Source organism: Pseudomonas sp. YuFO20, from assembly GCF_035064975.1.
Lineage (GTDB): Bacteria > Pseudomonadota > Gammaproteobacteria > Pseudomonadales > Pseudomonadaceae > Aquipseudomonas > Aquipseudomonas putida_AE.
In genome coordinates this window covers 1-57,671 of the sequence record NZ_JAXDEO010000009.1, presented here as the reverse complement: position 1 = coordinate 57,671, position 57,671 = coordinate 1, and the positions used below count along the sequence as shown (strand labels likewise).

Sequence of the window (57,671 nt, the reverse complement as noted above, 5' to 3'; positions counted from 1 at the left end):
GATCGACAGCGAAGGCACGACAATTTCGAACTTGTCGGCGCCACCATCTTCTTTCAGGGCCAGGAACGCTTCGTTTTCCCACGCCAGCAACACGTCACCCTGACCGTTGTTGACGAAGGTGATGGTCGAACCGCGAGCACCGGTGTCCAGCACTGGCACGTGCTTGAACAGGGTTTGCACGTATTCCTTGGCCTTGGCTTCGTCACCGCCATTTGCTTTCAGGCCATAGGCCCAGGCGGCGAGGAAGTTCCAGCGCGCACCGCCTGAGGTTTTCGGGTTCGGGGTGATCACCGACACGTCGTTCTTGACCAGGTCGCCCCAGTCCTTGATGCCTTTAGGGTTGCCCTTGCGCACCAGGAACACGATGGTCGAGGTGTACGGCGTGCTGGCTTCCGGCAGACGCTTCTGCCAGTCCGCCGGCAGGGTCTTGCCGAGCTTGGCGATTTCGTCGATGTCTCCGGCCAGGGCCAGGGTCACCACGTCGGCGCGCAGGCCGTCGATCACCGCCCGGCCCTGTTTGCCCGAGCCACCATGGGATTGCTGGATTTTCACGCTGTCGCCGGGATTAGTTTTCTTCCAGAAATCGACGAATTCAGCGTTGTAATCCTGGTAGAGCTCGCGGGTCGGGTCGTACGACACGTTGAGCAGTTCGTAATCCTTGGCGACCGCAGAACCGGCAAACAGGGCACTGGCCAGGGCGGCCAAAGCGAAATGGCGAATCGACGACATGGTGAAAGCTCCTGGAATTCTAATTGTGTTGGCTATTTCTTATGGATTTCTGGGATCGCGGTGTCGGCTCAAAAAATCGCTTCAGGCCGGTTTGTTGCCCGGTTGCTGCAAGCGGAATTTCTCTTTTCGTTCTATCTGAACCACCTGGGCGTTGTGCACGGTGATTTCCACCGCGCCAAAACGCAGATCGCGCAGGGCGCTCTGGATTTCGCGCAGGATGGTTGCTTCGTCCTGGCCGTCAACGCTACGTAGAGATGCGCTCATGGTGCTGCTCCTTCGACTTAGAGGTTGCCTGGCAGTGGCGGCACTGCTTGCGGCGTGAGACCAATAGTAGAGAGGCGCAGATATTCTTAAAAAGACTATTTAAGAATGTTTATATAACCAGAAGACATTATTTGGTGGGACAAGGGTTTGCGGCGTTGAAGATCAAAAGATCGCAGCCTGCGGCAGCTCCTACAGCGTCCAATCCAGCTCCTTTGGCGGCACTGGGCGCCCGAACCAGTAACCCTGGCCCAGATCACTGCCATGCTCGAGCAGAAACGCCGCCTGCTCGACCTGCTCGATGCCCTCGGCTTGCACCTGCAGGCCCATGCTCTGTGCCAGGGCGATGATGACCCGCACAATGGCTGCGTCGTCCTCGTCCCTCGGCAACCCGGCGACAAAACCCTGGTCGATCTTGAGTTTCTGTACCGGCAAGCGTTTGAGCCGCAACAGCGACGAATAACCGGTGCCGAAATCATCGATGGCCAGCCGCACACCCAATTCCCGTAGCCGGTGCATGTGCTCAAGCGCGACCTCCGGATCTTCCATCACCGCGCTCTCGGTGACTTCCAGCTCCAGGCAGTCCGGGTCCAGGCCGGTTTCGCGCAGCACCTGAGCCACTTGCTGGTACAGCTCGCGGCCGGCGAACAGTCGCGATGAAACATTCACCGCGACAAACGACAGCTTCACGCCCGCCTGTTGCCACTGGCACATCTGCTGGCAGGCCTGGCGCATCACCCAGGCATCGATCCGGGCGATAAGCCCGGTTCGTTCGGCCACCGGGATGAATTGCGCCGGAGACACCAGACCGCGCTGCGGATGCTCCCAGCGCACCAGCGCCTCGACGCCGACCAGGCGACCACTCTTGAGATCGTGAACTGGCTGGTAAAACACCCGCAGCTCGTCTTGTTCAAGGGCCCTGCGCAGTTCAGAAGCGGTCTCGACCCGCTGCCGGGCCTGGGCCGTCAACGCTTCGGTGTAAAGGGCATAGCCATCACGCCCGCCGCTCTTGGCCTTGAACAGTGCCGAGTCGGCGTTGCGCAATAACTGCTCGGCACTCAAGGCGTCACTGGGGAACAGGCTGATACCGATGCTGGCGTTGATGAATAGCCGATGCCCGTGGATATCGAAAGGCTCCTTGAGGCCCTCGATGATCCGCTGGGCCAGCGCCGCGGCCTGCATCAATTGCGGACAGCTCTCGGCCAGCACGGCGAACTCATCACCACCCAGGCGCGCCAAGGTGATTGCGGGGTCGAGCATCGCAGTCAGGCGTTCGGCCACCGCCTTGAGTACTTGGTCACCGATCGAGTGCCCAAGGCTGTCGTTGATCATCACGAAGTGATCCAGATCGATCATCAGCAACGCGCAACCCCGCTTGTGGATCTGCGCCGACGCCAGGGCATGCGTGGCACGGTCGGTGAACAGCAGGCGATTGGGCAGGCCGGTAAGCGGATCGTGATGGGCCAGGTGCCTCAGTTCGTTTTCCGAGTCCTTGATGGCGCTGATATCGGAAAATACCGCCACGAAATGACTGCAACGCCCCAGGTCGTCGTGAATCATGCGAATGGTCTGCCATTGCGGATAGATTTCGCCGCTTTTGCGCCGGTTCCAGATTTCGCCGCTCCACTCGCCGACGCTGTTGAGAGTGGCGAACATCGCCTGATAGAAGGCCGGTGGATGATGCCCAGACTTGAACAGACTGGGTTGATGCCCCAGCACTTCTTCACGCTGATAGCCGGTGATCGCCATGAAGGCGCGGTTCACATGCACGATCAGCCCCTGGTGATCGGTGACCAACACGCCTTCGCGGGTGCAATCGAACACGGCGGCCGCCTGGCGCAGACGCTCGCGGTCTTCACTTCGTTCGGGCAATTTCGCGTCGACACCCAGGCAACGCAACAATCGCGTCCGGGCCATGAAGATCAAGCCGGCGCTCACCACCACCCAGGCATAACCGTTGATCAGTTGCCAGCGTAAGCGCTCGGCCGAGTTATCGAATAAACTGCTCAATAAATAACCACTGAACAGCATCCATATGACGGAAATCAGCAGGTAGAGCAGCGCTGCACGCACGGCATCGCGATAACTGGCAGACATAAGGCTGTCCATGTCCCTACGAAAAAGTCGGGATTATAGTTTAAAGACACATCCTGCCACTCTTATCTGAAAGGGCGACTGGTTTTATCTGTCCGCTTGGTGATAATGCATCGGCTGTTTTTTCTTTTTCGAGGGCCCAATAGCCTATGTGGTACCAAGGTTTTCTCGGCTTGTCGCCCTGGTCTCTGGTGGCAGTCACCTTGCTGATGACCCACGTCACGATCATCGGCGTCACGGTCTATCTGCACCGTTACTCAGCCCATCGCTCGCTTGAGCTGAATGCTGGCCTGAAACATTTCTTCCGCTTCTGGCTGTGGCTGACCACGGCGCAGAACACTCGCGAGTGGACCGCCATCCATCGCAAGCATCACGCCAAGTGCGAAACTGTCGACGACCCGCACAGCCCGGTGATCAAGGGTTTGTCCACCGTGCTGCGCAAAGGCGCCGAGTTGTATCGCGCCGAAGCGGAAAACCCCGAGACCCTGCGCATCTACGGCAAGAACTGCCCCGATGACTGGATCGAACGCAACGTCTACACCCGCTTCCCACTGCTGGGCGTGGCGATCATGGGCGTTATCGACCTGCTGCTGTTCGGCACCATCGGCATCACCATCTGGGCCATCCAGATGATGTGGATCCCGGTGTGGGCCGCCGGCGTGGTCAATGGCCTGGGCCATGCCGTCGGCTACCGCAACTTCGAGTGTCGCGATGCAGCGACCAACCTGGTGCCCTGGGGCATCCTGATCGGTGGTGAAGAGCTGCATAACAACCATCACACCTACCCTAACTCGGCAAAACTGTCGGTGAAGAAGTGGGAGTTCGACCTGGGCTGGGCCTGGATCCAGGTGTTCAGCTTCCTGCGCCTGGCCAAGGTCCAGCGGGTCGCGCCGATTGCCCACCGTGTCGAAGGCAAGGGCAACCTGGACATGGACACCGCCATGGCGATCCTCAACAACCGCTTCCAGATCATGGCCCAGTACCGCAAGCTGGTGATCGGGCCGTTGGTCAAGCAAGAGCTGGAAAAGGTCGATCACTCGGTGCGCCACCAGTTCCATCGCGCCAAGCGTTTGCTTTCGCGGGAAACCAGCCTGCTGGACGACAAGCACCACGTTCGTATCCAGACCATGCTCGAACACAGCCAGGCGCTGAAGGTCATCTACGAGAAACGCCTGGCCTTGCAGCAGATCTGGGTCAAGACCAGCTCAAATGGTCACGACATGCTGGCCGCCATCAAGGATTGGGTACACGAAGCGGAAGCCAGCGGGATTCAATCCCTGCGTGACTTTGCCGATCAGTTGAAGACCTATTCCCTGCGCCCAAGCGCTGCCTGACACCGTTGATCGGTGCGCCCTTTAGCAGGGCGCACCCTTCGGAACTTCGCTACAAATCCCTTATCTCAAAGACACTTCGCCATCCTGGCGGGCTTGAACGTGGCCGCTTCGAACCTGGAGCGACGCACGCCCTTTGAGATTTGTGTCGATGGTCAACAATCAACAAGACTCATCCCCTGTGCAGTGGCCCGAGGCCGCGCAAACCCTGATGGCGCTGATGCACGCCCAGGGCGAGGTGGCGCGCCTGAGCGAGCGTGAACAGCTGTTCAGCACCTTGCTGGTGAGCGTCAACGCGGTGCTGTGGGCATTCAACTGGGAAACCCGTCAGGTGCTGTATGTCAGCCCTGCCTATGAACGGATTTTCGGCCGCAGCGCCGACCTGCTGCTGGCCGACTACAACCAATGGCGCGACAGCATTTACCCCGACGACCTCGAGTACGCCGAGCGCAGCCTGGCGGACGTGCTGGTCAAGGGCGCCGTTGAAGATCGCGAGTACCGGATCATGACCGCCGACGGGCAGCTGCGCTGGCTCAGCGACAAGTGCTTCATCAACCGTCAGGCCGAGCCTGGTCAGCCGGTGATCATTGTCGGCATCGCTGAAGACATCACCGACAAGAAGCAACTGGAGTCCGAACTGCAACGGCTGGCGACCACCGACGCCCTGACCCGCAGCAGCAACCGCCGGCATTTCTTCGAAGGCGCCGAGCAGGAATTCGAACAGGCGCGACAACAGGGCACGCCGCTATCGTTCCTCATGCTGGACATCGATGATTTCAAGGTGATCAACGACACCTATGGCCACCAGGAAGGCGACAACGTGCTGCAGCACATTGCCGACAGCGGCCGCGCGGCGCTGCGCCGCGGCGATCTGTTCGGGCGCATTGGCGGCGAGGAATTCGCCGCGGTGTTCCCCGGTTGCACGCCGCAGATGGCCCTGCAGGTGGCTGAGCGCGTGCAACGGGAGATTCAGAGCCTGAGCTTCAACCATGATGGCCAGACGTTCGGCATCACCGTCAGCCAGGGCCTGACCAGCCTTACGGCCGAGGATGAAAGCGTGGAAAACCTGTTTGCCCGGGCGGATGCGGCAATGTACGAGGCCAAGCGCCAGGGCAAGAATCGCATCATCACCGCCTGACCCGTCCAACACAGGACCAATGTGGGAGCGGGCTTGCTCGCGAAGGAGGTATTTCAGGCAACATCCATGTCGTCTGGCCCACCGCTTTCGCGAGCAAGCCCGCTCCCACAAGGGGAAGATGAGGAGCCTACCTCTTGTGCATCCTTACCAACTCCGGCAAGCCAATCCTCAGCAACCGCGCCGTCCGGCTATTGGCCAGCGTCTCAAGGCCCTCATGCTCGTTCAGGCGCGCCAATTGCGCCGCCATGTTCATCACCAGGGCTTCACGGGAGTAAACCCCGCCACCGAGCTGGTAAGCGGCTGCAATCAGCTGTCGCAGCTCCAACGGCAGACGCCAGCGGGTGCGCAACGCCGAACCGTAGGCGGCACTGAACTCGGCCAATGCCTCGCCCACTTGCTCCTGCTCGTCCAGTTCGCCACCGGCCTGTTTCCATTCCTGCAAACAGCGCAACAACGCCAGGTCGCCCAGTCGATGCAGCATGCCGGCGCAGTAGCAACGCGCCTGGTCCAGATCCAGCAAGCGCGCCAGCGTTCGCGCGTACTCGGCGGTGTGCAGCGACAAATCCCAGTAACGCTCGGCATAGTCCGCCAGCTGCGGATCGCTGAGCCGAGCACTGCGCTTGAGCGTCAGGCCCAGGATCAGGTTCATGCTTTGCCCGGTGCCCAACCGGTGCAGGGCCTGGCTCAGGGTCTGCACAGCGGTGCCATGGTGCTGGGCGGCACTGTTGGCGGCGGCGATCAGCACGGCGGTAACCTGTGGATCGGTGCGGATCTCGTCTTCCAGCACCGTCAGATCCAGGCCGTTGGGGTTGAGGCTTCGTTTGACCGCCACTTGCACGTCAGTCATCAGCGGCGCGCCCTCCGCCAGCTCGCGGCGGCGCTCAAGGAACACCGGCAAGGTCATGCTCGGCGCCAGCGCCGGCACTTCGCACGACACCTCTTCCCCAGCGTTGAGCAGCAACACCTGCAGGCGCTGGGTCAGGCTGGCCATGTTCAGGGGTTTGGTCAGGTAAGCAGCAGGGGCCAGCGGCAAGGCCTCACGCACGCTCGCACTGTCGTTGCGGCTGCTCATCAGAATGAACGGCAACGGTGGATTGCGTTTGCGCTGACGCACACTGCGCAACACATTCAGGCCATCGACGCCTGGCAACCCCCAGTCGGCGATGACCAGGTCGTAAGGGTTTGACGCCAGCAACTCCAGCGCCTGCTGACCATCGGCACACAAATCCAGCCGTGCATCGCAGCGAACGTTCAACAACACTTCCTTGAGCAGATCCCGGGACCACGGGTCGGCCTCGGCGATCAACACTCGCGGAATCGCGGGTAAAATGACGACTGTCATACAGCTCTCCCTGGCAATCCGTGAACCTTAAGCCAAAGCCGGCCACCGGATACAGCGCTAATACGCGGGTTGTGTTTTCGGGGGTATGAAAAAACCCGCCGAAGCGGGTTTTTTGTGAAGCAGGTCACACTCGGTGATCAGAGCTCGGAGAAGCACTCTTCGATGATCGCCAGGCCTTTGTCCAGTTGCTCGTCCGGCGAAGTCAGCGGTACCAGGACGCGCAGAACGTTGCCGTAGGTGCCGCAGGACAGCAGGATCAGGCCCTTGTCGCGAGCCTTGGCCACAACGGACGCTACAGCTGCAGCGTTCGGCTTGTGGCTGTCGCCGTTTTCGAACAGCTCGACCGCGATCATCGCGCCCAGGGCACGCACTTCACCGATCACCGGGTACTTGGCCTGGATGGCTTTCAGGCCAGTCACCAGACGCTCGCCGACTGCCTTGCAGCGGTCCAGCAGGTGCTCTTCTTCGAACACTTCCATCACGGCCAGGGCCGCGGCGCAAGCGATCGGGCTACCGGCGTAGGTGCCGCCCAGGCCGCCTGGAGCGATGGCGTCCATGTATTCGGCCTTGCCGCACACACCGGCCAGCGGGAAGCCGCCAGCGATGGATTTGGCGAAGGTGGTCAGGTCGGCAGCAACGCCCATCTGTTCCATGGCGAAGAACGTACCGGTACGGCCAGCGCCAGTCTGTACTTCGTCAGCGATCAGCAGGATGCCGTGCTGGTCGCACAGGGCACGCAGACGCTTCATGAATTCTTTCGGAGCGACGTAGAAACCACCTTCGCCCTGAACCGGCTCGATGATGATCGCGGCGATGTCTTTCGGCTCGGCATCGTTCTTGAAGATGCGTTCGATGGAAGCGATCGAATCGTCGATGCTCACACCGTGCAGTTCGTTCGGGTACAGCGCGCGGAAGATGCCGCCTGGCATCAGGCCCATGCCGGCCGAGTAAGGCACGACTTTACCGGTCAGGCCCAGGGTCATCATGGTGCGACCGTGGTAAGCGCCGGTGAACGCGATCACGCCGGCACGCCCAGTGGCGGCACGGGCGATCTTGATCGAGTTTTCCACGGCTTCGGAGCCGGTGGTGACCAGCAGGGTTTTCTTGGCGAAATCACCAGGCACCTTGGCGTTGATTTTTTCGCACACTTCTACATACGGTTCGTAAGCCAGAACCTGGAAGCAGGTGTGGGTCAGCTTGTTCAGCTGCTCGGTCACGGCCGCGATGATTTTCGGGTGCACGTGGCCGGTGTTCAGTACAGCGATACCGCCAGCGAAGTCGATGAACTCACGACCTTCAACGTCGGTCACGGTCGCGTTCTTCGCGGATTCGGCGAAAATCGGGTGAATCTGGCCAACACCACGTGGAACAGCATTGGTACGGCGGGCCATCAAATCAGCGTTAGTCTTGCTCATTACATTCCTCATTCGCCGCTCATCGGTCGGCGTGGTTCAAGGATTAAGCGGTGGGGAGGTAACTGAGGCAGCATGCGATGATCGACTGCCACAGCTTTCCCGACCACAGAGAAAATTCCGGTTTGAAGCAGCGCAAAGGGACAGCGCTCTCGTGCCCTTTGCGCTTGAAGCAATGCCCTGCTGGGCTTATCCCTTCGAGCTTAGATGCCCAGGCAGAGGTATTTGATTTCCAGGTAATCTTCGATGCCGTACTTGGAGCCTTCACGGCCCAGGCCCGAGGCCTTGATACCGCCGAACGGCGCGACTTCGTTGGAGATCAGCCCGGTGTTGACGCCGACCATGCCGTATTCCAGGGCTTCAGCCACACGGAACACACGACCCAGGTCGCGAGCATAGAAGTACGAGGCCAGGCCGAACTCGGTGTCGTTGGACATCGCGATCACGTCGGCTTCATCTTTGAAGCGGAACAGCGGCGCCAGTGGGCCGAAGGTTTCTTCCTTGGCCACGGCCGCGTTGTTCGGCACGTTGGTCAGGATGGTCGGCTCGAAGAAGTTACCTTCCATCGATTTGCCGCCGGACAGCACGGTGGCGCCTTTGGCAACGGCGTCGGCAATGTGCTCTTGCACCTTGGCCACGGCTTTTTCGTCGATCAGCGGACCAGTGGTGGTGCCGTCTTCCAGACCGTTACCGATCTTCAGCTTGGCCACGGCCACTTTCAGTTTCTCGGCGAACGCGTCGTAGACCGAATCCTGAATATACAGGCGGTTGGCGCAGACGCAGGTCTGGCCGTTGTTGCGGTACTTGGAAATGATCGCGCCTTCGACGGCCTTATCCAGGTCCGCGTCATCGAACACGATGAACGGCGCGTTGCCGCCCAGTTCCAGGGACACTTTCTTGATGTCCTTGGCGCATTCCGACATCAGCTGGCGACCGATTTCGGTCGAACCGGTGAAGGAGAGCTTGCGCACGATCGGGTTGCTGGTCAGCTCGCTGCCGATGTCGCCGGCGCTGCCGGACACCACGCTGAACACGCCAGCCGGGATGCCGGCACGCTGGGCCAGTTCAGCCAGGGCGAATGCCGAGAACGGAGTTTGCGAAGCAGGCTTGAGCACCATGGTGCAACCGGCGGCCAGGGCCGGGCCGGCTTTACGGGTGATCATGGCAGCCGGGAAGTTCCACGGGGTGATGGCAGCGGTCACGCCGATAGGCTGCTTGATCACGATCAGGCGCTTGTCTGGCTGGTGGCCCGGAATCACGTCACCGTAGATGCGCTTGGCTTCTTCGGCGAACCACTCGATGAACGATGCGGCGTAAACGATTTCGCCCTTGGCTTCGGCCAATGGCTTGCCCTGCTCCAGGGTCATCAGGCGAGCCAGGTCGTCCTGGTTCTCGATGATCAGCTCGTACCAGCGACGCAGCTTGTTCGCACGTTCTTTGGCGGTCAGTGCACGCCAGGCCGGCAGCGCTTTGTCAGCGGCTTCGATTGCACGGCGGGTTTCGGCAGCGCCCATTTTCGGCACGGTGCCCAGAATTTCGCCCGTTGCCGGGTTGTTGACCTTGATCGTCTGACCATTGTCCGCATCAACCCAAGCGCCATCGATGAAGGCTTGCTGGCGGAACAACTGGGTGTCTTTAAGCTGCATGTCGGCTTTCCTTAACAGCACCGCGGCAGGCGCGGAGCAAATTATGATTGTAGAAAGGCGCCTCAGTAGGCTGCCGTCAGGGAAATCATTCACCGGGCTGAAGCACATAAATAGCGCACTGATTCAAATCGTGCGGTTCAGCACCCAGACAAGAGCGTTTGAAATCTCAAACGAATCCTAGGATCAAAGGGGGTAAAGGACAATAGGCCGTTCGAAAAAAAGAACGAAAACCTCTTTTTTGCTGCAAATTTCTGATCAACGTAGCAAACGCAGGTTACGCTTTAAAAAAACACAGGCGATTCAGCAGCATGGACGCCTGCAACGCATATGAGTATCATGGCGCCCGCTGCACCAGTAGCTCAGCTGGATAGAGTACTGCCCTCCGAAGGCAGGGGTCGTGGGTTCGAATCCCGCCTGGTGCACCATACGTAAAAACGAGAAAGCCTCAGGTCGTAGGGTCTGGGGCTTTTTTGTGGGTGCTCGGTTTATCTGAACGGCTACGAAATGATAAAAGGTGCAGCGAACGTCGAGTTGCCTCTAACGCTGAATTCAGCGTCCTGCACAACTCGCTGCCAAGGAGTGCAAGGTGATATGCAAATGATGCAAGGCTATCCAAAGCCGTGGCAGAGCTACCAAATGCAGCTTGATTTGCTGATGGTTCGAGGAATGGTTGTAACAGACCAAGCCAAAGCGCTGGAATATCTGGAGCGCATAGGTTACTACCGCCTAAGCGGTTACTGGTTTGCATTCCGCGAACGCACTGAGCTCTGCTGCCCACTCGATCAACAAGCTCGTACAAAGCCAACCAGGACGAAGCCGACTCGACTTCCGCTCGACAGTTTCAAGCCTGGCACGACATTCCAGAACGCAGTCGACCTGTACGTCTTCGATAAGAAACTGCGACTGTTGACCATGGATGCCTTGGAGCGCATTGAAATTGCTTTACGGGTGGACATTTCCCACGGGCTCGGCAAACACGAAAAGTTTGCCTACCTACGACCTGATCTGTTCCATGAAAGCTTTTCCACTCGACTGGACGGTAAAACCGGACTGACTAAACATCATGCCTGGCTTGGTAAACACGCTGCGTTGATCAATCGCTCGAACGAAGACTTCATTCGCCACAACAAGGAAAAGTACGGACTTCCATTGGCGGTGTGGGTGGCATGCGAGGTTTGGGACTTCGGCACGCTTTCGACGCTTTACGCTGGCATGGCCGAGGCAGACCAAGATGCTATTTCGCAGGAGTACGGCATCAGCAACGGCAGGGTTTTCGCCAGTTGGCTGCGCAGCCTGAATTATCTACGCAACGTCTGCGCCCATCACAGTCGTCTGTGGAACCGAAATATTGTCGATCAACCGAAGCTGCCATCTGAGGACCAAGCGCCAACCTTGTCAGCTTTCCATGATGACGCACACCGCCGGGCTCGTCCGTTCATGCTTTTGTGCATCACCCAGCATCTGATGAAAGTCATCAACCCATCATCGAGTTGGGGAAAACGATTGAAGGCGTTGCTGGAAAACGATTTCCCTGATCTGACGCATCTGGACCTCAGCCTGGAAGGGATGGGAGTCGACCCAGACTGGAAAAAGCGCGACTGGTAAGCGGAAAAATTTCAGGCAATAAAAAACCCCTGAGCAATCTCAACGCCGAAGCGCATCAACCGACAGGGGCCGTGTTGTGGGCGATTATAAGGTTTGAGGACGTCTCGTCAACTGCCGACAAGCAGGCCATGACTCCCGACTTTCCGTTCCGCAATATGAAAGAGAAACCATATATTCAAGAGTGTCTTGCGACTCGTAACCCTTCGAATTGCTGTTAATCATCCTTTGGCGGCAGCAGCTTATTCACTCCGTCGTCCAGTCAAACTCGTCGTATTCATCATCCTCGTCGTCCTCGAACTCTTCCCCTTCAAGAACATCTTCTTCCTCAGCATTAGCCTCTTCCTGCTGATTCAGCAGAAAATCCTTACGGCTCTCGGTAATTGCCCGCCGTAATTCCTCGCCCTTTTCCGGGCAGTTGAGCATTTGGGCGATGCGGTCGATTTTTTTTGTCACGGCATCCTCCAACGCATCGACTATGGCCCGATAGTGCGCGCTTTCGGGCCTTGATGCCAAATCGTCGAGAGTTGGGCCGATCAGTTTTTCTGCAGTTCCTTGAGTCGGGCGCTGAGGTTTTCTTCGGGAAAGCGTTTGTGCAGGTCGGCCAGCAGTTTGTCGGCGGCTTGCTTGTGCCCGGTTTTTTGCAGGTGCAGCACTTCGCGCAATTGCTCATCCAGGGATTTCACCGGGGGCGCGGCGCGCTTGCTGGACTTGGCTTCGTCCGCCATGTCGGCGCTGAAGGATTCTGCTTGTGCCGGGGCTGCCGATTCCGCCATTGGTGCGGCGGGGGCCGGGGCGGAGAGCGCGCCAGCCGGTGCTTTCAGGGAACGGGCCAGCGCTGGCGGCGCTGCTTCGGCTTCCTGTTTGGCCACCGGTGCCGCAGGCGCGAAGTCGTAGCTGGGCACTTGCTCAGGCGTGCGCTGGACCATTGAGAGCATCAGTGCGATGCCGACCAGGCTGGCGAATGCCACTTGCCAGCGAGGTTGCTGGCAGGCGCGAAGCCAGCGTTGCCACAGGCCTGGCTTCGGTGCAGGGGCTTCTTTACGCGCGGCGGTAAGGATCAAGGCGTCGAGATGCGCCGGAGGTTCGCCGCTGGCCTGCTCGCGGTAATGTTCTAGCGTTCGGTCCGTTGTGTGCTTGGCGTCAGTCATGTCAGTACCTCCTCGGCCAGCAGCCGACGCAGTTTTTGCTGGGCGTAACGCAAGCGGCTCTTGACGGTTTCCAGCGGTGTTTCGGTGAGGGTGGCGATCTGCGGCAAATCGAGATCGCTGTAGGCGCGCAGCAGGAACACTTCGCGCTGGTCGGCGGGCAAGGCTTGCAGGGCGGCCTCCAGACGCTGGCTGTCACGGCTCAGGCTCAGCAGTTGCTCGGGATCGGTGGTGTCATCGGGCAGGGCATGGGCTTGTTCGTCATAGCTGTCGTGCAGCGGTTGGTGGACGCCATGTTTGCGCCAGTGATCGATCAAGCGGTTGCGGGCAATCTGGTAGAGCCAGGTACGAAAAGTCGCCCGACCTTGTGGCTGACTGCCGCTGCGGATCAGGCTCAGCCAGGTTTCCTGATAGACCTCCTCGGCGAGTTCCGCCCTGCCGCTCAACCCCAGCAGAAATCGGTACAAACCCTGGCGGTGGCGCGCGTACAGAATCTCGAACGCCGCGCCGTCGCCCTCGCGATAACGGGCCAGCAGCGCTTCGTCGCTGCTGGCCTCGGAGCTGCTTGCGGGCGCAAACAGCTGGCTGATGAACCCCTTCAATCGGCTCACTATTCAATCCGTCGTTCAGTGGCAGTTGGATTCGACGCGGTGGTGGTGCGCAGGCTCTGCGCCAGTTCCACCAATTGCACGAACTCGCTGCGCAGGCCGAAACGGTCATCGCCCCGGGCGCCGTGGGCCAGCGCTTCGGTGTCCTTGAGGCTGAACTCGCCGGTGTAGCGTCCGTCCTTGAGCTGTTGGGAAAAAGCAGCCACTGCTGCAGCAAAGCGCAGGTCATCGCTTGCTTTGCCAATCGGGGAATCAACGATCGGGCGTTCGATCAAGCGACTTTTCCCACCTTCCGGCAACTGATAACGCACCCGCAGCATCGCCAATTCGCCATGCTTTTCAGCAATAGCGGCGCCCGGTTGAGCGTAGCGCAGCGGTTCCAGCCAGCCCTTCTCACCCTTGGGGACAATTTCGTACAACGCAGTCACGGTATGTCCTGCACCGATTTCACCGGCATCGACCTTGTCATTGCTGAAATCCTCACGTTTCAACGCACGGTTTTCATAACCCAGCAGGCGATACTCGCTGATTTGCGCGGGGTTGAACTCCACTTGCAGCTTGACGTTTTTTGCCACGACGGCAAGGGTCGAGCCGAGTTGATCCACCAGCACCTTGCGCGCCTCACGCAAATTGTCGATGTAGGCGTAATTGCCATCGCCAGCATCGGCCAGTTGTTCCATCAGGTGTTCATTGTAGTTATCCACACCGAAGCCCAGGGTCGTCAGGGATATGCCCGTCTTGCGTTTATCCACAGCCATTTGCTTGAGGCTGTCGAAGTCGCTGACGCCGACATTGAAGTCTCCGTCAGTGGCCAGTAGAACGCGGTTGATGCCCTTGGGGATAAACGCCTGTTGCGCCTGTTGATAAGCCAGTTCGATGCCCGAGGCTCCGGCGGTTGAACCGCCTGCAGTCAATTGCTCGATGGCTGTACGAATCTTCGCTTTTTCCCGTCCGGAAGTGGGCTCCAGTACCACGCGCGATTCCCCGGCGTAGACCACCAACGACACCCGATCCTGCTCACGCAGTTGATCGACCAGCAATTTCAGGGTGCTTTTGACCAACGGCAGGCCCTCGCGACGATCCATCGAGCCGGACACGTCCACCAGGAACACCAGGTTCGCCGGGGCCAGTTCCGCGGCCGCGCGATCCGAGGCCTTGATGCCGATGCGCAACAAGCGCGTATGCGCATTCCAGGGCGACGCCGCCAGTTCCGTGGTCACGCCGAAGGGCGAGCCATCGGTGGGCAAGGCGTAGTCGTAAGGGAAGTAATTGACCATCTCCTCCAGCCGCACCGCTCCTTCCGGTGGCAATCGCCCCTGGTTGAGCAAACGGCGGACGTTGGCGTAAGCACCGGTATCGACGTCGGCGCTGAAGGTCGAGACCGGTGTTTCGGCGACGCTGTGGATGGGGTTATCTGCCAGGGCCTGGTACTGCTCGCGCTGTTCGTCGCGATATCCCTGTGGATAAGCCTCGCCCGCAGGCATTGGCGCGAAGCCGGCCATCGGTGCGGGTCTGACATTGCGCTTGCTCATCGAGGCGTCAGCGTCGAGCAGTTCGTGATGCACCGACGATTCGGTTTTCAACTCGGCCTGGGCCGGCGATGACACAGAGGCGGAATCGGGCTTGGACGAAACACCACAACCGGTAACGGCCAGTAACAGCCCGGCGGCGAAACCCTGGGCGAGCGGACGCAGAACATGCAGTGGGAGGGACATGGGGCTGACCTCAGGAGGAAATTGATCCATTCATCCTGTGAGACGGACAGCCCGGAAAGTTCGGGTTAACCCGCGCTAAAAATTCTTCAGCGATGATAGCGCCGTACCACGCTGCTGTTTCTCAGCACGTGACCTTTGATTTTTTCCAGCAACTGGGTGCGCGTCAGGCCGGCCGGCAGGGCATCCGGGGCCAGGTCCAGGGCTAAGAGCTGGATGATGTAGTGATGTGCGCTGTCGCCAACCGGTGGGCAAGGGCCGACGTACCCTGTCGTGCCTTTGCTGTTGGTGCCACCCACGCCCTCGAGCGCGGACTTGGCGCCGACACCCGCCGCAATCTGGTGGGTGCCGGCCTTGATGCCGTAATGCACCCAATGATCGACGCCCTGGCCTTTTTGCCCGTCCGGGTCGTGCATGACGATGGCGTAGCTGAGCGTGCCTGCAGGGCCGGCGTTCCAGTTCAGCGCTGGCGAGACGTTGTGCCCACCGCACCCCGGGGCATCGCTGGCGGCGGCCGCGGTGAACAGTCGGTCATCCGAGACGCCAGGGATGTTCAGGGTGAAACGCTCCTGGGCCGCCTGTGCCGGAAATTGCACGCAAAGGGCGACTGCTGCGGCCGCCAGCCAAGGGGTCAGAGAGGTCAATCGGGTCATACCGGGAGCACCTTGTGCGGGTGGGGCCGAGGTCGGCGAGCAAACTATAGCCGGACCGTTCGCGCGGTGGCAGTGGGAATTGGATGAACCTCGAGTCAAGCGCCAGACTCTTAATTGAAACGCCGGTCTGGAGAGCAATCATGACCCTGCATCGCGTTGCCCGTGCCGCCGATATACCCGAAGACCGCGGCCTGGAAGTCAGCGTCCAGGACAGCAAGATCCTACTGCTGAAAGTCGGCGATCAATTACGCGCCTATCAAGGCGAATGCCCGCACGCCGGGGCGCCCCTGGCCGAAGGCGCATTCTGTAATGGCCGGCTGACTTGCCCGTGGCACAAGGCGCAGTTTCGGATCGAGGACGGCGGGTTGTGTGAACCGCCCGCCCTGGACAGCCTGAAGCGTTACCCTCTCGAAGTGCGTGACGACGAAGTCTGGGTAGGCGATCAGCCGCTGCAGGACGCCCACACCCCGCCGGCCGATGACGAACGCGTCTTTGTGATTGTCGGTGCGGGCGCTGCGGGCACGGCGGCGGCATCGGCCCTGCGGGAAAAAGGATTTGGTGGCCGGGTGCTGCTGATCGACCGCGAAACAGCGGGTTATGACCGTACGGTGCTGAGCAAATTCGTGATCGCCGGGCAGACTCCACCGGATGAAGTCCCCGCCTTGCGCGATGAAGCGTTCTACGGCGAGCAACGCATCGAGCGGATCAACGCGCAAGTAACGAGCCTGGATGCTGAAAACCGGGTAATGCAATTGGCCGACGGCCAGTCACTCGAATATGACGCTGCGTTGCTGGCCACAGGAGGCATTCCCAAGCCACTGGAGTTACCCGGCGCCGAGCTGCCGCAGGTCTTCGTATTACGCTCCAGGGACCATGCCCGTCGGATCCTGGATAGCGCCAAACCCGGTCAGCGCGCGGTGATCATCGGCGACAGCTTCATCGCCATGGAATCCGCTTCAGCCCTGCGCCAATACGGTCTGGACGTCACGGTACTGGCCCGGCAACCGGTGCCTTTTGCCAAACAGTTCGGCGACAGCGTCGGCAAGGCGATCCTGGCCCTGCATGAGGCTAACGGCGTGGTGTACCGAACGGCGGGCGAAGCCGTGCAGATCGAAGGAACAACGCGAGTCGAAGCCGTGCGCCTGGATAATGGTCAGCGTGTACCGGCAGACCTGGTGCTGGTTGGGATTGGCGTTACCCCGGCGACCGTGGCGTTTGCCGATCTACCGAAGGAAAAGGATCAGTCGTTGCTGGTTGACGGCGGGATGCGCGTGACCGACGGGCTATGGGCCGCTGGCGATATCGCTACCTTCCCCCTCAACGGTCAGCCGCAACGCATCGAACACTGGCGCCTGGCGCAACAACAGGCACGAATTGCGGCGGCGAACATGCTCGGTGGTGATGAACATTACCTCGATGTGCCGTACTTCTGGACCTGGCACTTTGGCACAAACTACGACTACCTCGGCCACGCGCAAGGCTGGGACGAAGTCGAGTTCAAGGGTGATCCGAACAATCCGCCCTTTATCGGCCTGTTTGGCAAAAACGGTGTGGTGACGGCGGCCGTGGCCTGTGAGGAAGAGCGCACGATGGCGATGCTCGCCGAACGGATGAAGCAGCCGTTGCCCGTGGACGAGGCGTGGCGGTTGATCCGCGATTGAAATGGACCTGTAGGAGCTGCCGAAGGCTGCGATCTTTTGATCTTCGGCGATACCAAAATCAAAAGATCGCAGCCTTCGGCAGCTCCTACAGGGTTCTTATGGCTCCTGGGCTACGCCTGGGCCAGCGAATTTGCTCATCACGAAGCCGACAAACTCCTCGACGGTCATTTTCTGGCCGTTGAATTCCACCTGGTTATTGGCGTAATGCAGTTGGCTGACGACGTTGTTGTTGTCCAGTTTTGCCAGCTGCGAGCCGACCGCCATGCTGCTGAACATATCGGCGGTGGCAGTGGCCTGATCGGCAACGAGCTTGGCGTCGGTCTGGCCGTCGATTTGCGACTGCACGGTGAGGATGTCGACGAGCATCGGCTTGGACACTTTCAGGTTGACGTCCAGCAACGCGATAATCTGGCGGACTAACTGGTCGGCGGGCAAATCGATCGACTGCGGCTTGGTCAGGTTCAGCACCAGGTTGGCGCGGCTTTCGCCGTTCGCGGTGTTGAACGACAGGTTTTCCAGGGCCACCTGTGGGCCGGCCGCCAGCAATTGTTCCAGACCGGTTTTAAGCTGCGCCTCTTCCGCTTCGGTCAACTTCAGCTCAGGAACCGGTTGACCGGCCTCGGCAGCTTCGGCGGCGGCCTGCTCATAGGGTTGCAATTTGGTCTGGTAGATCTGCATCAGCGACAACGTCGCCGGGATGTCGAGGTTCTTCAGGCTCATGGCCAACTGGGCAGAACCCACGGCCTTGCCGTTCAGGGACACCTCGGCAATCTTGTAATCGGCTCGCCCGGAAGCGCTGGTACCCGATTCCTCGGTGTGGTTCTTCATTTCAAAATTCTTCAAACCCAGCACTGACTGCTTGGGGCCGAAGGTGGTTTTGCTGTTGCTCAGCTCGACGGTGTTATCGCCGGTGTAATAACCGTAGGTGCTTTTTGCCAGGTTGCTGGCCAGGGTCAGACCACTCAATTCGACCTGCACGGGTGTCTGGTCTTCGGCAACGGTGGTCAGCTTCAGGCTGTCCATGTAGCCGTCGGCCTTGACCTTCTGCGCCTGGGCGCTGGCCGCGACGTCAACTTTCAGACCGGAAAACTTCAGGCTGGACTTGTCATCCAGTGCAGTTTCCAGCGGCAGCAATTCAAGCGTGCCGTTGGTGGAATTGTCGTAGCCAATGTTGACCACCCCCTTGAGCGGCGAAGCGTCCTTGGTGGCGGCGAACCATTTTTCCGTGAGTGGGGTCTTTTCCAGTTCATAGTGACTGGTGGCCATGACCGGCAACCACTTCAGCGATACCAGGCGCGAGAACGGCAGCGGGCCGTGTTCGATGTGGTCGACAAACAGCAATTCGACCGGGGCCTCGCCAAACATTTCGCCTTCACCTTTGAGGCGGTAATGCGCCGTACTGCTGAAGACATGGCGTTCCAGGGATACCAGCTCCAGCGAGGCGGTGCCTTTGTAACCGACCATGGCGGCCTGCAACTGCTTGTTGGCATCCGCCAGGGAGGTGTTGAGCACACCTTCGATCTTGGTGCCGGTGAACCAGGCGCCGCCGGCGCTGATTGCACCAATGGCGACAACGATTCCCAGGAGCACGCCTGCTGATTTATTCATGAATGACCTGTTCAATGTCCGGTGTTGAAGGTGTGGTCGTCTTCCCTGAACCCTTGACGGGTGGCGGTCACGACTGCGCGGAAAGTGGGGTGCAGGTTAGCATCAGGCATGCAGGGCAGCCCAATGGTTAACGGTGAAAAAGTGTCTTGGCGAACACAAGATCGCCTTCGCTGGCAAGCCAGCTCCTACAAGGATCACTTAATACCTGTAGGAGCTGGCTTGCCAGCGAAGGCGTCTGTCCTGCCAACAATGAATCAGGAATACTGCACTTCAATCTCATCAAGCTGATGATCAAAGGTTTTCAACCGCGCCGTCCATGTATAGATCAGCACCTCGAAATCCCGATTGATCACCGCCCCACCCGTCACTTCCTCGCGCGGGTCGCAGAAGTCCAGCTGATAGCGCTCGCGGGCCATGGCGGTGGCGACGTCAGCCAGCTCGCGGGCATTATTGAGCCAATGGCGACCGTCGTCGGCCACTTGCTTGTCCAGCTCCAGGCATTGTTTTTTCAGGGTTTCGAGGCTTTTTTCCAGCGGCGTGCCCGTGAGTTCTCCCATCACTTCCTGGAAAGTCCTGCCAGGTTGCCAGTAGCTGCCCCAGAAATACCGATCGAACACTGATTCGACACGCCGTAGCGCCACCTTGGTGTCCCAGATCATCACCAGGGTCTTGCCTTGTTCAAGCTGTCTTTTCTTGACTCGTTGCCCCTGGACCGAGGCCCAGGCCACCACCGCGATGGACATTACGGCAATCAACAGTGCGGCGCTGTCGAGGAACGTCAGCGCCGTGTCGATCTGGTGGGCCAGCATGATGCCGTAGAAATAGGTGGCCGTGAGCAGCACCAACGCCACAACGGCGCACCAGAAGCCGAGAGCATAAGGGTTTTTCATTATTGGTTTCCCCATGACCTGCGCATGCCTTGTGCGAATCGAGGGCGCTTTGCACGAACGCCCTTTCGACACTTCAAAGCATAGCAACGGCCTCAGGGTTTGCCGGAGTTCGACGCTTGCGTTCGTCCGCTTTCCCAACCGCCGCCCAGGGCGAGGAACAAATCGATCTGGCTGATGGCCACCTGAGTGTTGGCGGCGGCCAGTTGCGCGGTGACGTCGGTGTAGGTGCGGGTCGCCTGCAGATCCGCCAGGAACGACGCACGGCCGGCCTGGAAGAAGCGATGGGTCTGGTCTGCGGCCAGCTTCGCCGACTGCTCGGCGTCCGCCAGGGCCTCACGGCGTTGCAGCAAGGCGGAGTACTGGGCCAGACCGGTCTGGGTTTCACGAATCGCGTTGAGCACCACGCCATCGAAGTGTGCAAGCGTGGCCTGGGTCACCGCCTCAGCCTCGCGAATGCGTGCCCGGGCGCCGTTGGTCGGCACATTCCAGGTCAGCGACGGACCGAAACCCCAGCGGTTGGTGGACGGCTCGCCGAGGTTTTCCAGGATACCGACCGTGCCGATGGTCGCGCCGATGCGGATGTCCGGGTACAGCTCACCGGTAGCGATACCGATACCGGCGGTCGCGGCCGCCAGTCGACGTTCGGCCTGGCGGATGTCGGGGCGGCGCTTGAGCAGCGATGCACCATCACCGACCGGCAACAATTGCGCGATTTTTGGCAGCTCGGCGCAGCTGTCGGTGCCAGCCGGTAGTTGATCCAGCGGTTTGGCCAGCAGCATCGACAGGCGGAACAGCCCGGCCTGCCGCGCCGCTTCATAGCGCGGCATGTCGGCGCGCAAGGATTTGAATTGGGTTTGCGAACGGGTGACCTGGGTTTCGTCGCCACGCCCGGCATCGCGCAATCGCTGGATGAGTGTGGTGCTCTGGGCTTGCAGGTCGAGGGAATGCTGGGCGATTTCCCGTTCCTCGTTGGCCGCGCACACCTGGGTGTAGGCCCGGACCACATCGGCCACCAGGGTGATGCGCGCCGTATCGGCCGCCGCCTGGGTCGCATCGGCATTGGCCTTGGCCGCTTCGATGCCGCGCTGCAAGGTGCCGAACAGGTCGAATTGGTAGGACGCACTGATGCCGATATCGCCGATGTTGGCCACCGGCACCTTCTCCGGCAGCAGGAACGCTTCACCGGACTCCTGCAAGCGCTGGGCGCCCATTTTCACCCCACCGCTCCAGCCGCCCGCTGCTTCGGCCTGGTCGACCTGAGCGCGCGCCCGCAGCAGGCTGGCGGCCGCTACGCGCAGATCCGTGTTGGAGGCCAAGGCCTGCTGCACCAACTGGTCAAGCCGCGGGTCATGATACAGGCGCCACCATTCGCCAGGCACCGGCGCCGAAACCACCGGCTTGCCGTTCACCGCCAGTTCGCCCTGCAGGTCTTCACGATGGATGGCGGCTTCGTCCGGCAAGTGATAATCCGGACCGACCACCTGACACGCCGACAACAGCAAGCCTAATCCGGCGATCGCCAAACCCGAGGCCTTGCTCATAACGCGGGCTCCCGTTTCTGGTCGTCGATGATCGATACCGTGGCGGTGCGCCCGGCGATCATGCGGAAATCCTCAGGGACGTCATCGAAGGCGATACGCACCGGAATCCGCTGGGCCAACCGCACCCAGCTGAAGGCCGGATTGACGTTGGGCAGCAGGTTGTTGCCACTGGTGCGGTCGCGATCCTCGATACCGGCCACGATGCTTTCCACATGGCCGCGCAGTCGCGCGTTGTCGCCGATCACCCGGATGTCGACGCTTTGGCCGATGTGGATGCCGTTGAGCTTGGTTTCTTCGAAATAGCCGTCGATATGGAAAGAATTGCTGTCCACCACCGACAACACCGGCCGCCCGGCACTGACGAATTCCTGGGTGCGCGGCGCACGGTCGTTGACGTAGCCGTCTACGGGGCTGCGGATCACCGAGCGATCAAGGTTAAGTTGCGCGCTGTCGACGGCGACCTGAGCTTCCATCAACGCCACCTGGGCGCGGGCCACCCGCGACTGGCTTTCTTCAAGTTGCTCGCCCGGCACCAGGTTGCCAAGCCCCTTGTTTCGCTTGGCTTCGCGCTGGGCCTGGGCCAGGGTTTCCTCGCGGTCGGCGACCGCCGCTTTCGCCTGGCGCAAGGCCAGTTTGAAGCGGTCCTGGTCGATGCTGAACAGCACCTGGCCGCGCTTGACCAACTGGTTGTCGCGCACTTGCACTTGCTGGATCAGCCCCGACACATCCGGCGCGATCTGTACGATGTCGGCACGAATGTGCCCGTCACGGGTCCAAGGCGCGAACATGTAATACATCACCATGCGCCAGACCACGACCACGGCGAAGGTGACGATCAGCAGCGTCAGGACCACGCGGCCGAGGGTTAAAAACGGTTTTTTCATGTCATCAGGTATCGGCTGAGTGAGTCCACAGCGCCCAGCAGCAGGGCGTAGAGGGCCACGTTGAACAATGCCCGGTGCCAGACCAGACGGTAAAAGTGCAGGCGCGTCAGCACCCCGTGTACCAGCAGGTACACCACATAGGTAATGCCCATCAGCACCAGCAGCGTGGGCAGGAACACCCCACTGATATCCAGATCACCGATCATAAAGGCGCTCCATCGATGCCGTGGGGAAGCGGTTCTTCAGATTCGGCAGAACCAACGAATTCGACGCCGGGCAACAACGCCAGGCGCAAGCCGCTGAGGGCGTGCAGCAGGTGCAGGCGGGTTTGCTCATCCGGCGCGCTGGCCAAGGCTCGGCGGGTGCGGTCGAGGGTCATCAGTAACGGGCTCGGTGCCGGCAGGCGTTCACCGGCCTTGAGACAGGCCGTGAAGTATTCGCCGACCTCGGCCACCACCTGATGCAGCAACGCCTGCGGTGCACCCTGAACCCGCGGCGTGTAGGCCAGCAGGTCCAGCAGGTTCAGTGCCACCCTGACTTCGCGTAGGGCGATGCCGGTGTCCTGGCCGGTCACGGCCAGCCGCGGCAAATGTTGCATCAATCGATCCAGTACCTGCACACCCAGGCGCCGGTGATCGGCCAGGCTGGCCGGCTCGGTGAGGCTGACAATGTCGCGCCAGGCGAAACGGGTCAGGCGCTTGGCCGCCAGCTCGGCCCCGAATGGCCGGGCGATCAGGGTCCAGACGAAGGCAAACAGCAAGCCGACGGGACCTGCCAGGTTGGAGTTGGCGAAGCTGAGGAAGTCCGCGTCGTACGCGTCCTGGATACTGATGAACGACGAGGTGTTGACCAACGTCAGCAGCATGCCCAGATAAAACTGTGGCTTGACCGTCAGGGTGCCGATGCAGATGAACGGCACGGCGAATGCCAGCACCAGCATCGGGAAATCATGCAGGTTGGGCAGGACGAGAAACAGGTAGAGGCTGGCGAACACCACCGACATCGCCGTCCAGAAAAAGAACCGGTAGATCTGCGGTGCCGGGTCGTCCATCGAAGCAAAGAAGCTGCAGGCCACGGCCGCCAGAATCACCGCCGCGCCGCCGTCGGTCCAGCCCAGCAGAATCCACAACACCGAGGCGACAATGATCGCAACGACGGTGGAGGCGGCGGAATAGAGCATCAGGCCACGATCGAGGAAGGGGGTCAGGCGCCCCAGGCGCCAATGCCGATAGACCGCGCGCCAACTGTCCTGGCTTTCGCACTCGATCGCGTGTTGCAGGCTGCGGCAGTCCTGCCACAGATCGACCCATTCGCCGAGGCGATAGATGGCGTTGGAGAACAGCAGTTGCTTGCGATCATCCAGCGCGTCGGCACTGGGTTGCAGCGCTTCGAGCTGATCTTTGAGGGCTTGCCAGCGCTCGATGTCAGCGTCCTGGTGCTCGAGCCATTCGGTGGCGGCGGCCAGCAAGGGCGCGAACTTGTCCACCAGCTCGGGGGTGCGTCTTTCCAGAGCGTAGAGTGCATCGTCGAGGGCATCGATCACCGGCAACAGGTGAATCATCCGCCCGCGTAATTCCTTGGTGTTGCGCACCGTTTGTGGCCGCGCGCCTTCGTGGGGCAACTGGCCGATCATCAGTTCAAGGGTATTGAACGTGGCCACCATCGAGCTGCGCAACGCGCTGACTTCCTCGGGCTGCACGTTGCGGTCGAGAAAGCGCGCGCTGTAGATCGACGCGTCGGCAAACCATTTGCTCACCGAATCGTTGAACACCGGGGCCAGCCGGCGCGGCCAGAACATGGCGCCAACCACCGCGGCGACGGCGATGCCCAGGAAAATTTCCTCGGTGCGCGCTTCGGCCACGTCCCACACCGCCAACGGGTTATTCACCACCGGCAGGGCGATCAACGGCAAGGTGTAGCCGGCCAGCATCAAGGCGTAATTGTTGGCGGTGCGCAAATGCATGGACAGGAACAGCAGGGTCCCGGTCCACAGCGCGATGACCACCACCAGCACATAAGGGCTCTGCACGAACATCGGCACGAACAGGACAGCCGCAGCAGCACCCAGAAAAGTGCCGACCGCTCGGTACAGCGCCTTGGAGCTGGTCGGCCCGACAAACGGGCTGGACACAATATACACCGTGGCCATCGCCCAATAAGGACGCGGCATTTGCATGAGCAGGGCGATGTACAGCGCGATCATCGAGGCCGCGAAGGTGCGTACGCCGTAGAACCAGTCCCGCGCTGGCGGGAAGCCGGAAAAAAAGCCGTTCAAGGGTTGTCGTCCGATGGTTGCCCGGCCGCTTCAAAGGCCATCAATACCCGTAGAGTGGCTTCCAGATCTCGCGGATCGATACCTTCGAGCACCTCATTGCGCAATCGAACCAGTTCGACCTCAACGGTTTGCACCAGAATGCGACCGCTATCGGTGAGGCTCAGGCATTTGGCGCGACGATCCTGGGCGTCTTCGGTGCGGCAGACGTAGCCGCCATGACACAGCTGATCAAGCAATCGCACCAGGGACGGGCTTTCCATCCCCGCCGCCTGCGCCACTGTCACCTGCCGCACACCCTCCCCCAGGCGCCCGATCATCAGCAGCGGGACGGCACAGGCTTCAGAAATTCCATAGTTGGCCAGCGTGGCCTGGCAGATTTTGCGCCAGTGCCGCGCGGCCACCACCATGGTGCTGCTGATGTTCATCTGGAGAGCGTCGAGGGAATTCGGCACGAGGGTCGATACACACTGTTAGTTTGCTAACTATCAATATGCCATTGGAGGGGATTTTCAGTCAAGTTTTGAAACAAATTGGTTGCCATCTGTCGTAGGACTGCCCAAATGGAGTCAGACAAAGTACTACTAACGTATATACTTTTTCATTACATATTTAAGGAGACAGCCATGTCAAAGCAAGCCGTTTTCACAATGAAGCTCGAATCGGAGTTGCGCGAACAATTCATGGCCGAAGCAGAGGCCGCTCATCGCCCTGCCTCGCAAATCGTTCGGGAAATGATGCGCCAGTTTGTTCAAACGCAACGAGACTCCCGTGAGTACGAAGCATTCCTGCAGCGCAAGGTGGACATCGCTCGTGTTTCGATGAGCAGAGGCGACGGCCTGACGAACGATGAAGTGGAAGCAGAATTCGCCTCCAGGCGTGGACGGGCAGCCATACAAGAATGAAAATAATCTGGACGCGAGAAGCAGCACAGGATCGTGCGGACATCTGGGATTACCTGCACACCGTTAACCCTGAAGCAGCCATCGAAATGGATAACCGCTTCAGCGATGCGATGTCCCAACTAGCCCAATACCCGGAAAGCGGCCCCGCGGGAATCATTGCAGGCACTCGCGAGCTGATTCCACATCAGAGCTATCGCATCGTTTATGAGCAAGCGGTGAATGCAATCTGGATACTTGCCCTGGTTCACACATCTCGACAGTGGCCGCCAGAGAATTGAATCCCTATACCCCCCGCCCCTTTCTCAGCATCACATTCAACTGATCCACCACCTCCGCCCAATCGGCATCATCCAGGATTTCATTGCGCAACAGATCCGCCTGGCTCGGGCTCCAGAAAAAAGCATCCGCCAGGTGCAAGTCCGGTTTGAGCGGTGAGTGGGTGGCGATGAATTTGTCGATGTTCTCGGCGTCGTCAGGAAGGCCGAGTTGTTTGAACAGGGAGGGAAGGCTGTGGGTTGGGTTTTCCATGTCTGGCTCCTGGGTGGTTTAGGTGACCGCTGCGCGGTCAATCGCGAGCAAGCTCGCTCCTACAGGGGAACGCGTCACCTTGTAGAAGCGTGGCTTGCCCGCGAAGGCGATGTGACTGACTGCGCAAAATTCAATGACTCAACTCCCGCACCTCCGCATGCGGCAACATTTTCAGGAATTGAGGCATGCCCATATGCAACAGGTTGATGTGGTTGCCGGCTTCCAGATAGATGTCTTTCTGCCGGGTCAGCAGTGGGTCGATGACCACGTCCAGGCCATAGGCTTCGCCCAGGGCAGGCACGGCGCCGCGTTCGCAGTCGTCGAACAGGTGCGGCAGATTGCTTTCCCTGGAGACCTGCCATTCACCGGTGCTGCGCACTTTGCTCAAGTCCAGGTGACGGCTGGCAGGCAGCAGGGCCATCAGGTAATGCCCGTGGTGGTCGTCGAGGATCACCGACTTGGCCACCCGTTCCGCGGGAATACCCGCGACCCGCGCGGTTTCGAGGCTGCTGGCCGAGTGTGGATGGGTGACGATGTCATATTCGCATTGAGCCTGGTCCAGGCTTCTCTGCACGGTTCTTGCCATACGCATGATGCACCTCGGAGTCCGCAATAACGCTTGGCGGACGATGGTTAACATTTTTGTACGTAGTAAAAGTCTAGGCCCGCCGGGGCAAACCAGCGGGAAATCCGCCCATCGGGCAGGTTTACAACTGGGCAAAATTCATACAACCAGCGCCTCAACTAGACTGTATACAGAACCACCTGCGACTCTCCCGGAGGGTCACGTGAACACTCGCTGTTGTGCCGTTGCATTGCTGTTGGCATTAAGCGGATCCGCCATCGCCGCGGACACCGCCGGACTGCCCGCTTCCAACCCCGCGGGGATCTGGCTGATTACCTTCGGTATCGCGTTCCTGATCGCCGAGGCGGCCCTGCCCAACTACGGCGTGATCGGTCTGGGCGGGATCGTGATGTTCGTGATCGGCGCGGTGATCCTGACCAATGCCGAATTGCCCGTGCCGTTGATGATCGGCCTGGGCCTGATCAGCGCGTTGCTGCTGATATTCCTGCTGATCCGCGCCCTGAAGACCCGGCCGCGTCATACCGTCAGCGGCGATGCCGGCCTGCTGGGCAGCGTTACCCCGGTGCTGGCCTTGCAGGCCGGCGATGCCTGCCTGGGCTGGGTACATTTGCAGGGCGAACGCTGGCAGGTGTCGAGCACCACGCCATTGCAGATCGGGCAACAGGTCCGGGTGGTGGCACGCAAGGGATTGTTGCTGGAAGTGGCTGCGGCTGACGCGGTAACGGTTGGAGGTTAGTCATGGGTCTGCAAATCGGTTTTGTCGCGCTGCTGCTACTGCTGATCGCACTGGCGGGGGCGACGTTCCGCATCCTGCGCGAGTACGAGCGCGGGGTGGTGTTCCAGCTCGGACGCTTCTGGCAGGTCAAGGGCCCAGGCCTGATCCTGCTGATTCCGGTGATCCAGCAAATGGTCCGCGTCGACTTGCGCACCATCGTCCTCGACGTCCCGCCGCAGGATGTGATCACCCGCGACAACGTCTCGGTCAAGGTCAACGCCGTGCTGTACTTCCGCGTGCTCGATCCGCAGAAGGCGATCATTCAGGTCGAAGATTTTCTCATGGCCACCAGCCAACTGGCGCAAACCACCTTGCGCGCGGTGCTCGGCAAACACGAACTTGATGAACTGCTGGCCGAGCGCGAACGGCTGAACATCGACATCCAGCAAGTCCTCGACGCCCAGACCGACGCCTGGGGCATCAAGGTGGCCAACGTCGAAATCAAGCACGTCGACCTCAACGAATCGATGATCCGCGCCATCGCCAGACAGGCAGAGGCGGAGCGCGAACGCCGGGCCAAAGTGATCCACGCGGAAGGCGAATTGCAAGCTTCGGAAAAACTCATGCAGGCCGCCGAAATGCTCGGCCGCCAGCCCGGCGCCATGCAGCTGCGCTACATGCAGACGCTGAGTTCGATCGCCGGGGACAAGAGCTCGACCATCGTCTTTCCGTTGCCGATCGAATTGCTCAAGGGCATGGCGGATCTGTCGGCCAAATCTTGAGTCGAGGGTAACTCTACAACAGGATATAGAAACCCAGAATCGCTACGCCCCAAACGCACAAGCCAAATGTGAACCCGACTCCATTGGCAAAAGTCAGTGTTGCGTTCGCCGTTCCGCGCACGTCGTTTTCCAGATAGTTGATTGCTTCCTGTACACGCAACAAGGAGCAGACTTGCAAGAGTAGAACCAGAAGACTCAGGGCAAAGCTGATGTGCAGATCCGGTAACCACGCCAGTCCCATGCCCGCTAGCGCAGTCATGATCACAATCAACGCAAGTAAGCGTGGGTACCAACGATAGTCCTTACCTGAAGCGCGTATTCGCCGATCAATGCTGGTGAACAACGAGTACACAAAAAACACGAAAAAAATTGCACGAACTATGGGTAACACTTTGTTGCCCGTGGCGGTGCGGTAAAGCTTCCAGTTTTTATACATCCAATAGGTAAGGTACAAACCAAAGGTGAAAACGATCATCAGCGCGAATTTGCTTGTCCCCACAACAAAAAAAGTCGTGCGGGGTGGTTCAGTGCAATCAAGTTCGGCCACTGGAGGCGCATAAGGATTGGCATTCATAGGGATGCATAACCAGGGTCATGGAGTGGACCAAAATGCTAACCCCTGATGGGCATCCCGGATGCCCACACAAAAAAATCAGGACCCTTCCTACGCCCGGCTACACAGTTTCACTCACCGCTGTGCGGTCAGCGGATAAACCGACTCCCATCCACCACCCAGCGCCTTGTACAACCCGACCGCCGCCAGCGAAACACCGGTGGAGCTCTCCACCCACTGCTCCTGAGTCGCCAGCAAGGCGCCTTGCACGGTGAGCACGTTGACGAAGTCCACCACGCCCTCGACGTATTGCCGTTGCGCGGTTTGCAGGGCGATCCGGTTCTGCCGCACCGCTTCGGCGAGGCTGTCGCGGCGCAGTTGGCTGGCGTTGTAGGCGCTCAATTGGTCGTCGATTTCATGCCAGGCGCGCAGCACGGTTTGCTGGTAAGCGATGGCTGCTTCCTGTTGCTGGGCCTCGCGCAGATCCAGCACGCCGCGCAGGCGACCGCCGTCGAATAGCGGCAGGCTGAACTGCGGGCCGATGCCGAAGGTGCGTGAACCCCAGGAACCGAAATCGCTCAGTTGCATCGCTTGCGAACCGACACTGCCTGACAGAGTAATGCGCGGGTAGAAATCACCCTTGGCAACGCCGATGCTCGCGGTCGCGGCATGCAGGCGGGCTTCGGCCTGGCGGATGTCCGGGCGGCGCTCGGCCAGTTGCGACGGCAGGCCGATGGCAACCTGGCGCGGGGTTTGCGGCACCGGCGCGTCGGCGGATAACTCGGCCGCCAGCGCTTGGGGCGGTTCGCCCATCAACAGGCTCAGGGCGTTGATCAGTTGGGCCTGGCGTTGCTCCAGTGCTGGCAGGCGCGATTCGATGGTCGCGACCTGGGCGGCCGCTTCGGCGACATCGAGGTCGGTTGCGACGCCGTCGGCCAGGCGCAGTTGCGACAGCTTCAGGCTATGGCGGGCGACGTCGAGGTTCTGTTCGGTGACGGCGCGGGTATTCTGCACACCGCGCAGTTGAATGTAGTCCTGGGCGGTTTCGGCCAGCACCGACAACAGCACGCCGCGACGGTCGTTTTCCGCCACTTCCAGAGTGGCATCGGCAGCCTCGGTTTCGCGACGTACCCTGCCCCAGAAATCCAGTTCCCAAGAGGCGGAGAACCCGGCATCCCAAAGGTTGAACGCGGAGTTACCGTCATGTCCCGACGGGTCGCTCAGGCCTTCGCCGCTGTTGCGTTTACGGGCGTAACTGCCGCCGACGGCGCTGGTGGGATAACGATCGGCCGTCACCACCTGGCGCACCGCACGGCTTTGCTGCAAGCGGCTGCTGGCGAGCTTCAGGTCGAGGTTGTCGGTCAGGGCGCGCTGAGTAAGGGCCGAGAGTTTCGGATCGTTGAACACTTGCCACCAGCGCTCGTTCATCGTCTCGGCGGTGGCTTGGCTGGTGGCGACTTTTGATGGTTTTGACCATTCGGTGACTTGCTGTGCCTGTGGTTTTTGGAAGTCCGGGCCGACGGTGCAGGCTGAGAGGCTGATCACGAGCAAGGCGCAGAAGGTAAGTCGAGACGGATGACCTCTTCGCGAGCAAGTCGAATCGTCGGCACATTCAACGAACATCTTCATCGCTGAACAACCTCATTAGCCTTGACGCTGGCCGTATCGATACTCGCCTCCACCGACATCCCCACCCGCAAATGCGCAGCCAGGGCCTGCCCCGGCTCCAGCACGATCTTCACCGGAATCCGCTGCACCACCTTGGTAAAGTTGCCAGTGGCGTTATCCGGTTTGACCGAAGCAAAAGTCACCCCGGTGGCCGGTGCGATGCTCTCGACCCGCCCGTTCAAGGTTGCGCCGCCAAAGGTGTCGACATGCACCTGCACGTCCTGCCCCGGTTGCACATTCGTCAGTTGAGTTTCCTGGAAGTTGGCCACCACGTAGGCCTGCGCCAGCGGTACCACCGCGAGCAGTTTGCTGCCTGGCGTGACATAGGCGCCGACCCGCACCGCGCGCTCACCGACCATGCCGTCCTGCGGCGCGGTGATCCGTGTGTAAGACAGCTCGTAACTGGCGATTTCAAGCTTGGCCTGCGCCCGTTTCAAACCACCCTCCGCCCCATCACGTTGGGCGGCGAGTATGTCCACCTGCTTGCGCTCCGCCGCCAGCACCGCCGTGACATTGGTCAACCGGGCACCGGCCTGGTCGATCCGCGTGCGCGCTTGTTGAGCGTTCTGCACCGTGCCGGCCCCGACCCCGGCCAGGTGGTTGTAACGGTCCAGTTCATGTTGCGCAAAGGCCATTTCCGCCTTGGCGGACACCACCTGTGCCTGCGCCTGGGCGATCACCGAAGCCTGACGCTCAAGCGTCGCCCGGGCATTTTCCAGTTGTGCCTGGGCCATCACGGCTTCGGCGGCGGCCGCTTCGGCGGCGGCGCGCAGGTCGCGGTCATCGATCAGCGCCAGCAACTGCCCGGCCTTGACCTGTTGGTTGTCTTCCACCAGCACTTGCTTGATGAACCCGGCAACGCGGGGCACCACCAGCGTGTAGTCGGCCGAGACATAGGCATCATTGGTGCTCTGCTGCGTGCGCTGGCCGAACAGGCCGGGCGCCAGCAGATAAATCAGGACGCCCGTCGCGATCACGACGCAGACGCCCACGGCTACTTTTTGCTTGGATTGAGTCGTCATGAAAACCTTCTGTTTCAGTGATGCGTTCAAGTCGGTGCACGTGGCGGATAGATCCGCGTCGGCAGCCAGAAAATCAGCAGGATCAGCGCCACTGCGACGCCAGCCATGCACAGGTAAAGATCCGCTGCGGCCAGCACCACGGCCTGCTCATGCAGGCGTTGGGCAAGGCCCGGGGTGTCGCTGTCGACCAGGGGCGAATTGCCCAGGCGGTCCACCAGCATGGTCGAGTGAAAGTGCAGGCGATGCGTGGTCAGGGTTTCCAGCACGCCGGTGGCGATCACCGCCGCCAGGCCTTTCACGGTGTTGAACCAGGACGACGCGAAGGGGCCGTCCATGGGACTGATGCTGCCGGTCGAGAGCATCAGCAATGGCAGCACCGACATCGGTTGGCCGAAGATCTGCAGCAGTTGCAAGGCATAGAATTCATCGCGAATCCACACCGAGGTCAGCTGCGAACCGCCGATGCAGGACAACACCAGCATGCTCAGGCCGATCCCCAGCACCCAGCGGCAATCGACCCAACGCAGGTTGCACAGCGCCGCCACCAACGGCAGCGCGATCAACTGCGGGAGCGCCGCCAACAGGGTGATGGGGGCGGTCTGCACCGGGCGATAACCCTGGACCTGCGCCAGATAGCTGGACGGAATGATCACCACCGCCAGCAACACCACCAGCACGCCGGCCAGGGTGATCAGGGCGAACGACAGGTTGCGGATGCCGAGCATCTGCAGTTTGAAAAACGGAATTGGCTGCGACCACTCGTTGATCAGAAACGCCACCAGCAACAGCGTACCGACCACTAGCAATCCGCAGATCAGGCTCGACTCGAACCAGTCCAGCCGATTGCCCTGCAGGATGCCGATCACCAGCATGCAGATCGCCGGAAAACCCAGGAGCAGACCACGCCAGTTGAACTGCTTGAAGCGCTCCAGGCGCAGCGGGTCCTGGGGGATGCCATAGGCCACGGCGACCATGGCGATCAGGCACGGCGCGACGATCTGCCAAAAGGTCCACTGCCAGCCGACGTACTCGCTCCAGAGCCCGGCCAGCGGCGTGCCCAGTCCGGGTCCGAAGGTGGCAGTGAGGGCATAACCGGCCAGGCCGTACAGCTTGACGTTGGCTGGCAGAAAACGCAGGGCGACGGTCATCAGCATCGGCGGCAGCGCGCCACCGGCAAGGCCTTGCAGCGTACGCAGAACCAACAGACTTTCGTAGTTCGGCGCCAACGGGCACAACACGCCCAGCAGGGTGAAGGCACCGATGGCACACAGGGTGAAGCGCCGCAGCGAAAGCGTCACCGCGCACCACGGCGCGAAGGCCATGGCGGCTACCGAGGTCGCGGCGTAGCTGGCGACCAGCCAGGTGCCTTCGTCGTAACCAATGGCCAAGGCTCCACGGATGTCGGCCAGGGCTACCTTGGTCACCATTTCGTTCAAGCCCGACACCAGCACGGCGAGCAATACGCCCACCAGGCCGATGATGATCCGCGGACCAAAAACCTGTGGCGCGGCGGCCGTCGGGCTGGCCGCGGCGAGAGGGGCCGTGACCGTCAGGGAAGTCATTACTGCTAGCTCCGGGATTTTGGTGTCGGAGCATTCTAAAAAGGTCGGGACCTGACGAAAACTGACTTATCGACAGGTTATAAGTGCGCTAGACGCAACGATACAGAACTCTGTGGGAGCGGGCTTGCTCGCGAAGAGGGCGTGTCAGACAACAATGAAGTCGTCTGACCCACCGCTTTCGCGAGCAAGCTCGCTCCTACAGGACCGGTTGCGCGGCCAGCCAAGTCTCGTCACAGCAGGTTTTCAGGGTTTCGCGCAGCCAGCGGTGAGCCGGGTCATTGTCGAAACGAGGATGCCAGGCCTGGTTGAGCACGATGGTGGGCAACGGGATTGGCAGGGTGAACGAACGCAACTTCAGCCCCAGCCGACGGACGCTCAATAACGTCTCCCTGGGCACCGGCAGAATCAGGTCGGAATCGGGCAAGGCGAACATCGCCGCGTGGAAACTCGGGGCGATCACCGCTACCCGGCGCTCCAGGCCCAGGGCGTTGAGTGCCGCATCGATCGGCCCTCGAGCGATACCGCGGCGGGACATACTGATGTGGGGAAACCCTGCAAAACGCTCGGCAGTAATCTCCTCATCGAGCAATGGATGGTCCTCGCGCACCAGGCCGACAAACTGAGTGGAAAACAGGTTCTGCACCTTCACTTCCGGCATCAACGGCCGGTTGTTGCTGACGCTCAGATCGATGCGCCCCTCGCGCAAGGCCTCATCATCGCCATCGCCCTCTGGCGCAAAACGCAATTCGCAATGCGGGGCCTGACGCTCCACGGTATCGAACAACTTGCCGCCGTAGATGCCGATGAAAAAATCGTTGGCGCGGATACTGAAGCGCCGCCGCAAACTGCCCAGATCCACCACCCTGGCCGAGTGGAACAACTGCGCGGCCTGCTCCACCACATCGCGCACCTGTTCGCGCAATTCCAGCGCCTTCGGCGTCGGCACCAGCCCCCGGCCGGCACGCACCAGTATCGGATCGCCAATGGCCTCGCGGATGCGCGTCAACGTGCGGCTCATGGCCGCCGGGCTGAGGTTCATCCGCCGCGCTGCGCCCACCACACTGCCCTCGTCGAGGAGGGCGTCGAGGGCGACCAAGAGGTTCATGTCTGGGAGTTGCATGGGGAGCACTCGTAGCTAATCAGGATTGATTCAGGCGCAATGCTAGCAGATCAAAAGATCCAGACGCCCTAGCAGTTCTGATAGTTCTCGCCTGAGGACGTGAGGTGTAAAACTAAATCTCTCGACCATATTTCGGCGAAGCCATCGGCATGACTCAACTCAAACCTGTTGATCAGAAATTTCCTTCCTGGCAACGCACGACGCTGCTGGCAACCGACAGCAGCCATTCAATCATCGTCGAAATCGTCGATGGGAGAACCAACGCCATCGCCTATTCCGCTTACGGGCAACAGTCCGGGCAACAGGAAGTCATCACACACCTGGGCCTCAATGGCCAATTGCGTGAGATGCAAACCAGTTGGTATTTGTTGGGTAATGGCTATCGTGCCTACAACCCGCGATTGATGCGGTTTCATAGTCCGGACAGTTGGAGTCCGTTTGGGTGGGGCGGGTTGAATCCGTATACGTATTGCGTGGGAGATCCAGTCAATCATATAGATCCGACTGGACATGTTGGAGTATTGCGCGTCATTTCCTCAGCTCTACAAACCGCCATTAACTACGCTCGGCGTAGAGCAAACACGCTTTTCGATCACTGGGTGTCAAGCTCCCCTGTCACTGGGAGAGGCGCGCTCGGAAATAGACCCATGGACGCAGCGCCTTCGATATCCCTACGTCGTACTGTTCCTCCCACTGAAGAAATATTTGGGAGTATCAGCTCTTTTTCGAGACCCCATGATAGTCCACCTGCGTACTTCAGCCATGACCCTGGCACCTTCTCCTACAAAAAACTGATTCCAAACACCTTGGCGATCTTTGACGGAACGCCTCCAGCGTATACACGCCGCATGCCTAGACCTTCAGTTCGACCACCGCCTCCGCCTCCGCCATACACCGCCCAGGACATGAGCCCATTAATTGATAGCGACATCTCCCGCCAACTCCCACAGATATCAACCCGCACCGATCCGAGCCATATGGTTGAGCAAATTCGCGAGAACAACTCTCATGCCTCAGTCGCGATACAGAATGACCCTGCCCGGATAAGCCGGATACAACGTTTGGTGTGGATGCGCGAAAATAGCTGACCCACACCCTTTTGTATCGCGCCAATGTCAATTCAACGCTGCATCCCCCACAGCTTCACCGTCACCCGCTCCAACGAATCAAACACCAGATTCTCTACCAGCAACCCAATCAAAATCACCACCGCCAACCCCGCAAACACCTTGTCCGTATACAACTCATTGCGGTTCTGGAAGATGTACCACCCCAACCCGCCCTTGCCGCTGGTGGCCCCAAACACCAATTCGGCGGCAATTAACGTGCGCCAGGCGAAGGCCCAGCCGATTTTCAATCCGGCGAGGATCGACGGCAGTGCCGCCGGAATCAGGATGAACAGCACGAAACGCATGCCCTTGAGGCCGTAGTTGCGGCCGGCCATGCGCAGGGTTTCCGAGACGCCGAGAAAGCCTGCGTAAGTATTGAGTGCCAAGGCCCAGAGCACCGAATGCACCAGCACGAAAATCAGGCTGTTCTGCCCCAGGCCGAACCACAGCAGCGCCAGCGGCAGCAGCGCAATCGCCGGTAATGGGTTGAACATCGAGGTCAGGGTGCTGAGCAGGTCGCGACCGAATTGGGTCGATACCGCCAGCGTCGTCAGGGCAAACGCCAGGACAATGCCGATCAGGTAGCCCTTGAGCAGCACCACCAGGGAAATCCACACCTTGCCCAGCAACTCACCGCTGAGCAGGCCGTCATACAGCGCATGAGCAGTCTGCACAAAACTCGGCAACAGCAAGTCGTTGTTCGTGTAACGCGCAGTGGCCTCCCAGAGTACGGCAAGCAGAATCAGGATCAGGCTTTTGCGCAGCCAGCCCTGTTGCCACAGGCGTTGGCCGAGCGGTAATTCACGCTCCAGCGGTACGCTGGTCAGTGGCTGCAAAACGGTTTCGAATTCTTCACGCGCAGATGATAAATGGCTCATCGGGCCCTCCTCTCAAACTGGCTCAATAAGCGATGCGGATGTCGGCAAAATCGAGCTCGCGCTCGGTTTCCGGCGACTGGCCTTCATCGAACAACAGCCTATGAATGCGCCGCGCCGACTCCTGAAAAGCCACGCCGCCAAGGCTGTGTAGATCGTATTGATGACTGTGGACTTCCGCCCGCACCCGACCCGGATGTGGCGAAAGCAACAGGATGCGATTGCCCACCACCAACGCCTCTTCGATGGAGTGCGTGACGAACAGCAGCGTGAAGCGCACCTCCTCCCAGAGCAGCAGCAATTCTTCCTGCATCTTGCGTCGGGTCAGGGCGTCGAGCGCGGCGAAGGGTTCGTCCATCAGGAGGATTTTCGGCTGCATCGCCAGCGCCCGGGCGATGGCAACGCGCGCCTTCATGCCGCCCGACAGGGTATGTGGATAGGCGTCGGCAAATGCCGCCAGGCCGACCTTTTCCAGGTAGTGCAGCGCCCGCTCTTCGGCCTCTTTACGCTTGAGGGTTTTCGAGGCCAGCAGCGGAAACATCACGTTCTGCTTGACGGTTTTCCACGGCGGCAGTTGATCGAATTCCTGGAACACGACAATGCGGTCCGGCCCCGGCGCATCGACGCGCTGACCCTGAAGGCGGATCTCACCTTCGACTGGCTGGATGAATCCCGCAGCGGCCTTGAGCAAGGTTGACTTGCCGCACCCAGACGGCCCGAGCAGGACAAAACGGTCCGCCGGATCGACCTCGAAGCTGACCTGGTGGGTGGCCCGCACCACCCGCTGGGGCGTGCGGTACTCCAGGCTGACGTTATCGACCGACAACAGCGCCTGGGCTGCGGCGATCGGTTTGCTGACCGTGTGGCCTTGCAAGGGGGCGTTCATGTCGGTCAGCTCCCTTGCAGCGGTTTGGCATCCTGGAAGAAGTAGTCCTTCCACGAATCCGGTTTGTTTTTGATCGCGCCCACACGGTAGAGGAACTCGGCCAGCGGGTAGGTATTTTTCGGCGTGACGCTGAATTCGAACTGCGGGTTGTCGATGATTTTCAGCAGTTCGGCGCGGTCGATCTTGGCCTTGGTGACGCGGATGTAAGTGTCCGCCGCCGCGCCTTTATCGTTTTGCGCGAATTGCGCGGCTTCGGTCAGCGCATCGATGAAGGCCTTGTAGGTCTTCGGGTTTTCCTCACGGAATTTCTCGGTGGCAAACAGCACCGTCGGCGAGTTGGGGCCGAGCAGGTCATAGGTGTTGAGCACCACGTGCACGTTCGGGTTGGTCAGCGCCTGATCCTGGAACGGCGGGTTGGAGAAGTGCCCGCTCAACTCGGTGCCGCCGGCGATCAATGCGGCCGTGGCATCAGGGTGAGGGACGGCGATGGTGTACTTGTCGAGGCGATTGAATTCCTTGTCACCCCACTGCTTGGCGGCCGCGTATTGCAGGAAGCGCGACTGCACCGACACGCCCACGGCCGGCACCGCGATGCGGTCCTTCTCGGTGAAATCGGCGATGGTCTTGACCTTGGGATTGTTGCTCACCAGGTAGTACGGGAAGTTGCCCAGGGAGGCCACGGCCTTGACGTTCTGCTTGCCGTGGGTGCGGTCCCAGATGGTCAGCAGCGGACCGACGCCGGCACCGGCAATGTCGATCGAACCGGAGAGCAGCGCATCGTTGACCGCCGCGCCACCGGAGAGCTGGGTCCAGTCGACCTTGATGTCGATGCCTTCCTGCTTGCCGTACTTCACGATCAGGTTCTGGTCGCGCACCACGTTGAGCAGCAGGTAGACGATGCCGAACTGTTCGGCGATGCGGATTTCACCTTCGGCGTGGGCCACGGTCGGTGCCACCAGGCTGCCGGCGATCAGGCTGAAACCCAGGCCGAGGGCCGCGGCCAGCGGTGCAAAGGGTAGACGTTTGGACATGGTCAAATCTCCGGCAAATCAGAAAGGCGCGTCGCCCTGGATGGTGGTGCGATACAACTTGCGGCGCAGATGGCTGGGACATCCGGCGGCGAGGTGGATCAGCGAACGGTTGTCCCAGAACACCAGGTCATGGGGCTGCCACTGATGGCGGTAGATGTTTTGCGGCAACACGCTGTGGGCGTAGAGCTCGTCGAGCAATTGCTTGCTCTCGTCTTCCGGCAGGCCAACGATGCGGGTGGTGAAACCCTCGCTGACGAACAACGCCTTGCGCCCGTTTTCCGGGTGGGTGCGCACGACCGGGTGGATGACTTCGGCGACTTGCGCCAGTTGTTCCGGGGTCAGGGTCGGGCGCCAGTTGCCTTCGAATTTGGTCTCGCTGTAGCGCGCCGTGTAGGAGTGCGCGGCCGAGCGCCCTTCGACGGCCTTGCGTAGCGCCTCGGGCAGGTTGCCCCAGGCTTTGTGCATGTCGGCGAACAGGGTGTCGCCGCCTTCGGACGGCAGTTCCTGGGCATGCAGCATCGAACCCAGGCTTGGCAGTTCCTTATAGGAAAGATCGGAGTGCCAGAACTTGCCGGCATCTCCCAGGCCGATGGATTGGCCGTTCTCGATGATATTGGAAACGATGAGGATTTCCGGGTGCCCGGCCAGCAGGAATTGCTTGAGCACATGGATCTGCAACACGCCAAAACGGCGGCTGAAATCGATTTGCTGCTCGGGAGTAATGCGTTGGTCGCGGAACACCACCACGTGATGATCCAGGTGCGCACGGTGAATGCGTGCGAAGTCCTGCTCGTTGACCGGGCGGGACAAATCGAGACCGATGATTTCGGCACCCACCGCGCCGCTGAACGGGCGGATTTCGAAGAATTGTGGCGCGATGCTTGGCGATGCTGAAGCTGCAGACATAAAACACTCCCACGCACGGCACGCTCAAGGGCGCGCGCGTCGATCAGAAACTCACGGATGTCGTGTTGGTTCGTGTCGTGCGGCGCGCCGATTGGTCGGCAGGTACGCAGGGAATTAACTTTATAGATATAAGAAGACTAATTTAAATACCGTTAAAGAATAACGATATGGCATTTGTAGCGCTGCGATATAGTTTCGCTAACCAATCAAAGGCGCCAATAAAATGACGATTATTCGCCGTTCGTCCCTTCGACCCTAAAGTCTTTCTTACAAAATATTGACACGGGCAATTTGGTATCACATTATTCGCACCCTGCAAAAAGGCCATCAGGCTCTGGTGCGGTGATAGGTTTCTCTGGCTTAGTTGATTGATGAAAGTTTTTTATCATTTTATTGAGACGAGCTTCGCCGCAGAAAGCGATGCTAATTACTCTTTGTCTCATCTTCTCTTAGTTAGCGGCCTTCATGTTTTGCCGATTCTTAACCATTCGGGTTGAGTGTTTTTCGTGCATTCGGATTGGAGTAGAAGGCTGTGGGTCATGTCACGTTAGCCATCCGGCATCTGCAGGATGAGCAAATGCTGCTACGAAGAGGCGGGTTGTATTGGATTGCTTTGGACCGTACGACCGATGCGGAAATTTTTGCGCGTCAGTTTTTATCGGCGTTATCTGAAGACAATACTGCCACGTTGATATGCAGCGGCACCGACCCCGAAGCCATCGCCGAGACTTTGGCTGCAGATTGCGGTCCTTCGGCGCTGCGCATGTTTTCCATGCCTCATGACACCTCTGCTCGTCAGGCCTTCACGGCCTTGACCTCTGATCTGCAGCGAATAAAAATCGCACGCGGCAGTCAGCTCGTGTTGATGCTGAATTCGGCCCATCTGGAAAGCCTGGGTACCCAACAGTTACAACGCTGGTGTGAAAGTACCCGCCAATGGTTGTTGAATATCGACTGCACTCTCTTAGTTCTGTCCAGCGGTCAAGCGCCACTATTACATGAGTGTTTGTCCCGTCTTAATGAGCAACTTTCCGGTTTGGCGCAGTTGTATCGCCAAGATGGCGCGATTCACTACCAATTGAATTTTTGGCACAGTGAGTTAGGTGTTTGCGCCGCTCAAACATTTGACCTGGAAGTGTCCGACAGTGGTTTTTCCTTGAGCGATTCGCAGCTATCGACTCCCTCGCAAACCCGTACCGATGACCAGCGTATCTACCTGACCCAGCGCTCTGCCCTTGAGGGGTCGGCACCCTTGTCCGAGCAATGGCGACTTTTTGAACATCGTGCCGATCTCCTTCAGCAGGCGGCACGCGCGCGGGCAGCCTGCGTGATCCTGACATTGGAAAGCAACCAGGATGTAGAACCGCTGGCTCGGCAATTACACGGATTACGCGAGCAATGTGGCGCCGCCTTGAAGATCATCGTGCGGGAAATGGAGCCTTGCCTGCGGTACCGCGACGAACGCTTATTGCTGACTTGCGGGGCCAACCTCATCGTGCCTGCCAAAACCACACTGGCAAACTTCCTCAGCATGGTGGAAAGCGCCCAGGGACAGATCTGGCGTTATCGTCAGACACCCGATATCCAATCACTGTTTGCACGTCTACGTCCTCCTGCGCAGCGCGGGATATTGCCACCTCGTGAATTTATCGACTTGCTTGATGAGGTCTACGGCGGCGCTTCGGGCGAGCTTGTCCATCAATTGTTGCGGTTGCGCCCAAGAGGCGAACTGAACATCGACCAATACTTGAGTCAGATCACCTTGCGCCGCTTCGGCGATGTCGCCTGCGCACTCGACGGCGTGTTCTATCTGTTTCTGTTCGCTTGCCGTGGCGACGGACTGGAACCAGCACTGGGCAACATTTGCCGCCTGCCATGGCGCGACATTTTCAGCGAGTGCAAGGTGCTTTCCGGCGTGGATGTGTTGCCGCGCCAGGATTTTCTAGATGCTCCCGAAACTCTTGAAGCATCACGCCTGGCCACCGGGCAGGTAACCGCTGATTTGACTCGCGCCATTACCCAGAGCGGTTACACGCCGCAACGTATTACGCTGCCGTTGTCGGAGCCGTGCCCATGAGTTACGTCCAATTGTTGCAGGTTATCGCGGCAAGCTGCCTGATGACCGTCGCGATAATGCTGGTTCTGCGCAGTTTTTTGCAGCGCTTCAATCGCTTGCTCCAGCAGTATTTGTCACCGCGTTATCTGCAGCCGCGGGGGGTGCGTCGGCGCAAACCTGTGTCGCCCGTTGAGAGTGACGCACATGAACCGTCCTGAGCGAATCGAAGTAGACAAGACAGCAGCACAAAGCGACTGGACCTGGCCCGGCCTGGGACTGTGGAACCTGTATTTCCTCATCAAGCTGACGCTGTTCTGGGGCGGTTACCTGAACCTGCAGATCCTGCCGAACCTGGTCTTCGCCGCTATATTGCTGGTGCCGCTGCGCAATCGATACCTGGCGTTGCTGCGCACGTTGATCGCCTTGCCGCTGGGTGTAGCGTTGTTCTATCAGGACACTTGGCTGCCGCCTTTCAGCAGGTTACTGGACCAGCCGGGCGTGCTGAATTTCAGCGCCGATTATCTGCTCGATCTTGCCGGCCGTTTCATTGACCTGAACCTGTGCGGTGCATTGCTGGTTTTAGTGGTGGCCTATTTCTTCGTGCGTCAGTGGCTGCGCCTGACCACCTTGACCCTTGCCGGTTTCGCCTGGCTGGGCGGCGCAGGGTTGATGGCAATGCATGCGCAGGTACCGCAAAGTACTGCTCAAGCACCCGTTTCCGGTGGCGCGCCGATCGTCAGCGCCGAACCGGACAGCGCGACACTCGACGCTTATCTGCAAAACTTCTACAGCACCGAGGCCGGTCGGCAGGTTGTATTCCAGCCATCACCATCGGCGGCTCAGCCGTTCGATCTGTTGCTCATCAATATCTGTTCAATGGCCTGGGATGACCTGGACGCTGTTGGTTTGCGTGATAACAGCTTGTTGCGGCAGATGGACATCGTGTTCGAGAACTTCAACTCGGCCACTTCCTACAGTGGGCCGGCGGCCATTCGGCTATTGCGCGCCAGTTGCGGCCAGCAGTCGCACAGCAAGCTTTACGACGCGGCGCCCGAGCAATGCCTGTTGATGGATGACCTGCGCAAACTGGGATTCAACAGCGAAGTCATGCTCAACCACACCGGCCAGTTTGAAGGCTTTATCGACGAAGTACGTGCCCAAGGGTCATTGCCGGCGCCGGCAGTCAGTGTCGCCAGTTTGCAGCGCGCCCTGGTGGGTTTCGATGGTTCGTCAATCTGGCGTGATCGTGAAGTCCTGAACAAATGGTGGCAACACCGAGAGGGGCAGAGTGATTCCAGGGTAGCGCTGTTCTACAACACCACGACGCTGCATGACGGCAACCGCAGCCTGACCCTCGATGGCGGCACCAAGAGCGCCGAATACAAGCCCCGCGCCCAGGCATTGATCGATGACCTGAGCGCTTTCCTCAAAGACCTGGAAAAGAGCGGACGCCGGGTGGCGGTGGTGATCGTGCCTGAACATGGTGCCGCCTTGCACGGTGACCGCATGCAGATATCCGGAATGCGGGAAATCCCGAGTTCGTCGATTACCCACGTGCCGGTCGGCATCAAGTTAGTGGGCATGGGTAAGAATCCGCGATCTGAGCCGATTCTCATCAAAGAACCGAGCAGTTATCTGGCTCTGTCGGAAATTATCTCGCGCCTGTACGCCGCGCCTCCTCAAGGCGATGGCCTGGGCCCGGACTGGCAGGCATTGCTGGCCAATCTGCCGCAAACCCCGGCGGTCTCGGAAAACGCTGGCACCGTTGTCCTCGACTACGCGGGCAAGCCTTATGTTCGAATCAAGGAGAAAGGAGCTTGGCTTCCTTACCCGCAAAGTCTCAAGTAAAGAACCAGACGCTCTCGCGCAGCGAGCGAGCCGATGATATTGCCCGGCTTAAAGCCGAGCTGCACTTGCCGAGTCTGGAATACGTCGATGTTTCGGCACTGCTGGAACTAAGCCGGGCGCAAAAGCGCTGGCCGTTGCTGGCTGATTTCGCGATCACTGGCAAACAGTCATCATCGCCGGTTGCCCAGCCAGTACGCCAGGGCAAGTTCGGGGCGCTCAAGTGACATCGCTGAGTATCTGCGGAGTCCGTGGAGGAGTCGGTACCACGTCGTTGGTGGCCGCGCTCGGTCATGCCTTGGAAAGCCTCGGTGAGCGGGTACTGATGATCGACCTGTGCCCGGAAAACCTGCTGCGTCTGCATTTCAATCTGCTGGACTCCCAGGATTCGGGTTGGGCGCGGGCGATGCTCGATGGTCAGGACTGGCACAAGCAGGCCTGGAGCCTGAAGCCGTTTCTGCAGCTTTTGCCTTATGGTCGCCTGAGTGCCGAAGAGACCATGAGCATTGAGCAGCAACTGCTCCATGACCCGCAGATCTGGGCCCGGCGTCAGGCGAGTCTGGCGGCTCACTTTGACTGGCTGCTATTCGATGTACCGCAACGCTTGCCGGGGCATGCCACCCTTGGCCCCTGCCTGCTCCCGATTCAGGTAGCCGAGGCTGATGCAGCTTGCCATGTGCTGCTGTTGCAGCAGGCGGGTAACAATCCCGTCCTGGTGAATCGCTTTGATCCCGGCAGCCAGCTGCAACGCGATCTGCTGCTCATCTGGCGAAAACACTATGCAGCTCGTCTCTTGCCCATGAAAGTACATGCAGACGAAGCCGTGCGCGAAGCGCTCGCGTTCAAGCAGTCAGTGGGGCAATACGCACCGGACAGCCTTGCTGCGCAAGATGCACTGAGTCTGGCGACCTGGTGCCTGGCAAGACGCCGAGAGCTGACATGATCAGGCAATGGTTTCCTTACCTGTATCTGCGTCGTCGCTACGACTGCTACCCGTTGACGGCTTTGCTGCTGGCGTCGTTCACCGCGCTGGCCTGGCTGTTCCTGCGACTGGAGTCGCCGGCCTGGCAGCGTCTGATAGAGCAGCGCCAGCGCTGGTATCCGCACTTGGCCAGCAAAGCCGCTCCAAGTGTGGGTGACCCTTTGCGCATTGCCCTGCAAAGCTTGTGGTTACTGGTATTCCGTCCCTGGCCGCAAGCCCGCCCGCGCTCTGCACCGCAATGGGCGAAGAGCGTTGGCAAATCCAACCAGCGCCTCTGGAGTCGTATCGGTGTTTTTCTCACTGGCCTGCCGGAGCACGCCAGCGAGAGCAAAGTCATGCATGACGGTGCTAAATGGTGGCGCAACCTTGATCCTCGCCAGCAGCATTGGCTGAATTACATCTGCGCCGCCATCGGGTTGATCCTCGTGGTGGTGTGCATCACCGAGCCCTTCAATTACATATCGCAACTGATTTTCGTGATTCTGCTGTGGGTGGTAGCCATGGTGATTCGGCGCGTTCCGGGCCGGTTTCCGACGCTGCTGCTGATCATGCTGTCGATCATCGTATCCTGTCGTTACCTTTGGTGGCGCTACACCGCGACCCTGAACTGGGACAGCCCATTGGATCTGGCTTGCGGGGTCCTGTTGCTGATTGCCGAAACGTACTCATGGCTGGTGCTGTTGCTCGGTTACATCCAGACCTGCTGGCCGTTGAACCGCCCACCGTCGCAACTGCCTGGTGATACAAGGTTATGGCCTACGGTCGATCTGTTGATCCCGACCTACAACGAAGACCTGTCCATCGTTCGCAACACCGTGTATGCCGCCCTCGGTATCGACTGGCCCCAGGAAAAGTTGCGTATTTCGATACTCGACGATGGCAAGCGTGATGAATTCCGGTTGTTCGCTGAACAGGCTGGGGTGAATTACATCACTCGTAGCGATAACAAGCATGCCAAGGCTGGCAATCTCAACCAGGCCTTGAAGCAGCTCGATGCGGAGTTGGTGGCCATTTTCGACTGCGATCACGTGCCAGTGCGTTCATTCCTGCAACTCACGGTGGGCTGGTTCCTGCGCGACCCCAAGCTGGCCTTGGTGCAGACGCCGCATCACTTTCTATCGCCGGATCCTTTCGAGCGCAACCTCGATACCTTTCGGCAGCGGCCCAATGAAGGCGAGCTGTTTTACGGCCTGGTCCAGGATGGCAACGACATGTGGAACGCCGCATTTTTCTGCGGGTCCTGTGCCGTGCTACGGCGTTCGGCTATTGATGAAATCGGTGGCTTTGCCGTGGAAACCGTTACCGAAGATGCCCATACCGCGTTGCGCCTGCACCGAAAGGGCTGGAATTCGGCTTATGTGCGCATTCCCCAGGCTGCGGGGTTGGCCACTGAAACCCTGTCTGCACATATTGGCCAGCGGATTCGCTGGGCTCGGGGCATGGCGCAGATTTTCCGTACGGACAACCCGTTGCTGGGCAAAGGCCTGACGATCTTTCAACGCATCTGCTACGCCAACGCCATGCTGCACTTTCTTGCAGGTCTGCCGCGCCTGGTGTTCCTTACCGCGCCTCTGGCGTTCCTGCTGTTGCACGCCTACATCATCTACGCGCCGGCCTTGATGATCATTCTGTATGTGATCCCGCATATGGTTCATGCGAGCCTGACCAACTCACGCATGCAGGGAGAACACCGTTTGACGTTCTGGGGAGAGGTCTATGAAACCGTGCTCGCCTGGTACATCGCGCGGCCGACCACCGTTGCCCTGTTCAACCCCAAGAAAGGCAAATTCAACGTGACCGCCAAGGGCGGCTTGATGACTGAAGATCAGTTCGACTGGGGTATCGCCAGACCGTACCTGGTGTTGGCGCTGCTGAATATCATTGGCCTGGGTTTTGCGATATGGCGTCTGTTCTACGGGCCGAGCAATGAAATCGGCACCACGCTGGTCAGCAGTCTGTGGGTCATTTACAACTTGCTGATCGTCGGCTCCGCGGTGGCCATTGCCGCTGAGGTTCGCCAGGTGCGCGAGACCCATCGTGTGCAGGCCAAGCTGCCGGCGGCGGTGCGCCTGCAAAACGGAAAATTCTATCCCTGCATGCTGGTGGACTACTCCGAAGGGGGCACCGGTGTCGAGCTGGACGTTGAGCTTTCCCTGTCAATCGGTGAGCGGATTTACCTGATGATGCAGCGCGGAGAACGCGAGTTCCTGTTCTCCGGCATCATCAGCCGCAGCCACAAGAACTTTATTGGTATCGCCCTAAACGAGCTTACTTCGCAACAGAAAATCGATTACGTGCAATGCACTTTTTCCCGTGCCGATGCCTGGTTGAACTGGAACGAAGACTTCAAGCCGGACAGGCCGCTGCATAGTTTTATCGACGTGCTGCGCCTGGGTGCCAGTGGCTATTACCGCCTGTATCAATACTTGCCTGCCTGGACACGGAACCTGGCCCGACCGTTCACGCGTTTGCTCGCTTGGCTGATCAGCTATGTGCCGCGTTTCGCCAAAGCGCCCCCCCTTTCTTCCAATTCTCGATCGGTATGCGCCCCATGAGTCGCTATTTCAACTTCACGCTGGTAAGCCTGCTGTCGCTGGCAATGAGTTGCGCCCAGGCGCAGCCCATCAAGGAGCAAACCCTCAAGGAGCAACCACCGGTCACGACGCCAGCGTCAGTCTCGGTTGCAGTGAGCAGCGTGCCTGGCTGGGACGTATCGCGTAATTTCGAAGAGCTGGGGCGAGTGGCTGACAGTCTGTTGCTCGGCACGCACAACACCGAACAGTTTGAATTCACCATGCGTCGCGACCGCATCGCCAGCGATGCGAAGCTGCAACTTGAATACACACCGTCACCGGCACTGCTGCCAACACTTTCGCACCTGCGGGTCTACCTCAACGACGTGCTGATGAGCGTGATCACCATCGACAAGGAGCAGTTGGGGAAAAAGACCGTCCGCCAAGTCGAACTCGATCCGCGCCTGATCAGCGACTTCAACCGCGTGAGGCTGGAGTTTGTCGGCCACTACACCGACATTTGCGAAGAGCCTTCCAATAGCGCGCTGTGGGTCAATATCAGCCGGGCCAGTCTGGTATCCCTGAAAGAGCAGGCGTTGATCGTGCAAAACGATCTGGCCTATTTCCCGATGCCTTTTTTTGACGCGCGCGACTATGAAAAGCCTGTTCTGAACATGGTGTTCGCGGCTTCGCCGACGCTTGGCGAACAGCGTGCGGCGGGTATTCTTGCCTCGTACTTCGGCAGCAAGGCCGCGTGGCGCGGCACAAAGCTCCCGGTATTGTTCGATCAACTGCCCACCGCGACGCCCGCGACGCCCGTAACTGCCGCCATCGTATTTGCCACCAACACTCGTCGCCCGGCATTCCTGAGTGACATGAAGCAGTTCCCGCCGGTCGAGGCGCCGGTGGTGCAAATGATCGACAACCCCTCCGACCGCTTCAGCAAGGTGTTGCTGGTGCTGGGCCGTGACGAGGCCGATCTGTCCGTGGCCGCGCAGGCACTGGTGCTGGGTGGCGATCTGTTTCGTGGTGAGCGGGTTGTGATCGACAAGGTGCAGCAGATCCAGCCGCGCCAACCCTATGACGCTCCGAACTGGATGCGTACCGATCGGGCCGTTCGTTTCGCAGAGTTGGTCAAGTATCCCGAGCAATTGCGTACCAGCGGCCTGCAGCCCCTGCCTATCAGCCTGGACATCAACCTGCCGCCAGATCTGTTTGTCTGGCGCAACCAGGGCATTCCGCTGCAAACAAAATACCGCTACACGCCATCGGCCACCAATGACGGTTCGCGACTGAACATCAGCCTCAACAATCAGTTCATCACCAGCCTGCCGTTGCTGGTCAACAGCAATGACCGGCTCGAAGAGTTGCGCCTTGCCGTGTTGTCCAGCGAGTCGGCGAACATCAATGAAAACCTGTCGGTCCCGGCACTGAAAATCGGCGACCGCAACAACCTGCGGTTCAATTTCAGCTTCGCCACCACGACCAGCAGTTCCCAGCGAGATCGTTGCCAGACCTCGTTACCGGTGGACACTCAAGCGGTGATCGACGATCAGTCGACTATCGATTTGTCGGGCTATCACCATTACATCGCCATGCCTGATCTGGCAGCGTTTGCCCGCAGTGGCTTCCCCTTCAGCCGCATGGCGGATCTTTCCGAGACTGTGGTGATGGTGCCAGCGCAGCCCAGTGCCGTGCAGCTGAGCACGTACCTGGAAGCCATCGCCGGTATTTCGGCGCGCTCGGGTCTGCCCGCCATGAACCTGACCTTGACCGACAGCTGGGACGAGGTGTCGAAGCGCGATGCAGACGTGCTGATCCTCGGTTCTTTCGATCCAGGCATGCGCGATAACCAGGACATGAGTGTGCTCCTGGACCGCTCCCGGGACTGGCTGCTGAAAGCAAACCACCAGGGGCCGGGTTCGTCGCAAAACAATAACGCGGGTAACCCGGCTGCCAGTCGGGTCGAGGTCTCAGCTGAAGGACCGATTGCTGCAATGGTCGGCATGCAATCACCTTTCCATGAACAGCGCAGCATCGTGGCCCTGTTGGCCAATGAAGATGCAGGCTTCCAGTTGTTGCGCGAGACGCTCAATGACAGCGGCAAGATGGACGCGGTGGCCGGCTCAGTGGTGTTGATCCGCAGTAGTGGCGTCCAGGGCCATATGGTCGGCGACCACTATTACGTCGGCAGTCTGCCATGGTGGCTGATGCTCTGGTTCAAGTTGTCCGAGCACCCGGTCCTGCTCGCATTTCTCGCCGTGTCTGGCGTCCTGCTCAGTGCGTTCCTGATCTGGCGCGTCCTGCAATGGGCAGCTCGTCGTCGTCTGGCTTATGAAGAATAAGTCGGTGAGTAATGCCCGGGCGCGACTGCTTGCAGCGGTTTTGCCAATCCTGGCATGGCCTGCGCAAGGCGCGAGCCAATGCGTCTGGCCAGCCTGGGAAAACTTCAAGCAGCACATGATCAGCGATGATGGGCGGGTTATAGACGCGTCCTCCCCGCAGCAGATCACCACGTCTGAAGGGCAGAGCTACGGGCTGTTTTTTGCGTTGGTGGCCAACGATGAGCAAAGCTTCGGCCGGCTGTTGACCTGGACCCGCAACAATCTGGCGGACGGCGATCTCAGCCATCGTCTGCCCGCCTGGAAATGGGGGCTCGACAAGGACGGTCAATGGGGCGTACTTGACGCCAACAACGCCAGCGATGCTGATCTATGGATTGCCTACAGCCTGCTGGAAGCAGGCCGCCTGTGGCACCGGCCTGATTATCTGGCGTCAGGTAATCACCTGCTGTGGCGAAGCGCCGCACAAACCCTGCGCAAGCTGCCGGGTCTTGGCCTTATGTTGCTCCCAGGGGATGTCGGCTTCGAATCCAGCCAGGGCTGGCGCCTGAACCCCAGCTATCTGCCACCACAATTGTTATCGCGCTTTGCGCTCATCGCACCGGTATGGGCCGAAGTGGCGCAAAACTCTCGGCGCCTGCTGATCGAGGGCGCTCCCAAAGGCTTCGCACCGGACTGGCTGGTGTGGCAGGCCGGGCAAGTTGCTTCCGTCGATGGCAAGGACGCGCAGGGAAGCTACGACGCTATTCGTGTATATCTGTGGCTCGGCATGTTGGCGACCGATGCCCCCGGGCGCACCGACTTGCTCGATCACTTCAAACCCATGCTTGAGGCCACCGCCCGCCTGGGCTATGTGCCGGAGCACGTCGACTCCGTCTCCGCAAAGACCGTGGGCTCTGGGCCGGTCGGGTTTTCGGCGGCACTCTTGCCGTTGTTGACCAACGATGCATCGACGGCTGCGGTGCTCTCTGCCCAGCGTGAACGCCTGCGTCAATCGCCGCCGTTGGCCGATGCCTATTACAACCAGTCGCTGTTGATGTTTGGCCAGGGCTGGGACGAACAGCGCTATCGGTTCGACAAGGATGGGCGACTGCAACCGAACTGGACGAGTACATGCACGCACTGAACAGAGCCCCCCATACCAGTGCATTCAAGGTTTTGGTCTTGCGCTGCACACTGCTGCTGTCCTGTCTGAGCGGTGCCACGCTCGCAGCGACGGTTCCTGTTACTCAACAGGAGCAACAGCAATGGCTGCTGCAACAGATGCGTATCGGTGAAGCGTTGCAACGCGAAGATCTGGTTCGCGACTCTTTGGCGCGGCTGAAACTGATCGCCCCCGACAATCCCCAGGTCCTGGTGGGTGAAATACGCCAGGCGTTGGCTGATAAGTCTCAGGCGCAGAACAGCGCCTGGATCGAGCAGAGATTGACTCGCCTGCGCCAGTTAGCACCGGACTCCGCGCAAATGCGCCAGGCTCAAGCATTGATCAAATTGCAGAGCCAGGATGGTCAGCGTCAGTTGCAGCAGGCGCGGTTATTGGCTGCCGCCGGGCGCTACGACGAAGCCAGTGAAGCCTTTGAACAGCTATTCGCAAAAGAGCCGCCGGACCTCGCCTCAGCGCTTGAATACTGGAGCGCACGCAGCCGGATCAGCGGCCAGAGAGTGGCTGTGCTCGGTCATGTGCAGGCGCTGGACCGGGATTATCCAGGCAATACCGGCGTACGACAGATGCTGGTCGGCCTATTGTTCGCCGAGGGTCGCGACGACGAGGCTCTGGCCACGCTGCATCAATTGGCGGCTGATCCTCAGGCCAGTGCCAATGCGGCGGAACGGGAATACAACTACCTGATCAAATTGCCAACTGGCCCGAAAACGGCGCAGGCATGGCAGGCATTCATTCACTATTACCCGTATTCACCGTTGGCTAAAGACGCTACGCAGCGACTTGCGCTGCAACAAGGATTGTTGACCGATCCTGCCTGGCAGGCCGGCGTCAAGGCCAAGGGCCTGCTTGAGCAAGACAATGCCACGGACGCTGTGGCCAGGGCTGCAACAGCCGAGGGACTGTTACGCCGTGCCGTTAAGGCTTATCCGCAAGATTCAAGCCTTTACGGCGCACTGGGTACCGCGTTGATGCGCCAAGGCAAATACTCGGCGGCACATGAGGCTTTCTCCACGGCTCTGAGCAAGGAACAGGACACCGATTACATCAGCAAATGGCAGGATCTACAGGCTGTTACGCGCAACTGGATGCTCCTGCAGAAAGGCGGTGAAGCCCTGCAACGCAAGGACTATGCGGCGGCGCGTAGTGCGTATCGGCAATCGCGAACCCTCAAGGCTGATTCCGCCGACCCATTGATCGGCCTCGCCAATGTCGCTATGGCCGAGTCCAATGAAATCGAGGCCGAAGCGTTGTTGTTACAGGCGCGCAAGGTCGAACCGGGCAATGGCAGCGTGGTGCGCGCACTGGTCCGACTGTATCGCGGGCAATCAAGCGAGCGCGCTGAAGCCTTCCTCAATACCTTGCCGGCCAGCAACCAGCCTGAGTTTGCCAGCCTGCGTCGGAGCATTGAACTTGAGCGGCTGAATGTGCAGGCTGACCTCGCCAGTCAGCATTCGGACTGGGCTCAGTTGGCATCACTACTGAAGAAAATCCGCACGCTGGACCCCGACAATCCATGGACGACCTATCGCCTGGCCACCGCCGAGATTGCCATGGGACAACCGCGAGAGGCTGATAAAGCGTTCCATGAATTATTGGCGCTGCAAAGCCGCAATCCCGAGGCTCGTTACGCCCATGGTCTGTACCTGGCCAATGAGAACCGCGACAGCGAAGTGCTGGCCACCCTCGGGCAGATTCCGGCCACCGCCTGGACCGATAACATGCGTGAACTGCAGACTCGGATCAAACGTCGGCAGTTGATGGCTCAGGTCGAACAGCGACGTAACAGCGGGCATGAGTCTGAGGCCATTGCCTTGTTGTTGCGTGATCCAACGGTGGATGATCTTGGCACCCTCGCCGATTGGGCCGCCCAGCGTAAAGATTACGTCGAAGCCGAACGTTACTACCGCAAGGTGCTCAAGCTCCAGCCGCAGAATGACGAGGCGCAGTTGGGCTTGATCGAAATGCAGATTGCCACCGGGCACATCCAGCAAGCGCGTGCCGGCCTGGAAAAAATCGTCCCGTCGCCTTCGGCACCTGCGCCCTGGCAACGACGCCTGATCAATGCCTGGTCTGCGGTGGGTGAAAAGGACAAAGCCAGCGCGATGTTCGCCAATCTGCTGAAAACACCCCAGACCGATCCGCTGATCTACCGCGATGCGGCGCGTCTGATGGCCAGGGATCAGCCGCAACAGGCGCTGGATAATTACGCCCGCAGCATGGCCGCAGCAGGATTGATTTCACCTGCCCAAGCCAGCCCCCGCGACAACGTAGCCATGACCGAGGCCAGTCGCGCCAAGGACAGCGATGAGTGGCTGGCGCGAAGCCTGCGCAGTGATGTCGACGAGCTTTACAAACAGCAGAACCCGACCGTCAATCTTTACCATGACTACGCTTGGCGTACCGACAACACGGCACCGGGCATCTCCGACCTGACGACGCAGATAACCATTGTGCGTATCGATTCGCCGTTCGCCCAAGGAGAGGGCTTCGTTCAGGCCGAACAGGTGGACCTTGACGCCAGCGCCTTCGACACCGACGCCGATGGTTTACACCGGGAACAGTTCGGCACCTGCGCCGTGCAATATCGGGTTCAGGCGACAGGTGCGCCTGTGCCCAATGGCTGTCCCGGCACTTCACTGAGCACCAGCGGGCCAAGCCTCGCTGTGGGCTGGAAAAAAGATCAATGGGCGCTCGACCTTGGCCATTCGCCGCAAGGTTTCGAAGTGGGCAACTGGCTTGGAGGTATCGCCTACAGCAGTGACTGGAGGTCCATTGGCTGGACGTTGACCGCCTCACGCCGGCCCATGAGCAACTCGGTCGTGTCATACGCCGGAGCCGTCGATCCCGTGTCCGGTACACGTTGGGGTGGCGTGACCAGCAACGGTGTGACCTTGAGCCTGAGCCATGATGAAGGTGGCGTTGATGGTGTGTGGGCCAGTCTCGGCAGCCATTGGCTACGCGGCAAAAACGTGGTCGACAATCAGCGCCTTTCGGCCATGACCGGCTACTACTACCGACTGGTGGACCGCGCCGACGAGCGCATGCGCACCGGTTTGACCCTCATGTATTGGGGTTACGACAAGGACTTGAGCGAGTACACCCTGGGTCAGGGCGGCTATTACAGTCCACAACGGTACTACTCGATCGGCATACCCTTCAGCTATGCGTGGCGTAATGCCAACTGGTCGGCTCAGCTGGACAGTTCGGTGGGCTGGTCTGTCTCGAAAACCGATGGAAGCGATTTGTATCCACTGGATGGTCCGGCGGGCAAGCTATTCAGCCAGGCCGCCGCCGCTGGATTGGAAATCGATCCAGACACGACCCTGACCAAGGACGGAAGCAGCAGCAGCGGCGCGAGTATCCGCCTGCAAGGTTTGGTCGAACGCCGCCTGACCAATCATATGGTCGTGGGCTCGGGGATCACCCTGCAACACAGCGAAGGCTACGCCCCAAGCCGCGCGATGCTGTATTTGCGTTACACCTTCGATGAATGGCAGGGCAACCTCCCGATGCCGATCGAACCCGTAACACCCTATGCGGATATGCGGTGACGATGTGAAATCTCGCTGCTGTGCACGGTGTTAGCTATGCTGCTGACAGCATGACGCGGCTCACTTTTGAGGGATGCTCGATGTTCTACGTGCAACGCAATACAGACGGCCGACTGCTGCGCGTGGAAGCCGAAGCCTACGCCGAATCCACGGAAACGCTGCCGGCCGACCACCCTGACCTCCAGGCCTGGTTCGCCAATGAAGTCATGGCCACCAGCCACAAACAACTGCTGCAAATCAAACAGCTCAAGCAACTGCGCCAGAGCGACCTGGAAATGATCCGGGTACTCGACGACTTGATCGCCGTGCTGATCAGCAAAGGCGTGATTCTCGTAACGGACCTGCCAGGGCCCGCGCAGACCAAACTCATGGACCGCTTCCAGGCGCGTGAGGCGTTGGGTGGGTTGAGTAATCTGGTTGAAGACGATGAGGCAGGGTTTATCTGACATCCGGGGATCGCAGCCTTCGTCAGCGACAGCTGTGAGAAGGCTGCAACCTTTGCGATTACCCTATTGCCAAGGCTTGGGTTCACCCACCAACCGTCCCTGAACGCCGTACACGCCCATCTCGCTAAGCACCGCCAACTCCCCTTGCGTCTCGACCCGCTCGGCAATCAACGGCAGATCAATGCTATGGGCCGCTCGCTGGACGGCTTCGATGAACAGGCGTTTGTCGCGCTCCTGATCAATCGCACGGATGTAGCTACCGTCGATCTTCAAGTAGGCCAACCCCAAGCGCGCCAGGTTGCCGATCATGCTGAAGCGTCCACCGAAATGCTGCAGACCCAAGGAGAACCCGAGCTCTCGCAAACGCCGGGTCAGCGCTTCGAGACTGGCTTGCTGTGGTAATTGCTCTTCGCCGATTTCCAGGGTCAAGCGCGACCCCAGATCGGAGTGCGAACGCAGCGTGGCGAAGAGCGCAGTCAACGCTTGCGGGTTTTCGAGGGTGGCCGACGACAGGTTCAGCGCCATTGATTCTTCGTGGGTGCTCATCTGGTCCAATACCAGCTCCAGCATCAGCCGGTCCAGTCGCGCCGCCCAGCCGAACCGCTCCAGCCACGGCAAGAAACGTCCGGCAGGGATGCTCTCGCCCTGGTAGTCGATCAGGCGGGAAAGCACTTTGTAGTGCAGTACCAGCTGCGTGTCCTGACTGGCCACCACGGGCTGGAAAAACAACTTGAATCGTCGTTGCTCCAAGGCCTGATCCAGCAGGTTGTGCCAGGCATGATGGTCGTCGCCGACATGGGTCGGGGCCCTGTGATCGAGGCAGACCCAGTTCGAATCGGTCTGGCCTTCGGCCTGCGCCAATGCCTGATCCGCCAGCCCGAGTACGGCTTGCGGGGCGTCGCCATGAATAAAGGGCGCCAGCCCGATCGCCGCTGCAGAGGGGACGTCAGTAGCACCGGTCGCGTACAGACTGGCCAAGGCCGTGTCGAGGTGCTGCGCCAGTTGCACTGCTTCTTCACGCACCAGGCCTGGGGCCAGAACGGCGAATTCGCCGCCACGAATCCGTGTGACCAGGTTGGTTGTTTCCGGATATCTGGCGCACTCGCGGGACAACTGCTGACCAACCGCCTGGAGCAACGCATCCGTGCGCTGGCCGCCCAGCCGCTGGTTCAACCCGGTGAGATCCTTGACCCGCAACAGCAGCAAGTAACCGGAGCTGGCTTGCTCGGGATTGCTCACCCGTGCATTCAGTTGCATCTCGAAGTAACGTCGGTTGGCCAAGCCGGTCAGGTTGTCCTGATAGGACTCGACCCGCAGCTTTTCACTGCGTTCGGCCTGCTCCTGAAACAGCGCCTTGAGCTTCTCGACCATCTGGTTCATGGCCTGCACCACGCGACGCAGTTCCGGCGTGCGCGGCAATTGCGGCAGGCTGAGAAACTCGCGGCGGGCAATGGCGTGGGACTGCCGGACCATGTAATCGAGGGGCTTCAATTGCCGACGCAGCAACAGCGCGCCCAGTATCGCGCTGACCACGCCACAGAACAGCAACCACCCCAAGCTGCCCAACGCGCTTTGCCACAACTTGGCCAGCGCGAACATCGGGTGACTGACCACCTCGACCCGTGCGGCCTGTACCCAACCGCGACTGACTATCGCATCGCCCCCGGCAGGCTCCAGGCCAATCAGTTTGACGAACCAGTCAGGCACCCGGGTATCGGCCGCAATGCCGCTGCGTTCGACCAGGGTCTTGTCGTTGGATAAATCGACCACACGGATGCTGGCGTAATAACCGCTGTCAAAGATCGAGCTGACCAGCAGTTCGGTCATCGCCGGGTCGTCGATATTGGGCGTCAGTGACAGCGCCAGCGCCGTCGCCGCATCCTGGGCGTGGGAACGCAGCTGGTTGACGTACTGGGAGCGCGAGCTTTCCAGGCTGACCATGAAGCTGCCGGTGAAGGCGACGACCAGGAACAGACAGATAGCGATCAAAAGCTGTTTGAACAAAGACATCTGTGGGCGTGCTCCTAGTTAGTCGTCTCGACCGGGAATCCTTCGGCCTGCATTTTTTTCAGCACATCCTGCCAACGGGACAACCGCTTGGTGTCCCCGACCTTCTGATTGCCCTTGGCCCCCGGTAACCACAACCCTTCTGCGTTGAAAGCGTAGACCGGCAGCAAATCCTTTCTCTGGCTGGCTGGCCTGATCGAGTCGACAAGGCTGTCGAGCACCAGCGGTTCGGCTTCCGGGCTTGAGTAGTAGGTCAGCACCATGTGCGCGCGATTCAGGCTCAGCGCCTTTACGTACGTGATGCGCAGCTTGTCACTGGAAACGCCAAGGTGGCGCAGACTGAAATATTTGGCGATTGCGTAGTCTTCGCAATCACCGGCGCCTTTCCACAGGGCCTCGACGGGTGTTTCCCAGTAATCGACCTGGTGCCACAGGTCAATGTCTTCGACGTAACGCAGTTGTTTGTTGAAAAAGCGGTTGATCACGTTGAGCTGTTCCAGCTCGCCAACTTGTTTCTGCGTAGCCAACATGTGCTGCCACGCATCTATGCGCTGCTGACCTTCGCCCAAAGATCCGTACAATGCCTGCGCCCGAGCGCTGATCAGGGAAAAGTCCCAATCGGCATGCACACCGCCCAGCAGCACACCGGCCAGCAGCAAGGCGCCGCACGAGCAGCGCAAGATCCGGGATATCGGAAAACGTACCGCCAAGGCGAGGCATCCAGGGTAGTCAGGTGGAATCGAGTGAAGGTGTAGGTTAGCTCGGGAAAAAATAATGGCACACTGAGATCACTGACGGCACGCTAAACTAAGGGAAAGACGCTCTTATGGGGCGTTTGACAAGCCGTCAGGCAGTCACTAGTGTCAATTGGATCCAAAACTTCAGTCAATCAGGGTGCGTAGTAGTGACACAAAAGCCCAACCCCCTCAGCAGTATCAAGGTCAACGGGCCGATTCCCGCGCACCTGGCGCGCTCGGTGATCGAAGAAACCTTGCGCTCGGCCATCCTGGACGGTCGCCTGCCGTGTGGCATCGCTCTGCGCCAGCAAGACCTGGCCGATCTCTTCGGGGTCAGCCGCATGCCGGTGCGTGAAGCGTTGCGCCAACTGGAAGCCCAGGCATTGCTCAACGTGATCGCCCATAAAGGCGCTGTGGTTGCCCCGCTCGTCCAGGGCGATGCCGCGGAAACCTACGCCCTAAGGATTTTACTGGAGTCCGAAGCACTACGTTTATCGGTGCCGTTGCTTGAGGCGGCGGATCTCGAACAGGCCGCGCGCTATATCGACGAGCTGGAGACGGAACAGGACTATACCGAAATCGGCCGGCTCAATCGCCTCTTCCATATGTCGCTCTACAGCAGGGCACCTAATCGCCGGTTACTGAAACTGGTAGAGGACGGACTGAACGAAGAAGAGCGTTTCCTGCGCTTCAACCTCGAAGCGATGGGCCTGGGCAAGTTGTCCCAGGAAGATCACCGGGCCTTGTGGCGGGCCGCCGACGCGCGGGATGTCGAAGGATCGGTGCAATTGCTGGTCAACCATCTCAATCGCGGGGTTGAGGTCATCACCCGGTACCTCGCCAGTCCAGAAGCCCAGAACAAAAAAACCTCGTAGCAAAGGCAACGGCAGGCCCAGAACGACAAAACCCCTGTCTGCGTTAGCAGACAGGGGTTTCGGAATTCAATCTTGACGATGACCTACTCTCACATGGGGAAACCCCACACTACCATCGGCGATGCATCGTTTCACTTCTGAGTTCGGGATGGGATCAGGTGGTTCCAACGCTCTATGGTCGTCAAGAAATTCTGTGTGCCAGTCCGTCATTACGACGTGCCAGCGAATTCTTGATGCTTCTACTAAAAGACAAAACCCCTACCTGCATGCGCAGATAGGGGTTTCGGAATTTAATCTTGACGATGACCTACTCTCACATGGGGAAACCCCACACTACCATCGGCGATGCATCGTTTCACTTCTGAGTTCGGG

General features: G+C 59.8%; 51 protein-coding genes, 1 tRNA gene and 2 rRNA genes (1 of these 54 running past the window's edge). 21 read left to right on the top strand and 33 right to left on the bottom strand.

What is annotated here, in order from left to right; all coding sequences use genetic code 11:
• The 3 genes from SOP85_RS07195 to dibA form a co-directional block, all read right to left on the bottom strand.
• Positions 1–729, bottom strand: the 5' portion of a protein-coding gene (locus SOP85_RS07195) for a sulfate ABC transporter substrate-binding protein (RefSeq protein ID WP_323626510.1). The gene continues 285 nt to the left of window position 1, outside the view; 729 of the gene's 1,014 nt are visible here — the first part of the coding sequence; the start codon lies at positions 727–729; the stop codon falls past the left edge of the window.
• Between the two features lie 81 nt (positions 730–810).
• The gene (gene oscA / locus SOP85_RS07190; protein WP_274075040.1) at positions 811–993 is read right to left on the bottom strand and encodes a sulfur starvation response protein OscA; all 183 of its coding nucleotides are present in this window, start codon (positions 991–993) and stop codon (positions 811–813) included.
• 189 nt (positions 994–1,182) lie between these two features.
• Entirely contained in the window at positions 1,183–3,087 is a 1,905-nt protein-coding gene (gene dibA, locus SOP85_RS07185) for a phosphodiesterase DibA (RefSeq protein ID WP_323626509.1), read from the bottom strand.
• A gap of 146 nt (positions 3,088–3,233) precedes the next feature.
• Here dibA and desA point away from each other — a divergent pair, with 146 nt between their 5' ends.
• Both desA and SOP85_RS07175 read left to right on the top strand, forming a co-directional pair.
• Complete coding sequence (desA, locus tag SOP85_RS07180) at positions 3,234–4,418, top strand: delta-9 fatty acid desaturase DesA (protein ID WP_274075038.1); 1,185 nt, start codon at positions 3,234–3,236, stop codon at positions 4,416–4,418.
• A gap of 148 nt (positions 4,419–4,566) precedes the next feature.
• A complete protein-coding gene (locus tag SOP85_RS07175; protein WP_323608081.1) occupies positions 4,567–5,553 on the top strand; it encodes a GGDEF domain-containing protein in 987 nt (328 codons plus the stop codon).
• A 127-nt stretch (positions 5,554–5,680) separates the two neighbouring features.
• Here the strand turns inward: SOP85_RS07175 and SOP85_RS07170 are convergent, their stop codons facing one another.
• The 3 genes from SOP85_RS07170 to gabD form a co-directional block, all read right to left on the bottom strand.
• Positions 5,681–6,895: a response regulator gene (locus tag SOP85_RS07170; RefSeq protein WP_323626507.1), complete on the bottom strand. Its 1,215-nt coding sequence runs from the start codon at positions 6,893–6,895 to the stop codon at positions 5,681–5,683.
• A 137-nt stretch (positions 6,896–7,032) separates the two neighbouring features.
• Complete coding sequence (gabT, locus tag SOP85_RS07165; RefSeq protein WP_274075035.1) at positions 7,033–8,310, bottom strand: 4-aminobutyrate--2-oxoglutarate transaminase; 1,278 nt, start codon at positions 8,308–8,310, stop codon at positions 7,033–7,035.
• A 200-nt stretch (positions 8,311–8,510) separates the two neighbouring features.
• Positions 8,511–9,953 carry an NADP-dependent succinate-semialdehyde dehydrogenase gene (gabD, locus tag SOP85_RS07160; protein WP_046815380.1) on the bottom strand — a complete coding sequence of 481 codons (1,443 nt, stop codon included), beginning with the start codon at positions 9,951–9,953 and terminating at the stop codon, positions 8,511–8,513.
• A gap of 348 nt (positions 9,954–10,301) precedes the next feature.
• Between gabD and SOP85_RS07155 the strand changes: the two genes are divergently transcribed.
• Together SOP85_RS07155 and SOP85_RS07150 are read left to right on the top strand one after the other, a co-directional pair.
• A tRNA-Arg gene (locus tag SOP85_RS07155) sits at positions 10,302–10,378 on the top strand.
• A gap of 172 nt (positions 10,379–10,550) precedes the next feature.
• A complete protein-coding gene (locus SOP85_RS07150) occupies positions 10,551–11,558 on the top strand; it encodes an Abi family protein (protein WP_323626556.1) in 1,008 nt (335 codons plus the stop codon).
• 243 nt (positions 11,559–11,801) lie between these two features.
• Here SOP85_RS07150 and SOP85_RS07145 read toward each other — a convergent pair whose 3' ends face one another.
• The 5 genes from SOP85_RS07145 to SOP85_RS07125 all read right to left on the bottom strand — a co-directional run bounded on the left by SOP85_RS07145 (position 11,802) and on the right by SOP85_RS07125 (position 15,676).
• Positions 11,802–12,071, bottom strand: a complete 270-nt coding sequence (locus tag SOP85_RS07145; RefSeq protein WP_274075033.1) for a hypothetical protein — start codon at positions 12,069–12,071, stop codon at positions 11,802–11,804.
• A 20-nt stretch (positions 12,072–12,091) separates the two neighbouring features.
• Entirely contained in the window at positions 12,092–12,706 is a 615-nt protein-coding gene (locus SOP85_RS07140; protein ID WP_323626506.1) for a hypothetical protein, read from the bottom strand.
• Positions 12,703–13,284 (bottom strand): RNA polymerase sigma factor, encoded by a 582-nt coding sequence (locus SOP85_RS07135; protein ID WP_406591440.1) that lies wholly within the window; start codon positions 13,282–13,284, stop codon positions 12,703–12,705. Before SOP85_RS07135 ends, SOP85_RS07140 begins: the two co-directional genes overlap by 4 nt.
• Before the next feature lie 29 nt (positions 13,285–13,313).
• Entirely contained in the window at positions 13,314–15,026 is a 1,713-nt protein-coding gene (locus SOP85_RS07130; protein WP_323626505.1) for a vWA domain-containing protein, read from the bottom strand.
• An 86-nt stretch (positions 15,027–15,112) separates the two neighbouring features.
• A complete protein-coding gene (locus tag SOP85_RS07125; RefSeq protein WP_323608086.1) occupies positions 15,113–15,676 on the bottom strand; it encodes a YbhB/YbcL family Raf kinase inhibitor-like protein in 564 nt (187 codons plus the stop codon).
• 140 nt (positions 15,677–15,816) lie between these two features.
• Between SOP85_RS07125 and SOP85_RS07120 the strand changes: the two genes are divergently transcribed.
• Positions 15,817–17,337: an FAD-dependent oxidoreductase gene (locus tag SOP85_RS07120; RefSeq protein ID WP_323626503.1), complete on the top strand. Its 1,521-nt coding sequence runs from the start codon at positions 15,817–15,819 to the stop codon at positions 17,335–17,337.
• A 96-nt stretch (positions 17,338–17,433) separates the two neighbouring features.
• Here SOP85_RS07120 and SOP85_RS07115 read toward each other — a convergent pair whose 3' ends face one another.
• The 7 genes from SOP85_RS07115 to SOP85_RS07085 all read right to left on the bottom strand — a co-directional run bounded on the left by SOP85_RS07115 (position 17,434) and on the right by SOP85_RS07085 (position 24,960).
• Positions 17,434–18,945 carry a YdgA family protein gene (locus tag SOP85_RS07115; RefSeq protein ID WP_323626502.1) on the bottom strand — a complete coding sequence of 504 codons (1,512 nt, stop codon included), beginning with the start codon at positions 18,943–18,945 and terminating at the stop codon, positions 17,434–17,436.
• A 254-nt stretch (positions 18,946–19,199) separates the two neighbouring features.
• Positions 19,200–19,835 (bottom strand): NADH:ubiquinone oxidoreductase subunit N, encoded by a 636-nt coding sequence (locus tag SOP85_RS07110; protein ID WP_274075026.1) that lies wholly within the window; start codon positions 19,833–19,835, stop codon positions 19,200–19,202.
• Between the two features lie 92 nt (positions 19,836–19,927).
• Positions 19,928–21,376 (bottom strand): TolC family protein, encoded by a 1,449-nt coding sequence (locus tag SOP85_RS07105; protein WP_323626500.1) that lies wholly within the window; start codon positions 21,374–21,376, stop codon positions 19,928–19,930.
• Complete coding sequence (locus SOP85_RS07100; RefSeq protein ID WP_274075024.1) at positions 21,373–22,260, bottom strand: efflux RND transporter periplasmic adaptor subunit; 888 nt, start codon at positions 22,258–22,260, stop codon at positions 21,373–21,375. The genes SOP85_RS07105 and SOP85_RS07100 overlap by 4 nt, the downstream gene beginning before the upstream one ends.
• The gene (locus SOP85_RS07095) at positions 22,257–22,466 is read right to left on the bottom strand and encodes a DUF1656 domain-containing protein (RefSeq protein WP_093227920.1); all 210 of its coding nucleotides are present in this window, start codon (positions 22,464–22,466) and stop codon (positions 22,257–22,259) included. The genes SOP85_RS07100 and SOP85_RS07095 overlap by 4 nt, the downstream gene beginning before the upstream one ends.
• On the bottom strand, positions 22,463–24,535 hold the full coding sequence (locus SOP85_RS07090) for an FUSC family protein (RefSeq protein WP_323626498.1): 2,073 nt from the start codon (positions 24,533–24,535) through the stop codon (positions 22,463–22,465). Before SOP85_RS07090 ends, SOP85_RS07095 begins: the two co-directional genes overlap by 4 nt.
• Positions 24,532–24,960, bottom strand: a complete 429-nt coding sequence (locus SOP85_RS07085; protein WP_323626497.1) for a MarR family winged helix-turn-helix transcriptional regulator — start codon at positions 24,958–24,960, stop codon at positions 24,532–24,534. The genes SOP85_RS07090 and SOP85_RS07085 overlap by 4 nt, the downstream gene beginning before the upstream one ends.
• A gap of 198 nt (positions 24,961–25,158) precedes the next feature.
• On the opposite strand from SOP85_RS07085, the gene SOP85_RS07080 reads away from it, so the two are divergent.
• Both SOP85_RS07080 and SOP85_RS07075 read left to right on the top strand, forming a co-directional pair.
• Positions 25,159–25,437, top strand: a complete 279-nt coding sequence (locus SOP85_RS07080; protein ID WP_323626496.1) for an antitoxin of toxin-antitoxin stability system — start codon at positions 25,159–25,161, stop codon at positions 25,435–25,437.
• Positions 25,434–25,715, top strand: a complete 282-nt coding sequence (locus SOP85_RS07075; RefSeq protein ID WP_323626494.1) for a type II toxin-antitoxin system RelE/ParE family toxin — start codon at positions 25,434–25,436, stop codon at positions 25,713–25,715. The genes SOP85_RS07080 and SOP85_RS07075 overlap by 4 nt, the downstream gene beginning before the upstream one ends.
• Positions 25,716–25,719: 4 nt before the next feature.
• On the opposite strand, the gene SOP85_RS07070 is transcribed toward SOP85_RS07075, so the two are convergent.
• On the bottom strand, positions 25,720–25,965 hold the full coding sequence (locus SOP85_RS07070; protein ID WP_274075020.1) for a DUF2789 domain-containing protein: 246 nt from the start codon (positions 25,963–25,965) through the stop codon (positions 25,720–25,722).
• Positions 25,966–26,095: 130 nt separating this feature from the next.
• A complete protein-coding gene (locus tag SOP85_RS07065) occupies positions 26,096–26,557 on the bottom strand; it encodes an aminoacyl-tRNA deacylase (protein ID WP_323626493.1) in 462 nt (153 codons plus the stop codon).
• A gap of 196 nt (positions 26,558–26,753) precedes the next feature.
• Here SOP85_RS07065 and SOP85_RS07060 point away from each other — a divergent pair, with 196 nt between their 5' ends.
• Positions 26,754–27,287, top strand: a complete 534-nt coding sequence (locus tag SOP85_RS07060) for an NfeD family protein (RefSeq protein WP_274075018.1) — start codon at positions 26,754–26,756, stop codon at positions 27,285–27,287.
• Positions 27,288–27,289: 2 nt separating this feature from the next.
• Positions 27,290–28,048: a slipin family protein gene (locus SOP85_RS07055; RefSeq protein WP_274075017.1), complete on the top strand. Its 759-nt coding sequence runs from the start codon at positions 27,290–27,292 to the stop codon at positions 28,046–28,048.
• A 13-nt stretch (positions 28,049–28,061) separates the two neighbouring features.
• On the opposite strand, the gene SOP85_RS07050 is transcribed toward SOP85_RS07055, so the two are convergent.
• From SOP85_RS07050 to SOP85_RS07025, 5 genes are all read right to left on the bottom strand, one after another.
• Positions 28,062–28,622: a hypothetical protein gene (locus SOP85_RS07050; RefSeq protein WP_323626492.1), complete on the bottom strand. Its 561-nt coding sequence runs from the start codon at positions 28,620–28,622 to the stop codon at positions 28,062–28,064.
• Positions 28,623–28,736: 114 nt separating this feature from the next.
• A complete protein-coding gene (locus SOP85_RS07045) occupies positions 28,737–30,230 on the bottom strand; it encodes an efflux transporter outer membrane subunit (RefSeq protein ID WP_323626491.1) in 1,494 nt (497 codons plus the stop codon).
• Positions 30,227–31,291 carry an HlyD family secretion protein gene (locus tag SOP85_RS07040; RefSeq protein ID WP_323626490.1) on the bottom strand — a complete coding sequence of 355 codons (1,065 nt, stop codon included), beginning with the start codon at positions 31,289–31,291 and terminating at the stop codon, positions 30,227–30,229. The genes SOP85_RS07045 and SOP85_RS07040 overlap by 4 nt, the downstream gene beginning before the upstream one ends.
• A gap of 26 nt (positions 31,292–31,317) precedes the next feature.
• The gene (locus SOP85_RS07035) at positions 31,318–32,853 is read right to left on the bottom strand and encodes an MFS transporter (protein ID WP_323626489.1); all 1,536 of its coding nucleotides are present in this window, start codon (positions 32,851–32,853) and stop codon (positions 31,318–31,320) included.
• Between the two features lie 196 nt (positions 32,854–33,049).
• Positions 33,050–33,973, bottom strand: a complete 924-nt coding sequence (locus SOP85_RS07025) for a LysR family transcriptional regulator (protein ID WP_323626487.1) — start codon at positions 33,971–33,973, stop codon at positions 33,050–33,052.
• A 149-nt stretch (positions 33,974–34,122) separates the two neighbouring features.
• On the opposite strand from SOP85_RS07025, the gene SOP85_RS07020 reads away from it, so the two are divergent.
• The gene (locus SOP85_RS07020) at positions 34,123–35,061 is read left to right on the top strand and encodes an RHS repeat-associated core domain-containing protein (RefSeq protein WP_323626485.1); all 939 of its coding nucleotides are present in this window, start codon (positions 34,123–34,125) and stop codon (positions 35,059–35,061) included.
• 32 nt (positions 35,062–35,093) lie between these two features.
• Here SOP85_RS07020 and SOP85_RS07015 read toward each other — a convergent pair whose 3' ends face one another.
• The 4 genes from SOP85_RS07015 to SOP85_RS07000 are packed head-to-tail and all read right to left on the bottom strand — an operon-like array spanning position 35,094 to position 38,780.
• Positions 35,094–35,960 carry an ABC transporter permease gene (locus tag SOP85_RS07015; RefSeq protein WP_323626484.1) on the bottom strand — a complete coding sequence of 289 codons (867 nt, stop codon included), beginning with the start codon at positions 35,958–35,960 and terminating at the stop codon, positions 35,094–35,096.
• 22 nt (positions 35,961–35,982) lie between these two features.
• On the bottom strand, positions 35,983–36,843 hold the full coding sequence (locus tag SOP85_RS07010) for an ABC transporter ATP-binding protein (RefSeq protein ID WP_323608097.1): 861 nt from the start codon (positions 36,841–36,843) through the stop codon (positions 35,983–35,985).
• A gap of 5 nt (positions 36,844–36,848) precedes the next feature.
• Entirely contained in the window at positions 36,849–37,874 is a 1,026-nt protein-coding gene (locus SOP85_RS07005; RefSeq protein ID WP_323626483.1) for an ABC transporter substrate-binding protein, read from the bottom strand.
• Between the two features lie 18 nt (positions 37,875–37,892).
• Positions 37,893–38,780 carry a TauD/TfdA dioxygenase family protein gene (locus SOP85_RS07000; RefSeq protein WP_323626482.1) on the bottom strand — a complete coding sequence of 296 codons (888 nt, stop codon included), beginning with the start codon at positions 38,778–38,780 and terminating at the stop codon, positions 37,893–37,895.
• Positions 38,781–39,312: 532 nt separating this feature from the next.
• Between SOP85_RS07000 and bcsE the strand changes: the two genes are divergently transcribed.
• The 10 genes from bcsE (at position 39,313) to SOP85_RS06950 (ending at position 53,680) form a co-directional block, all read left to right on the top strand.
• Entirely contained in the window at positions 39,313–40,857 is a 1,545-nt protein-coding gene (bcsE, locus tag SOP85_RS06995; RefSeq protein ID WP_323626481.1) for a cellulose biosynthesis protein BcsE, read from the top strand.
• Entirely contained in the window at positions 40,854–41,054 is a 201-nt protein-coding gene (gene bcsF / locus SOP85_RS06990; protein ID WP_323626480.1) for a cellulose biosynthesis protein BcsF, read from the top strand. Before bcsE ends, bcsF begins: the two co-directional genes overlap by 4 nt.
• On the top strand, positions 41,041–42,684 hold the full coding sequence (bcsG, locus tag SOP85_RS06985; RefSeq protein WP_323626479.1) for a cellulose biosynthesis protein BcsG: 1,644 nt from the start codon (positions 41,041–41,043) through the stop codon (positions 42,682–42,684). Before bcsF ends, bcsG begins: the two co-directional genes overlap by 14 nt.
• The gene (bcsR, locus tag SOP85_RS06980; protein ID WP_323626477.1) at positions 42,654–42,908 is read left to right on the top strand and encodes a cellulose biosynthesis protein BcsR; all 255 of its coding nucleotides are present in this window, start codon (positions 42,654–42,656) and stop codon (positions 42,906–42,908) included. The genes bcsG and bcsR overlap by 31 nt, the downstream gene beginning before the upstream one ends.
• Positions 42,905–43,624 (top strand): cellulose biosynthesis protein BcsQ, encoded by a 720-nt coding sequence (gene bcsQ, locus SOP85_RS06975; RefSeq protein ID WP_323626476.1) that lies wholly within the window; start codon positions 42,905–42,907, stop codon positions 43,622–43,624. Before bcsR ends, bcsQ begins: the two co-directional genes overlap by 4 nt.
• Positions 43,621–46,218, top strand: coding sequence for a UDP-forming cellulose synthase catalytic subunit (gene bcsA, locus SOP85_RS06970; protein ID WP_323626475.1), 2,598 nt, complete (start codon positions 43,621–43,623; stop codon positions 46,216–46,218). The genes bcsQ and bcsA overlap by 4 nt, the downstream gene beginning before the upstream one ends.
• Complete coding sequence (bcsB, locus tag SOP85_RS06965) at positions 46,215–48,521, top strand: cellulose biosynthesis cyclic di-GMP-binding regulatory protein BcsB (protein WP_323626474.1); 2,307 nt, start codon at positions 46,215–46,217, stop codon at positions 48,519–48,521. Before bcsA ends, bcsB begins: the two co-directional genes overlap by 4 nt.
• Complete coding sequence (bcsZ, locus tag SOP85_RS06960; protein WP_323626473.1) at positions 48,511–49,644, top strand: cellulose synthase complex periplasmic endoglucanase BcsZ; 1,134 nt, start codon at positions 48,511–48,513, stop codon at positions 49,642–49,644. The genes bcsB and bcsZ overlap by 11 nt, the downstream gene beginning before the upstream one ends.
• Positions 49,632–53,234 (top strand): cellulose synthase complex outer membrane protein BcsC, encoded by a 3,603-nt coding sequence (gene bcsC / locus SOP85_RS06955; RefSeq protein WP_323626472.1) that lies wholly within the window; start codon positions 49,632–49,634, stop codon positions 53,232–53,234. The genes bcsZ and bcsC overlap by 13 nt, the downstream gene beginning before the upstream one ends.
• Before the next feature lie 80 nt (positions 53,235–53,314).
• On the top strand, positions 53,315–53,680 hold the full coding sequence (locus SOP85_RS06950) for a tryptophan synthase subunit beta (RefSeq protein WP_323626471.1): 366 nt from the start codon (positions 53,315–53,317) through the stop codon (positions 53,678–53,680).
• A gap of 63 nt (positions 53,681–53,743) precedes the next feature.
• Here the strand turns inward: SOP85_RS06950 and lapD are convergent, their stop codons facing one another.
• Both lapD and lapG read right to left on the bottom strand, forming a co-directional pair.
• Entirely contained in the window at positions 53,744–55,690 is a 1,947-nt protein-coding gene (lapD, locus tag SOP85_RS06945; protein ID WP_323626470.1) for a cyclic di-GMP receptor LapD, read from the bottom strand.
• Between the two features lie 14 nt (positions 55,691–55,704).
• Positions 55,705–56,397 carry a cysteine protease LapG gene (gene lapG / locus SOP85_RS06940; RefSeq protein ID WP_323608107.1) on the bottom strand — a complete coding sequence of 231 codons (693 nt, stop codon included), beginning with the start codon at positions 56,395–56,397 and terminating at the stop codon, positions 55,705–55,707.
• A gap of 194 nt (positions 56,398–56,591) precedes the next feature.
• Between lapG and SOP85_RS06935 the strand changes: the two genes are divergently transcribed.
• Positions 56,592–57,299: a GntR family transcriptional regulator gene (locus SOP85_RS06935; protein ID WP_274074995.1), complete on the top strand. Its 708-nt coding sequence runs from the start codon at positions 56,592–56,594 to the stop codon at positions 57,297–57,299.
• 70 nt (positions 57,300–57,369) lie between these two features.
• Here SOP85_RS06935 and rrf (SOP85_RS06930) read toward each other — a convergent pair.
• Both rrf (SOP85_RS06930) and rrf (SOP85_RS31340) read right to left on the bottom strand, forming a co-directional pair.
• Positions 57,370–57,485, bottom strand: a 5S ribosomal RNA gene (gene rrf, locus SOP85_RS06930).
• A 108-nt stretch (positions 57,486–57,593) separates the two neighbouring features.
• Positions 57,594–57,671 (bottom strand): 5S ribosomal RNA (gene rrf, locus SOP85_RS31340); the annotation flags it as partial.

Coding starts and splice junctions, on each gene's coding strand:
- oscA (WP_274075040.1), bottom strand. CDS start 993: ATGAGCGCATCTCTACGTAGCGTTGACGGCCAGGACGAAGCAACCATC.
- dibA (WP_323626509.1), bottom strand. CDS start 3,087: ATGTCTGCCAGTTATCGCGATGCCGTGCGTGCAGCGCTGCTCTACCTG.
- desA (WP_274075038.1), top strand. CDS start 3,234: ATGTGGTACCAAGGTTTTCTCGGCTTGTCGCCCTGGTCTCTGGTGGCA.
- SOP85_RS07175 (WP_323608081.1), top strand. CDS start 4,567: ATGGTCAACAATCAACAAGACTCATCCCCTGTGCAGTGGCCCGAGGCC.
- SOP85_RS07170 (WP_323626507.1), bottom strand. CDS start 6,895: ATGACAGTCGTCATTTTACCCGCGATTCCGCGAGTGTTGATCGCCGAG.
- gabT (WP_274075035.1), bottom strand. CDS start 8,310: ATGAGCAAGACTAACGCTGATTTGATGGCCCGCCGTACCAATGCTGTT.
- gabD (WP_046815380.1), bottom strand. CDS start 9,953: ATGCAGCTTAAAGACACCCAGTTGTTCCGCCAGCAAGCCTTCATCGAT.
- SOP85_RS07150 (WP_323626556.1), top strand. CDS start 10,551: ATGATGCAAGGCTATCCAAAGCCGTGGCAGAGCTACCAAATGCAGCTT.
- SOP85_RS07140 (WP_323626506.1), bottom strand. CDS start 12,706: ATGACTGACGCCAAGCACACAACGGACCGAACGCTAGAACATTACCGC.
- SOP85_RS07130 (WP_323626505.1), bottom strand. CDS start 15,026: ATGTCCCTCCCACTGCATGTTCTGCGTCCGCTCGCCCAGGGTTTCGCC.
- SOP85_RS07125 (WP_323608086.1), bottom strand. CDS start 15,676: ATGACCCGATTGACCTCTCTGACCCCTTGGCTGGCGGCCGCAGCAGTC.
- SOP85_RS07120 (WP_323626503.1), top strand. CDS start 15,817: ATGACCCTGCATCGCGTTGCCCGTGCCGCCGATATACCCGAAGACCGC.
- SOP85_RS07115 (WP_323626502.1), bottom strand. CDS start 18,945: ATGAATAAATCAGCAGGCGTGCTCCTGGGAATCGTTGTCGCCATTGGT.
- SOP85_RS07110 (WP_274075026.1), bottom strand. CDS start 19,835: ATGAAAAACCCTTATGCTCTCGGCTTCTGGTGCGCCGTTGTGGCGTTG.
- SOP85_RS07105 (WP_323626500.1), bottom strand. CDS start 21,376: ATGAGCAAGGCCTCGGGTTTGGCGATCGCCGGATTAGGCTTGCTGTTG.
- SOP85_RS07100 (WP_274075024.1), bottom strand. CDS start 22,260: ATGAAAAAACCGTTTTTAACCCTCGGCCGCGTGGTCCTGACGCTGCTG.
- SOP85_RS07095 (WP_093227920.1), bottom strand. CDS start 22,466: ATGATCGGTGATCTGGATATCAGTGGGGTGTTCCTGCCCACGCTGCTG.
- SOP85_RS07085 (WP_323626497.1), bottom strand. CDS start 24,960: ATGAACATCAGCAGCACCATGGTGGTGGCCGCGCGGCACTGGCGCAAA.
- SOP85_RS07080 (WP_323626496.1), top strand. CDS start 25,159: ATGTCAAAGCAAGCCGTTTTCACAATGAAGCTCGAATCGGAGTTGCGC.
- SOP85_RS07075 (WP_323626494.1), top strand. CDS start 25,434: ATGAAAATAATCTGGACGCGAGAAGCAGCACAGGATCGTGCGGACATC.
- SOP85_RS07070 (WP_274075020.1), bottom strand. CDS start 25,965: ATGGAAAACCCAACCCACAGCCTTCCCTCCCTGTTCAAACAACTCGGC.
- SOP85_RS07065 (WP_323626493.1), bottom strand. CDS start 26,557: ATGCGTATGGCAAGAACCGTGCAGAGAAGCCTGGACCAGGCTCAATGC.
- SOP85_RS07055 (WP_274075017.1), top strand. CDS start 27,290: ATGGGTCTGCAAATCGGTTTTGTCGCGCTGCTGCTACTGCTGATCGCA.
- SOP85_RS07050 (WP_323626492.1), bottom strand. CDS start 28,622: ATGAATGCCAATCCTTATGCGCCTCCAGTGGCCGAACTTGATTGCACT.
- SOP85_RS07045 (WP_323626491.1), bottom strand. CDS start 30,230: ATGAAGATGTTCGTTGAATGTGCCGACGATTCGACTTGCTCGCGAAGA.
- SOP85_RS07040 (WP_323626490.1), bottom strand. CDS start 31,291: ATGACGACTCAATCCAAGCAAAAAGTAGCCGTGGGCGTCTGCGTCGTG.
- SOP85_RS07035 (WP_323626489.1), bottom strand. CDS start 32,853: ATGACTTCCCTGACGGTCACGGCCCCTCTCGCCGCGGCCAGCCCGACG.
- SOP85_RS07025 (WP_323626487.1), bottom strand. CDS start 33,973: ATGCAACTCCCAGACATGAACCTCTTGGTCGCCCTCGACGCCCTCCTC.
- SOP85_RS07020 (WP_323626485.1), top strand. CDS start 34,123: ATGACTCAACTCAAACCTGTTGATCAGAAATTTCCTTCCTGGCAACGC.
- SOP85_RS07015 (WP_323626484.1), bottom strand. CDS start 35,960: ATGAGCCATTTATCATCTGCGCGTGAAGAATTCGAAACCGTTTTGCAG.
- SOP85_RS07010 (WP_323608097.1), bottom strand. CDS start 36,843: ATGAACGCCCCCTTGCAAGGCCACACGGTCAGCAAACCGATCGCCGCA.
- SOP85_RS07005 (WP_323626483.1), bottom strand. CDS start 37,874: ATGTCCAAACGTCTACCCTTTGCACCGCTGGCCGCGGCCCTCGGCCTG.
- SOP85_RS07000 (WP_323626482.1), bottom strand. CDS start 38,780: ATGTCTGCAGCTTCAGCATCGCCAAGCATCGCGCCACAATTCTTCGAA.
- bcsF (WP_323626480.1), top strand. CDS start 40,854: ATGAGTTACGTCCAATTGTTGCAGGTTATCGCGGCAAGCTGCCTGATG.
- bcsG (WP_323626479.1), top strand. CDS start 41,041: ATGAACCGTCCTGAGCGAATCGAAGTAGACAAGACAGCAGCACAAAGC.
- bcsA (WP_323626475.1), top strand. CDS start 43,621: ATGATCAGGCAATGGTTTCCTTACCTGTATCTGCGTCGTCGCTACGAC.
- bcsB (WP_323626474.1), top strand. CDS start 46,215: ATGAGTCGCTATTTCAACTTCACGCTGGTAAGCCTGCTGTCGCTGGCA.
- bcsZ (WP_323626473.1), top strand. CDS start 48,511: ATGAAGAATAAGTCGGTGAGTAATGCCCGGGCGCGACTGCTTGCAGCG.
- bcsC (WP_323626472.1), top strand. CDS start 49,632: ATGCACGCACTGAACAGAGCCCCCCATACCAGTGCATTCAAGGTTTTG.
- SOP85_RS06950 (WP_323626471.1), top strand. CDS start 53,315: ATGTTCTACGTGCAACGCAATACAGACGGCCGACTGCTGCGCGTGGAA.
- lapD (WP_323626470.1), bottom strand. CDS start 55,690: ATGTCTTTGTTCAAACAGCTTTTGATCGCTATCTGTCTGTTCCTGGTC.